Origin of the sequence: Xylanibacter brevis P6B11 (assembly GCF_000621825.1) — a bacterium.
Taxonomy (GTDB): Bacteria; Bacteroidota; Bacteroidia; order Bacteroidales; family Bacteroidaceae; genus Prevotella; species Prevotella brevis.
The window spans coordinates 293,186-350,856 of record NZ_KK211353.1 but is presented as its reverse complement, the minus strand read 5'-3'; the positions used below and the strand labels follow the sequence as shown (position 1 = coordinate 350,856).

The window sequence follows — 57,671 nt, the reverse complement described above, 5'->3', positions numbered from 1 at the left end:
AATGGTGGATGCCCTGGCACAGGGTGCCGACATCGTGACGGGCGCTCAGCATATCAAGGTGCAGCCAAACGAAGGAGGCACCTGGCGTGTGAGCTATAACGACGGTCAGGATGAGGTGGTGTGCCGCCGCGTGATCACCGCGGTAGGTGCTTATGCGCTGCCAGAGTTGCTGCCCTTTATCCCTGATACCCTCATGAAACCTATCAGCAGCCTCTATTATGCCCCCGTGATTCAGGTAAGTGTGGGTGTTCGCGATACGCAAGGACTGGACTATCCCGCCTTTGGCGGTCTGGTTCCCAGCAAAGAACAACAGAAGTTGCTGGGCATACTCTTCCCCTCGGCATGCTTCGTAGAGCGAGCTCCAGAGGGCGGTGCGCTCTTTTCCTACTTCATGGGTGGCGTCCGCCATGCTGACTATCTGAAGAAGAGCGATGGCGAGATACGTGAGATGGTGATCGAGGCATTCCATTCAATGCTGAAATATCCAGAGACGATGACGCCCGACATGATACGCATCTTCCGTCATGAGCGCGCCATACCTCAGTATGGTGAGGATAGCGGTAAGCGATTTGAAGCTATAACCTGTATCGAACAGCAATATCCTGGTTTGATATTGGCAGGAAATATGCGCGATGGCATCGGCATGGGCAACCGCATTCATCAAGCAGCGATGGTGGCCAACGACCTATAGAAAACAAAAAAGGACAGACGTTGCGTCTGTCCTTTTTCATTTGGGTGAGCCTCTTGTCGGATTCGAACCAACGACCCCGAGATTACAAATCACGTGCTCTGGCCAACTGAGCTAAAGAGGCGGGTGGGTAAGCGATCTATATCGCGCCGCTACAACCAAGTACCCTTGCTACGTTCCCGTCCTGGGGGATTCCAAGGGAGCTGGCCGTACAGGACTTACCCGTGGTTGCTTTTAAGCGGGTGCAAAGGTACATAATAAAATTAAGAATTAAGAATGAATAGTTGGGATTTTTATTGTTTTAACTATTTTTTAAGACAACGTCCGTGTTATGTGGCGGAAAATGCGTATATTTGCATCGTTTTTCATGTTATAATTCAAAATAGTTAATTAATTGACCCCAACGGACTATATACAGTTAAAGGCCTTTGCCCGTTCAGACGGGTTCTGGTTGGCACTTCTCTGGATTGCCAGCTTTGCCTTTTACCTTTTAGGACTGGCCACACCGACCTTAAGTCTTGTGGCTTTATTATTGGCTTTTGCCACGCCAATACTCGTATGGAAGCGCTTGAAACACTTCCGTGACTACGGGTTGGAAGGCAACATCTCGTTTCTGCGTGCCTGGGCATACGTCATCATGTCGTTCTTCTATGGCTCAGTGCTTTTTGCCATTGCTCAGTTCTGCTACTTCAACTTCCTGGATCAGGGCTACCTGTTGGCGATGTATGCCAAGATGATGGAGCTGCCTGAGAATGCTGAGGTTATCAAGCAGGCAGGCATGCAACAGATGGTTGACGATGCTTTGAACTCACTGGGCTCGTTGCGCCCGATAGATCTGTCGCTGAACCTGCTCACCACTCATTTGATGATGGGCGTGGTGATGGGATTGCCCATTGCCGGACTTTTACAGCGAAAGGCCAGTGTGAATAGCTAACGTTTTCTTGAATAATCAAAAGAATAGCATGGATATATCAGTTGTAATACCTCTTTATAACGAGGAAGAATCAATTGGCGAACTTTACGGTTGGATTGAGCGCGTGATGCAGGAGAACAATTTCTCTTACGAGGTGATCTTCATCAGCGATGGCTCTACCGATGGTTCATGGGAGATTATCAAACAGCTGCAGGCTCGTTCGCCTCAGGTGAAGGGTATCAAGTTTCGTCGTAACTATGGCAAGAGCCCCGCACTATACTGTGGTTTTGCCGAGGCACAAGGTGATGTGGTGATCACGATGGATGCCGATCTGCAGGACTCACCCGATGAGATTCCGGCACTCTACCGGATGATTACCGAGGAGAAGTACGACCTGGTGAGCGGTTATAAGCAGAAGCGCTACGACCCACTGTCGAAAACACTGCCCACCAAGCTCTTTAATGCCACTGCCCGCAAGGTGAGTGGCATCCGCAACCTGCATGACTTCAACTGCGGTTTGAAGGCCTATCGCCGGGATGTGGTGAAAAATATTGAGGTGTATGGCGAGATGCATCGCTATATCCCTTATCTGGCCAAGCAGGCTGGTTTCAACAAGATTGGCGAGAAGGTGGTGCATCACCAGGCGCGTAAGTATGGCACCTCTAAGTTTATGGGGTGGAACCGCTTTGTCAATGGCTATCTGGATCTGCTCACACTGTGGTTCCTCTCTACGTTTGGCAAGAAGCCCATGCACGTGTTTGGCTTCCTGGGCACACTGATGTTCCTGGTGGGTTTTGTGTCTGCCTTTATCATTGGCGCTAACAAACTCTATTGTCTGGCTGCGGGAATACCTGAGCGTCTGGTCACGGAGTCTCCCTTCTTCTACATATCTTTGACCATGATGATGATGGGAACACAGTTCTTCCTGACTGGCTTCTTGGGTGACCTGGTGAGCCGCACGTCGAACAATCGTAATGACTATCAGATAGAGACGAAGATATGATGCAACTGAGACGGGTGGCTTTGTGGATGATGGCAGCAGTGGGCCTTGTGGCTTGCTCAAGCATAGATTGTCCTATACAGACCACGGTAGAAGTGAACTATGTGCTGAACGATACGCTCAAAGACACGTTGACCGTGCTGACAAAGAGGGCCGACCGACAGGACACCATCTTGCTGAACCGTGGGGTGGGGCTCACCAAGTTTGCTTTGCCCATGAGTAGTGGTCAGCCTGTAGATACTCTTGTATTCCAGATCGTCAATAAACAGAAGGCAATGACGATTGATACGGTGTGGATCAAGAAAGATGATATCCCACACTTTGAGTCGGTTGACTGTGCTACACATTTCTTCCATCATATCACTCAGGTCAGCGCCACGCATGTAGCCATCGATACTTTGTTTATTCTCAATCCATCTGTGACCTATGACATATCAGCGAAACATATCGAGATACATTTCAAGAATAGCCATTAGTCTGTTGCTGCTGATGGGCCAACAGACGGTATTCGCTCAGGGCTTCTTGAAGTTGGAGCGCGACAGCGTGCCCCTCTTTCGAGGCTTTGCAGTGTCGGCCGACTTGGTGGGTGCTGCACAGATGATGTTGGGCGACTACGGACAGTACGAGGGTGCGTTGCGACTGAATCTGCATGACCAGTATTTCCCAATTGTAGAGGTGGGCTATGGCAAGGCCAGTCATGAGAATGATGCCGTGACGCATATCACCTACCGTACGAAGGCACCCTATTTTCGTGTGGGTGTCGACGTGAACATCATGAAGAAGAAGCATACGGGCAATCGTATCTTTGCCGGTGTGCGCTATGCCTATACGAATTATAAGGTGGACATCTCGGAACCCGCTACGCAGGATCCTGTATGGCAATGGGATGCTGCCACCGACGTGAAAGGGCTGCGACTCTATCAGCACTGGGCAGAGGTGCTGTTCGGCATCGATGCCAAGGTGGCTGGTCCGCTGCATCTGGGGTGGAGCGTTCGCTATCGCATGCGCATGTCGCACAATGATAATCAGATTGGTCAGGCTTGGTATGTGCCTGGTTATGGCCTACAGGACACGGGCAATCTGGGAGCAACGTTTAACGTAAGTATTGATATTTAAAGATGAAACAGACAACTGTTTTACTGGCTGCACTCTGTGTCGTTCTGTTGTCGGCCTGCCGGTCGCACGAGTATCAGAAAAACAATGGCATGATCTTTGGAACGGTTTATCACGTGACCTATGCCTACGACAAAGACTTGCAGGAAGAAATTGAAAAAACACTGATGGCTGTTGACGGCGAGTTCTCGATGTTTAACGAGGAATCGACGGTCTCTCATCTGAACAGAGGCGAGCAGTGGCCACAGAGTGAGATGTATAAGTCGCTCTATCAGTTGGCTCAGACTGTCAATAAAGAGACAGAGGGTGCCTTCGACATTACTGTGGCACCGCTGGTCAATGCCTGGGGCTTTGGTTTCAAACATGAGCAGTTGCCCACCAAAGAGCAGGTGGACAGCCTGCTGAAGGTGCGCGACCAGTTGGACTTCAGCGCCATAGCCAAGGGCTTTGGTTGCGACGAGGTGGCTCGTCTGCTCGATGCTAAGGGTATTACAGACTATATGGTGGAGATCGGTGGCGAGGTGGTTGTCAAAGGAAAGAGCCCCAATGACCTGCCTTGGCGCATTGGCGTGATGAAGCCTGTGGACGACTCGCTGAGTATTGACGGCGAGATGCAGGCCGTACTGAGCATCACGGATAAAGCAATGGCTACCAGTGGCAACTATCGCAACTTCTACTACAAGGATGGTAAGAAGTATGCGCATACGATAGATCCTCGTACGGGCTATCCCGTTCAACTGACGCTGTTGTCGGCCACGGTATTTGCCGACGAGTGTGCTATGGCCGATGCTTATGCTACGTCGTTCATGGTGATGGGGGTTGACAAGGCTAAAGAGCTGTTGGCGCGTCATCCTGAGTTGGCTGCCTATCTCATCTACAGCGATGAGGAGGGGCATCCCGTGGTGTGGTACTCTGACGCTGTGAAGGATTTGATTGTTGAATAGTTCTCGTTATGCGCATCTACGACCAACTGCTACAATTCCCGTTGTTCCAAGGCATGAGCCGTGCGGAACTGTTGCAGTTGGCCGGTAATACGAAGTTTGGTTTCCAAAAGCAACCGCCACGAAAGACGATTATTCGTGAAGGGGACACATGCAGTCAACTGCTTTTCCTGATAAGTGGAAAACTTGAGTTTGAACGCCAGAGCGATGATCATACTTATATGGTTACAGAACAGGTGCACGCGCCTTGGTTGGTACAGCCCGAGGTGCTGTTTGGTGCACAACCGCAGTATCTCTATACGGTGAACACACTGACCGAAGCCCACTTTATCCTTCTATCGAAAGACGAGGTGCTGCGTTTGCTCGATGACTTCCTGATATTCCGATTGAACATGCTTAACCTCCTGTCCACACAGTCGCAACGACGTGCACATCTGCCTTGGCGGCGCGCGCCGAAGAGTCTGCGTGAACGCATCGTTCGTTTTATGTTGGACCACTGTACCTATCCTGCCGGACAGAAGGAGTTCCATATCCTGATGCGCCACCTGGCGCAGGAGGTAGGCGATAGCCGGTTGGACGTGTCGCGTGAACTGAATGCCATGCAGAACGAAGGACTGCTTCAACTGGCTCGCGGACGAATTATCATCCCCTCGTTGGAACGCTTGTTTATGTAGATAATAAGGAGTAGGGTATTTAAGAAGATAAGAAAGATAAAGAGATATGAAAACAAAAGACAGCTGCTTTGTTAATGGCAAAGCAGCTGTCTTTTATCTTGTGATATGTCGTGAGCCTTATTGCATGTCATAGACTACCTGCATCAACTTCTTGCCAATGGCATCGGCCTCTTCCATGGTTTTAGCCTCGCTGTAAACGCGGATAATAGGCTCCGTGTTTGACTTGCGCAGGTGAACCCACATGGTGGGGAAGTCAATCTTTACACCGTCGATATCGTTGACTGTAGCCTCGGGATCGCCGGCAAACATCTCCTTCACCTTCACCAGAATGGCATCTACGTCGGTCTCAGGCGTCAAGTCGATGCGGTTCTTGGCTATCTGATAATCGGGGAAGGTCTTGCGCAGCTCGCTGGCCTTCATGCCTTTCTGAGCCAGACTGCTCAGGAACAGGCCGATGCCTACCAGTGCATCGCGACCGTAGTGGCTCTCGGGATAGATGACACCACCATTTCCTTCGCCACCGATAACGGCGCCCACCTCTTTCATCTTTGTGGTGACGTTGACCTCGCCGACAGCTGCAGCGGTGTATTTGCCTCCGTGTTTCTCGGTGACATCGCGCAGAGCACGGGTAGAAGACAGGTTGCTGACGGTGTTGCCCTTGTCGTGTGACAGCACGTAGTCGGCTACGCTGACCAGTGTGTATTCTTCACCAAACATTTTGCCGTCCTCACAGATGAATGCCAAACGGTCAACATCGGGATCGACCACGATACCGAGATCGAAGCCTCCCTGACGCATCTTGTCCATGATACCCTGCAGGTTCTTCTCCAATGGCTCGGGATTATGAGCAAACTGACCGGTGCATTCTCCATTCAGAATCTCGAACTCCACGCCAAGGGCCTTGAAAAGCTCGGGCAGGATGATGCCGCCAACCGAATTGATTGTATCTGCACAGACACGGAACTTGCGCTGTTTGATGGCGGCTACATCAACCAGTCGCAGGTTGAGCACTGACTGGATGTGCTGCTGGTTCATGGTGTCGTCGGTGATGACGCGTCCCAACTTCTCTACAGGGGCGTAGTTGAAGTCTTCAGCTTCTGCTATGCGCAGTACCTCGGCACCGTCGGCTGCAGTCAGGAACTCACCCTCGTTGTTCAGCAACTTCAGCGCATTCCACTGAGTGGGGTTGTGGCTGGCAGTGATGATAATACCGCCATCGGCCTTGTGCCAGCGTACGGCCAACTCGGTGGTTGGTGTGGTGGCCAAGCCAATGTCAATCACTTCATAGCCCATGCCAACCAATGTGCCGCAGACCACGTCGCGAACCATGGGGCCAGAGATACGGCCGTCGCGACCTACTACGATGCGCTTGCCGCCAATAAAGGTGGCGTAGGCTGTTGTGAACTTAACGATGTCAAGTGGGTTGAGCGTGTCGCCCGTATGTCCGCCGATTGTTCCGCGGATACCTGAAATAGATTTAATCAGTGTCATATATCAATAGAACGTACAAAACTAATTTCGTAATAATAGGGGTAAACATAGCTGCTAGCTACGCTGTGACCTTGGGTGTGGGGCACGATTAGTCGTACTTTTGCAATGTGATCGTCTTCGGTGCGAGGACGACCTACGTTGACGTACTTCAGTGGCACCAGCCAACCTGTGGGTACAGACTCTGTGTTATAGGCCGACATCATGACGCCGTCTGTCAGCGAGGCGGTGAACACGTTGCCTTGACGACGCACGTTCATCACGTCAACATCATAGGGAGCGGTGTCGTTGTAGATGGCTGTAGAGTCCAGCAGACACAGTTCGAGGAATCTGACCATCAGGTCGCTATTCTCGCCATCGCGCAAGGGCTCGCCGCAGCCTTTATGCACAATCTGCATATAGACGCCGGTATTGTTCATATACACGAACTCGTTCTTGCTATTGTCGGTCATGTCGCCCTGCTTGTGGAAGACATCCTCGCTAATCACGTTGATGGCAGAGTCAGCCAGAAATTGTTTGATAGCAGCGCGCTCTTTATTTTTCTTGTCGCCATAGGTCTCGTAGTCGTTGCAAGCTACGAATGTGGTGGCCAGGCAAAACAGCGACAGCAGTGCTATGATGGTATGCTTCATGTTTCTTTTTTTGTTCTAAAAATCAACTGCAAAGATACGAAATAAAAGTGAATAGGGCTTGGAATATGTGAAGAATTTGTTACCGCTTGTGTTTATTTAACGGTTTGCATTTTTACTTCAGTTGCTTCTCGAAGGCCAGAATAGCACTCTTGGTGATGTTGACGGCTTCGTCCATAGAACAGAGAAGTCGTCCGCCAGAGGCATTCAGATGGCCACCACCGTTGAAGAATTGAGCTGCCATCTCGTTGCAGGGGAACTGATCAACACTGCGCAGGCTCACCCAGATGGTGTTCTCCTTCTCGGTATCTTCGCGCAAAGAGATGCTCAACTTATGACCTTTTATCTGGAGAGGCATGTTGACCAGGCCTTCAGCATCGCCCTTTACGAAGTTGAATTTCTTCAGTACGTCGCGTGTCAGCGTGAAGAAACTGGCGTGTCTCTCGCTGTCAACAACCAGACTCTGATACATCACGTAGCCCATCAGGCGGATTCGATCCTCGGAGAAGTTGTGGAACACGTTGCGATAGATCTTGTCTTTGTTGATATGCTTAGTCAACAATTCGCCGATGATGAAGAAGATGTCTGGGTCGCTCGAGTTGTAGGTGAAACCGCCAGTGTCTGTCATCATGCCGCAATAGACGGGGATGGCAAAGTTTTTATCCAACTGTTCGAAGCCGCCCATCTGCCATACCAGGCGGAACACCAGTTCGCAGGTGGAAGAAGCCTTGGGGTGTGATACGGTCAATACCGTGTCAACATCGGGGTTGGGATGGTGATCTATCAGCACCTTCCTAGCTGGCGAAGAACTCAATGCCTGTTGCATCTGATCCACGCGAGAAGCCGTGTTGAAGTCAAGACAGAATATCAGGTCGCAGTTCTTTAAGGTCCATTCGCAGCCCTGTTGGAACTTGTCGAAGCGTACAATCTTTTGTGTGTTAGGCATCCACTGCAGATAGTCGGGATATTGGTCGGGAATAATGATTTGTGCTTCCTTTCCAAATACCACGCGTAGGTATTCTGCCCAACCTAAACTTGAGCCTAAAGCGTCGCCATCGGGGTTTTGATGGCAAGTGATGACAATCGTTTCACTTTGTTTAATGAGGGCTGTCATCTGCTGACACTCCTCTTGTGTAAGTATATTATTTAGCATAATTGGGTGCAAAGTTACTAAGAAGCCATAAAAGAACCAAATTTTTATGGGAGTTCTTTCTCGCTCAGAAGAGACAATAAAAAAGAGACGAGATATCATTAAGATAAATCGTCTCTTTTATACTGTAAATGGTTATGTTTACTTGCCATCATAAGCCCAGCGGAGATAGTTGGCTCCATGAACGAAACCTGCTCCGAAGGCAGTCATGATGATATTGTCACCCTTCTTCAGTTTTGACTCATATTCCCAAATGGCTAAGGGAATAGTAGCAGCAGAAGTGTTACCGTAGTGTTCAATGTTGACCATCACTTGATCCATGGGCAGTTCCAAGCGTTTAGCTACAGCCTCAATGATACGCATGTTGGCCTGATGAGGAATCACCCAGTTGATGTTGTCCTTGTTCAGACCGTTGCGCTCAGCGATAAGTGCACAGTCGTCACTCATGTTGGTTACGGCATAGCGGAACACCGTGCGACCCTCCTGATAGGTGTAGTGCATGCGGTGATCTACAGTGAAATGGCTAGCAGGACTTACAGAGCCACCAGCCTTCATGTGAAGGAATGGCAGACCCATACCATCGGTGCGAAGGTAAGAGTCTATAAGTCCAATATTCTCTTCTTCTGTGCCTTCAAGCATCACTGCGGCAGCACCATCGCCAAAAAGAGGACATGTGTTGCGGTCCTTATAGTCGGTAGCCGACGACATCTTGTCGGCACCAATCAGGATGATGCGCTTGTAGCGACCGCTTTGAATCATGCTTGAAGCAACGTTCAGCGAATAGAGGAATCCGCAGCAGGCTGCAGAGAAATCGAACGCCATGGCGTTCTTCAACCCCAGTTTGCCGATGACGATGCTGGCGGTAGATGGAAAGTGATAGTCGGATGTAGAGGTGGCTACAATCAGAGCATCAATAGAATCGGGATCGGCGCCCGTCTTCTTCATGAGCTGCTTGGCAGCCTTGCGCGCCATATAAGAAGTGCCGAGACCCTCTTCAGTGAGGATTCGGCGCTCCTTGATTCCGACACGCGTCATAATCCATTCATCGTTGGTGTCGACCATGCGTGACAATTCCTCGTTGGTGAGGACATAGTCGGGCACGTAGCCTCCGACGCCGGTGATGATCGCGTTAATTTTTCCCATTCTTATTCAGCTACTTCTTCGTCCATCTTGATAGCAACCTTACCGCGATAGTATCCGCAAGTTGGGCATACTGTGTGGTAAACATAGTAAGCGCCACAGTTAGGGCATACTGCCAGTGTAGGAGCTACAGCCTTGTCGTGGGTACGACGCTTGGCGGTACGAGTGTTTGATTGTCTTCTTTTAGGATGTGCCATAATGAATTACTATTTTAAAATTTAACTTTTTTCTTTTAATTTAAGTAGTGCACTCCACCGCGGGTCTATCTCTCGTGCGTCCGCATCACTGCTTCGGGCAGCCGAATGCTGTTCTAGCACTCGCATCATTGCATCGTTACAATCGCCAGGTTGATGAACGTGCTGGATGGGTACCGCCAGTATGATTGACTCGTAGATGAACCATGCAATGTTGAGCACGGCGTCGTGCTCCTCCACTGTGATGATGTCATCATCCTCGGCGTATGTGTCGCCCAGCTTAATCACTAAGCGCAAGTCGGCCTCTATAGGCTGGTCCATCAGGTCCAGACAGCGGTCGCAGGGGATGCGAATGGTGCCAGTGGTGTGAAGTTGAAGCTCAAAAAAGCCGACGGCCTTGCGTATAGACCCCGACACATGCAACGAGCCTTCTTGCACCTGTGCACCTTCAAGCGCCTCGAAAAATTGGTTATCAAGGCTGTATTCCAAGGATGTTTCGTCCTCGGTAAGTGCCTTTAAATCAATCAGAAAACGCTCTAAACCACACATAATCACACTATTTCGGGCTGCAAAGTTACAAACTTTTTTTCAAATACGAATAATTTATTATGATTTTTTTCGCATTTCGATGCGGAAGGTTGTGCCTCTACCTACCTCTGAATCTTTGACATAGATGTGTCCGTGGTGATATTGTTCCACAATTCTTTTTGCCAAAGACAGGCCTAAGCCCCATCCGCGCTGTTTGGTGGTGAAGCCCGGTCGGAATACGTTTTTGATGTCTTTCTTTTTAATACCCTTGCCTGTGTCGGCTACTTCGATAGCCACGATGTCGTCTTCCTCCAGAAGCCACAAGTCTATCTTTCCACTGCCGCCTTCCATGGCGTCCACGGCATTCTTGCAGAGGTTCTCTACAACCCACTCGAATAGCGAAGCATTCATCTTCACTACGACGTCGTGGTTGGGGTAGTGCCCTTTGATGATCACTTTCTGTGAGGTGCGTTTGTCCATATAGGCTATCACGCGATCCAGAAGTTCGTTCACAGAATCGTCAACGGGCTCGGGTAGTGAACCAATCTTTGAGAAACGTTCGGCGATGCGCTCCAGTCGTTTGACGTCGTTTTCCAGTTCGGGTATCAGCTCGTCTTGTGGATAAGTTTCTTTGAGCACTTCCACCCATGCCATCAGACTCGAGATGGGGGTGCCCAGTTGGTGGGCTGTCTCTTTCGAAAGTCCTACCCATACCTTGTTCTGCTCTGCCCGTTTAGATGAGAGGAGGGCAAAGATGGCCACCACCACAAAGATCATGACGATGCCCAGTGCCCAATAGGGATACTGGGTCAGTCGTTTCAGCATCGTTGACTCGTCGTAGCACACCAGTTGGTAGGTGTCAAAGACTTCGATGCGGATAGTATCACCAGCGGCTTTCATGCGTAGGGCGTACTTCTGCACATCGACGTCTTCTTCAATGTTACGATAGTCCATCACCTCGTCTTCTGCACTTAGCACAATGACGGGGATGGTGTTGTTGCCCTCTATGACGGCTGTGGCCAATGACAGGTCGGTGTTCTCATCGGCTTGGTTGACAAAATTCATGGCCTGTGCCCACACATCCATTTTGCGTTGTTCCTCTTTCTGAAGGTCGCGCACAAGGAGGTGTGACACCAAGAGTGAGGTAACGGCTATGATGATTGCTGCCGCTACCAACCAAATCTTTACTTGCCTGATTCTGTCGGTCCACTGCATGGCAACTCCTTATTCAGCAGCCACCACCTCAATCTCTACCAGTGCATTCTTTGGTAATGTCTTCACCGCTACGGCTGAGCGGGCAGGGAAGGGCTCGCAGAAGAACTGGGCATAGACCTCATTCATGGCGGCAAAGTCGTTCATGTCTGCCAGGAATACGGTGGTCTTTACAACGTTCTTCATCGTCAGACCTGCTTCTTCCAGAATGGCTTTGACGTTGTTTAGAGACTGCTGCGTCTGTTCTTTAATGCCGCCTTCGGGAAAAGCACCAGTGGCAGGGTTCAGGGGAAGCTGACCTGAGGTGTAAACGAGGTTTCCGACTCTGATGGCCTGACTATAAGGACCGATGGCTCCGGGAGCCTTTGAAGTGCTGATTGCTTTCATCTTTTAATTTATATTAATATGGTATATTGGCGCAAAGATAATAATAATCTTCAAAAGAACAATAGAAAAGCCTCCATTTTCTTTCTATTCCATGTTGGCGGCTGGGGCTTATACACCTCTCTCTGCCCAGTCGCCTCTATCCAAGTTTCTGTAGCCGATGGCTTCGGCGATGTGCATGGACTGCACCTTCTCGGAGCCGGCAAGGTCGGCGATGGTGCGGGCCACCTTGAGGATGCGGCTGTAGGCACGGGCTGATAGTTTCAGGCGTTCCATGGCCATGCGCAGCATGTCGAGGCTTTCTGCATCGGGCTCGGCAAACTCGTGGAGCATCCGCTCCGTCATCTGGGCGTTGCAGTGGGGGCGGCTCGTCGCTCCGCCTTTTCCCTGGGGAAGGGAGCTGAAGCGCTCTGTTTGGATGTTGCGAGCCCGAATGACGCGCTCGCGAATGGATGCAGAAGGTTCTCCGGGCTGCATCTTGCTGAGTTCTGCAAAGGGTACGGCCTGTATTTCACAATGGATGTCAATGCGGTCGAGCAGTGGACCCGATATCTTGTTCATGTAGCGTTGTATCTGTCCTGGCGTGCAAACACATTTATGGAGTGGGTCTCCGTAGTATCCGCATGGACAGGGATTCATGGATGCAATAAGCATGAACGAACAAGGGTAGTCAACGTTATATTTTGCACGGCTAATGGTTATCTTGCGATCTTCCAGTGGCTGGCGCAGAACTTCCAGTACTGTTCTCGAGAGCTCTGGCATCTCGTCTATGAATAACACACCATTATGTGCCAGTGAGATCTCACCTGGTTGGGGATTGTTGCCACCACCCACGAGTGCTACTTGCGAGATGGTGTGATGGGGTGCGCGGAAAGGGCGCTGACTGATGAGGCTGGTGTCGCGTGGCAGTTTGCCTGCAATGCTGTGAATCTGAGTGGTCTCAAGACTCTCTGACAGTGATAATGGTGGAAGAATGCTGGGCAGACGCTTAGCCATCATCGATTTACCTGAGCCTGGAGGGCCAATCATAATCAGGTTATGACCGCCGGCTGCCGCTATCTCGAGCGCACGTTTCACGCTTTCCTGTCCGCGAACGTCGCTGAAATCGTATTCAAAATGACATTGTTGCTCGTAGAATTCTTTGCGGGTATCTATTTTCAGGGGTTCATAGATGGATGAGCCATTGAAGAAGTTGACCACGTCCATCAAGGAGTCCATGCCATAAACATCGAGGTTGTTGACCACGGCAGCCTCGCGTACGTTCTGACTAGGCACAATCAGACCTTTGTATTTGTCTGCACGAGCTTTGATGGCGATGGGCAGAGCGCCGCGAATAGGATTCAGGCGGCCGTCAAGTCCCAGTTCGCCCACCATCATAAATTGTTCCAATTGACTGCAGTCTATCTTATTGTCGGCAGCCAGGATGCCGATGGCCAGCGGCAAGTCATAACTACTGCCTTCCTTCTTAATGTCGGCAGGCGCCATGTTAATGGTGATATCGGCATTGGGAAAACGAAAGCCAGAGTTGTTGAGTGCTGCACGAATACGGTCGATACTCTCGCGTACGGCAGTGTCAGCAAGACCCGACATGTGGATGTTTACACCACGTACAATGTTTACTTCGTTGGTTACGGTTGTAGCTTCCAGTCCATTGACGGCTGCGCAATAGGTTCTGACGAGCATAGGTTGTTTTAGTTATTTTGTTTTTTGTGTTATTTGATCATGGCTCTGATCTTCTCTTCCAGTTCTGAGGCCGATAGGTTGCGTGCTATAATGTTGCCTTGTTTGTCGGCTATGATATTTCCGGGAACAGAAGTGATTCCTAAGGTTGCAACGAGCGGTGAATCCCACAGTTTGCCATCGCAGATGTTAGGCCATTTGATACTGTCTCGGTCCAGGGCGTAGCGTCCTTCCTCAGCAGTGGCGTCTAGGCAGACAGACATGATGGCAAGGTCACTGCCATATTCATTCTGTAACCGTTGCATCTGATGAAGTATGTTTTGTGATTCATAGCTCCATGCCGCCCATGCGATGACCACGTTGGCGGTGGCTTGCAACTGTTGCTGAGTGGCTGTTCTTCCTTTTGTGTCTATCGCCGAGAACTGTGGCAGTTTTGCTTTCGGTCCAATGCCACGCAAGGCATCCAGCTGATGACTTAGACGTTGCATGGTGATGTTTTCCGGTTGCGCTTTAGCAATGGCCGCAGCCAGACGTGCTGTCAGTGCATAGTCAGGATCTGTATCTTGGATGAAATAGCGTCGCAACATATAGATACTGAGTGGCGAAGCAGGGTTCTCTTCAATAAACTGCTGTGCGTTTTTTTTGACTTCAGGGGGTGTCATGTTGTTGATACGCAGTCTGAAGTCTGTCATCTTCTTGTTGTCGGGGGTGCCCAGTATCTTTGTTTCTTTCAAATGGGAAACATCACCATCCATCTTAACGGTAGCACCAGGCATGGCGAAAATGGGCAACTCGGAGTAGTTGGGGAAGAGCAGGGCATAGGTGATGGTGTCGTTGAGATAGACATCGTAAACGAATCGTCCGTCGTTCACTTTGATGGTGTCTTTGGTGCCTTGCTCCAGATTATAAAGATAGAACTCACCTTGATTCAGGTTCTTGAACTGTCCTTCAAGGCGAAAACGGTTGCCTGACCCGCCGCAAGCAGCGAGTAGGCAACCGATGATCGTTATTAACAACCAGTTTCTGGTTCTCATTTCTTAATGTTTACGAGTTCGAGATCCTTAGCAGCATATTCTGCCAGTGTGGGATCCTTAGCGATGGCCTTCTGAAGAGCCTGTGCAGCCTCGGCGTTGTTGCCTGTACGGGCATTGAGGATAGCTGCAAGGTAGAAGGTTGTTGCATCAGCGTTCTTAACGCCCTTCAGAGTGTTAGCAGCAGCCTGATAGTTCTTGTTCAGGATCTGTGCCAGAGCAGCAGAGTTGGTCTTCAGGTTGCCGAAGTCCTGCTCAGCCTGTGCATACTTGCCCTGTGCCAGGTGCAGGTTGCCCAATACCTCCTGCAGACCGTTAGCGCTTGAAGCCTTTGCAATATAGCTCTCAGCGTTCAGCATGTCGCCCTGCTTCAGTGCCAGCAGACCCAGGTTTGCGTTAGCCTCGGCCAGGTTGTTGTTCTGCTTCTGGGCCTTAGCTACCCACTGGCTAGCCTCCTTGTCGTTGCCCTTAGCATAAGCAAGTACGGCCAGGTTGTTGTAGGCACGAGCATCGTTGGGATAGAGCTCTACAGCCTTCTTGTAGTAAGCCTCGGCAGCAGCGGCATTGTCCTCGTCGAGAGTAGCACCATAGAGCAGCTCCTCGATGCTCAGCTTGGTAGCATCGCTCTTGAACTGTTCCTGAATCTGCTCGTCGTCACGACCGATCAGCTCGTAGTTGATGGTCAGACGAGCGCGGCGCAGCTGAGGCAGGATACCGTCGGCCAGCTCGCGGAAAGCAGAAGAGATGTTCTTGATCTGCTGCTCGCGCTCCTCAGGATCCTGATACATAGAAAGCACGCGCAGGATAACATCCTTGTCCTGGATGTCGCTGGCAGCAACCAGCTCCTGGAAACCTTCCCAGTCCTCTGCAGTGTATTTAGTGTCAACAGTTGCATCCAACTTAGCTTTCTTCATCTCCTTTGCTACATATTTCTCAGCAACGTCCTGACGCTTGCCAGCCAGACGCTCGTTCACCTTGTAACCACCATCGGGTGATGCGTATGCAGAAACCTCAACGCCATCGAGGAGCATACCCTCCTGATCCTTAACGATGGTGCTCAGCAGACGAACGAACTCTTTTACTGAGTTGTTCTGAAGCTCGCTCTTGCGCAGCTGTGCCTGACCGATGAGGAACTTGATGTTAGCTTCCTGCTTCTTCTCGATGATGCGCTGGAAAGCATCCTGAGCAACAGCAGCCTGTGCAGAAGTGAGTGCACGCTTGTAGAGCTCAGAGGTAGCGATCACGCCATTGGCAACCTTCACTTCGGGCACCTTTACAGTCTTCTTGCCAACCTTAGCGTCGAAGGTGAGGTACAGCTCGCTCTGCTGCATCTCGGGCTGATAAGCAAATGTGCTCTTCATAGCGTAGCGTCCACCCAGACGGTATGAGATGGTCTGGTCGTTGCCCAGCACTTTCTCACCCTGGAAGGTAGCGCTCTCGCCAGCCACCTGCTTCACACCATCTACGGTCTGGAAGCGCAGCTGAGGAGTAACAGTTACAACAGCCTTCTTCTTCATGTATTTCTCGGGGAACATGCCATTGATGGTTGCAGAAACCTCGCCAGCTTGTGTTTCCAATGGATTTGGTGTTACATTGAAATTGTCGGCCGAGAGTGCACCAAGCTTTCCCGAACATGATGTCAGCATTGCAACAGCAACAGCTGACAATAAAATAGTTCCTTTATTCTTCATTTTCTCTTAAATAATGTTTTGATGTTAAGTTTTGATCTATCTAATTTAAAACGTTAAAGGATTCGATATGCTTCGAATCCTTTGTCCGTGCCGCGAGCGGGACTCGAACCCGCACAGCCTTTTCGGGCCAAGGGATTTTAAGTCCCTCGTGTCTACCATTCCACCATCGCGGCAGCCTTTTTTTGCATTATATGTAGTGATTTTCTTAAAAATCGGTGCAAAGGTACATTTATTATTCGTAAACACCAAATGTTTTCACACTTTTTCAGGGATTGCGTACTTGGAGGATACCTTGATTTCTGTCGTAGTTTACTCGTCTGTACTGTTCCAGAGGTCTTCCTTCTGGTCCACTTTCTACATAGCTAATGCTGCTGTAGATATTATAAACACGTTGACACTTGTTGCATTTCAGGAGATGAGGCTTCGCTCCCCACACGAGTTCCGAGTTGAAGTCGCAGTTAGGACACTGCAGGTCGTAGGCGCACAAAACGCCCTCGTACGTACGTCCGATGACGAGTCCACGCTTATGTCCCATGGCATTGTAGTTCAGTCGTTCGTTGCCGATGGCCGTGGTCATGGGCAGGTCAAGGTCTGCTTGGTTGTAAGAACCCTGATTGGGGGTGCATTTCAGGTGAACTGGGCTGGTTCCTGTTGCCTTCACGATGCAGAAATCACCACCATCACTGCTGACAGCCTTTGTCAGGGCACTGCTGGGAAAAAGGAAGGCCTGAAACAGGAAGTTACAATAGGTGTTGCTATACTGTGGGTCTTCTTCGCAGGCACACAGTAGGCATAATAAACTTATAACTAATGGTTTCAGTCTTCGCATGAACTCAGAAGTTGCTTCTCGGCCTTGCTTACACGCTCAAAGCCAAATCCATCCAGCACCTGCTGCATCAGTTCGCTGATCTGGTCGTTCATCAGGTTGCCAATGCTCCCTTCGTGCGTGTGGTGTATATCCTTGCAAGGCGTGAATTTACCAGCTTCGATGTCGAGTCCCACCTTCTTGTAGGCATCGCGGAAAGGCATGCCCTCGGCAGCCAGGCGGTTGACCTCTTCTACAGAGAACATCGGGTCGTAGCGAGGATCGTCGAGAATATGGTCGTTCACCTCGATGCGGTTGATGATGTAGGCTGTCATGCGCAGGCAGTCGAGCAGTTCGTCGAAGGCAGGCAGGAACACCTCTTTGATGATCTGCAGGTCGCGGAAATAGCCCACGGGCAGGTTGTTCATCATCAGTGTGATCTGCTGAGGCAGACTCTGCAGCTTGTTAGACTTAGAACGAATCAGTTCGAAGACGTCGGGGTTCTTTTTATGCGGCATGATGCTCGAACCCGTGGTACACTCCTTCGGCAGTTTCACAAAACCAAAATTCTGACAGTTGAACATGCAGGCATCGAAGGCCAACTTAGCCATGGTGCCAGCGATGGTTGCAATGGCGAAGCCCACGTTACGCTCCATCTTGCCACGCCCCATCTGCGCATAAACCACGTTGTAGTCCATCGAGTCGAAGCCCAGCAGGTCGGTGGTCATCTGTCGGTTCAGGGGAAAAGAGCTGCCATAGCCTGCAGCCGAACCCAAGGGGTTGCGGTTGGTCATCTTATAGGCCGCCTGCAGAAACAGCATGTCGTCGGCCAGGCTCTCGGCGTAAGCACCAAACCACAGACCAAACGAAGAAGGCATGGCCACCTGCAGATGGGTGTAGCCTGGCATCAGCACGTTCTTATACTGATTGCTCTTGGCTATGAGCTGGTCGAACAAGTCTTTGACAGCTTCTGCCACCAACTGCAGCTGATGACGGGTGAAAAGCTTGAGATCCACCAATACCTGGTCGTTGCGTGAACGGCCCGAGTGAATCTTCTTACCCATGTCGCCCAACTTGCGAGTGAGCATCAGTTCCACCTGTGAGTGGACATCCTCGATGCCATCCTCAATTTTGAACTCGCCGCGCTGTGCCTGGTCGTAGATGTTCTTCAACTCTGCCAGCAGTACGGGCAGTTCGTCCTTACCCAGCAAGCCAATGCTTTCGAGCATGGTGATGTGAGCCATCGAACCCAGCACATCGTATGGTGCCAGGTAAAGGTCCATCTCACGATCGCGCCCCACGGTGAAGCGTTCTATCTCGCTATTAATCTCAAAGTCTTTTTCCCAGAGCTTCATGATTGTTCTCCTGTCGTTTTTGTTTGTTGTTGTGTCGTTGTCTCGTTGCTACGAGTTAAACATATGGTACCATGGCCAGCGCGTCGGCAATCTTCTCTACGCCGTCCTGCAGAGGTCCGCTTACCATTGCTTTCAGCATGAAGGGAATGTCGGCCTTGACGGTGACCTTCATCTTGGATGTGGTCTCGCTGACTGGCAATACCTGAATCCAGAGGTTGAAGGCTATGGGCGACTGCGTACTCTCGAACTTCACGCATTTCGGCTCGTCACGCTCTACAATCTGCAGGGTGATGCTGCCCACCATTGGAGCATTCACCGTCACAGAGTCTTTGTCAAACGAGAAGTCCTTGATCTTATCTTCAGGTATTCTGCCACGTACGCGTTCCAGATTGCTCAGGTCGCTGATCAGGTTATATACCGCCTCTTGCGAGTAGGGTATTTGCTTGACGCTACTTTCAAATTTTGACATACGCAATTATTTCTTCCACTCACCGGGGTTCTTTCTCCATTCAGCCAGCACGGCCTTGTCTTCCTCCTTGATGTAGCCTGTCTCGGCAGCCTGCTCCAGCACAGCATCGTAGTTGCTCAGTGTGATGAGCTTGACGCCAGCCTCGCGGAAGGCCTCTTCAGCCACGGGGAAACCATAGGTGAACGAAGCTACCATACCGATCACCTCTACGCCATACTCGCGCAGTGCAGCAACGGCTTTCAGTGAGCTACCGCCGGTAGAAATCAGGTCTTCTACGACCACTACCTTAGCACCTTTCTTGATCTCACCCTCTACCTGGTTGCCCATGCCGTGATCTTTTGGCTTCGGACGCACGTAGCTATAGGGAAGACCCAGCTGGTCGGCTACCAGTGCACCCTGTGCAATGGCGCCAGTGGCAACACCTGCCACAGCCTCGGCCTCGGGGAAGTTCTCCTGAATGGCATGACACAGTTCCAACTTCACGAACGAGCGCAGTTGTGGGAACGAAAGCGTCTTGCGGTTGTCAGTATAAATAGGTGATTTCCATCCACTTGCCCATGTGAATGGGTCGTTGGGTTGCAACTTGATGGCCTGAATATCCATCAGCTTCTGGGCGAATTGTTTTTTGATATCCATTGTGTTCTATTTAGTTTTGCGTGCAAAGGTACATAATTTAATTGAAAACTAATCAATTATGAATGATATTTTTAATTATTTACCCTTTGGTGAGACCGATGGAAAGTACGCTGATTCGTGTGTCTCCGGCCTTGACCAGTTCTTCGGCGCAGGCCGTAACGGTGGCCCCTGTGGTGATGACGTCGTCGATGAGTAGCAGGTGCTTGCCGCGTATCTTCTCGGGTTGTTTCAGGTAGAAGGCATTCTGCACGTTTTCTCGGCGTTCGCGGGTGTTCAGTTGTGTCTGACTGCCTTTGAATTTGGTGCGTTTCACCACCTTATCATATACCGGTATGCCCGTGATCTCGTGGATGCCTTTGGCGATCTCTTCGCTCTGGTTGTAGCCGCGCTGCAGGCGTCTCAGCCAGGTGATGGGCATCGGGATAATGGCATCGATGCCGTCAAAGAATCCGTGTGGGACCATGCGCGTGGCTGTGAGGCGCCCTAAGTACTGCCCCGTTTCGGGCGCGTAATGGTATTTCAGGTCATGAATAAGTCGGTAGGGTGGCGATTGTGGCTGGTAGTAAAACAGGGCAGCCACCCGTTCTACGGGAAACAAGCCCCAGAAGAGGCGCGCCATGGGATTGTCGAGCGGATGATGATGAAACGAGGCGAAGGGAATGTCGCAGAGACATTTAATGCAGATACATTCCTCGGTGGACGACAGACGTCTTCCGCAGATGGCGCAGGTGCGTGGCGCTATGAAGTCGAGCAGGTCAGTCCAGAAATTCGCTCTCATCTTCTACGTTGATGCATTGTTTGATGATGTCCATCGTGAAGCCGCGCGACAGGGCAAACTTGATGAGTTTCATGTTGAGCTCGTAGTCGCTGTTGGCCTTCGTTGAGCGTCGCTTCTGTTTGAGCATCGGCGTGAGGATAGCCGTGTACTCCTCGTCATCTACTTCATCGAGCACGGCCTTGGCAATATGTTCGTCGATGCGCTTCATCCATAGAGCCTGTTCCACCTTGCGGCGTCCCCATTTGTTGTAGCGTATCTTGTCGTTGACGAAAGCCCGTGTAAAGCGCTCATCGTCCACATAGCGCTCTTTCACAAGGCGTTCCATCACCTGTGCCTGTTCTTCTGGTGAAACGCCCCACTGGCGCATCTTGTCTATCATCTCCTGCTGACAGTGTTCGCTGCGGGCGCAGAGGGCTGTCAGTTTTAGGTAGGCCTGCTGACCGGTCATCTCTTTCTTTATCGCCATGATTTAGTAAATCGCTGTTTGTTAAACTGATCGTTTCTGACCTCTGTATGTGTGAATCCTTCGTTGTAGAGCATCTGTTTCATCTCGTCGACATACAACGGGTTGATTTCAAAGTAGAGGCTTCCGTCTGTGTCGAGCGCCTGTTGCGCAAAGCGTGCGATGGCGCGATAGAACAGCAGAGGGTCGTCGTCGGGCACGAAGAGAGCCAGTGATGGTTCGTGTTCCAGCACGTTGCGTTCCATCTCCGCGCGTTCCTTATTACATATATAGGGCGGGTTGCTGACGATGATATCAAGACCCACCCCCAGCCCCTCCCTGTAAAGGAGGGGGGAATTTAGTATATCCACCTTCTCGAACGACACGTGAACATTGGCACGTTTGGCGTTCTCTGCGGCTATGCGTAGGGCATCGTCGCTGACGTCCCATGCCGTCACCTCTGCATGAGGAATCTCTGCTGCCAGTGTGCAGGCGATGCATCCGCTGCCTGTGCCGATGTCGAGAATGTGCCCCTTCCATTTGGAGGGGGTCGGGGGGAGGCTCCATTCACAGAGCTCGTAGGTCTCCGGTCGTGGTATCAGCACGCCCGGCTCCACGTGGAAAGTTCTTCCGCCGAAGTCTGCCTGCCCCAGCACGTACTGTACGGGCTCGCCCGTCAGCAGGCGCTGTCGTAAGGTCAGCATCTCGCCCTCATCGCCAGTCTTACCGCAGATGATGTCTGTCATGGAGAGTCCGAAGCGCACCTCCATCACCATGCGGGCGATGGCCTTTGCCTCGCCAGCCTCGTAAACGGCCGTCAGTGGTTTCCTGAATTCTTCGTAGGTCATTTTTTTCGTTGTGTCGTTGTGTCGTTATGTCGTTGTCTCGATATATCGATATTCCGATATTCCGATATTTCGAGATTTCGGCCTTTAACTAATTCTTCTTGTCCCGTTGCACGTCGGATAGGCGCTGCAGCTCCAAAATTCCTTGCCGGAGTTGGTGCCTTTCTTGGCCACGCGCTTGATCATTGGCTTTCCGCAAAGAGGGCAGGTCGGCGCGCCTGCCTGAACACTTTGCTGCGCCCTAAAGGCAAGTCGCTCTGCTGTGAGGCCTTCGGTAAAGCCACCCTCAACTTTGAATGTCTCTAACTGACGTTCTATCTGACGACTAATCATCTGAATCAGACGGTTGCATAGCACAAGCAGACAGTTGGCAGCCGTTAGCGAATCGCCACTCTTCAGCCATTTGTCGAACTTATGCTTCTGAGCCAGAATATGAATGCTGCTTTTGTGCAGGATGTCATCTTTATATTCAGGACGGTCTAGGTGGATGCTGCTGACAGCCTGATAGTCTGCCGACTGCATAGACCAGGGGATGCTCTCTTGACGAAGTAACCAGTTCAGATAGTCGTTAGCCAGTTCGGCCAGCGTGGCACGAGCCACATCCGTGAGCTTCATCTCTGTCTCTTTCGAGGTGGCGTGGCGCGAACTGCCTTCGGCAATGTTTGCAGGGGCCGAGCGTGCCGCCATCGTCATCTGGTCGTATTGTCGTCCGCAGGGGTCGTTATGCTGATTCAGATAGGCCATGCAAAAATCCTGGGTCGCCAATTGAATCACGTTAGCAAGCACCCATGTGTCAAGCCAGTAGAATCCGAATCTAGTTATTTCCATTCTTCTTTTTTTTGATGTGTCGTTATATCGATATCGTTATATCGAGATATCGACACGTTGATTTTTAATTTCTTCTGCAAAGTTAAGTCTTTCTCTTGAAACAGACAAGGATATGGTGGGAAAAACTCCTGACGCATTGCTCAATTAAAATAATAATTGTAACTTTGCAGCTGTAAATAATGACGTGAATGACGATGACAATAGATGAGATGTATATGCAGCGCTGTCTGCAACTGGCACAGAACGGACGACTGAATGCGAAGCCTAACCCGATGGTGGGGGCGGTGATTGTGGCCAACGGACATATCATTGGCGAGGGCTACCACGTGCGCTGCGGACAGGGACATGCCGAGGTAAACGCGTTTGCTTCTGTACGTCCTGAGGATGAGGCTCTGTTGCCTGAGTCCACGATATATGTGTCGCTTGAACCTTGTTCTCATTATGGCAAGACACCACCCTGTGCCGATTTGATTGTCAGAAAAGGGGTGAAGCGTGTTGTCGTGGGCTGCATCGATGAGTTTGCCGAGGTGAAAGGCCGCGGTATCCAGAAGTTGCGCGATGCTGGTATCGAGGTGACTGTGGGCGTACTGGAACAGGCGTGCAAGGCGCTGAACCGACGTTTCTTTACTTTTCATCGCTTACATCGCCCGTACATTATATTAAAATGGGCGCAGACGGCCAACGGGTTCATTGATGACAATGGCAAGGCCATTGCCATATCGTCGTCTTTTACAAAGATGCTGAGCCATAAACTGCGTGCCGAAGAAGATGCTATTCTGGTGGGACGTGTCACAGACGAACGCGAACATCCGCAGCTCACCGTGCGAGAGTGGGTGGGACCCAATCCCAAACGTCTGGTGGTGGACAATCAGCACCCTTTGAACCTGGAAGCGCTGCATGCACATAATGTGCAGTCGCTGATTGTAGAGGGTGGCAGAAAAACGCTGGAGTCGTTCTTGGTGCAGGGCTTATGGGACGAAATCAGGGTGGAGACAAACCTCGGACTGACGGTCTTTGGCGGCACCCGCGCACCGCAGTTGCCCGCCAATGTGAAAGTGGTGTCGCAGCAGTTCTTTGGTGATAATGTGATTGTGAGGTATGAGAAGTGACCTCACCTGACTTCCCCAAGGGGAGAGGCCCCCCTCTTGACCTCCCCAAGGGAAGGAAATGATAGGTTTTGAAATGCAATAGCGCCGCTTTTATAAAGTAAAAGTGGCGCTATTGCGTTGTAATTCGGTAAGTTTTGTGTCGCATCTAGAGTTTAGAAATGTACAATGTAGACTCTAGATTCATCCAATCTAGACTTTAGATGCGCTCAATCTAGACTCTAGCCCGGGAGCAACAGTAAAAACTGTTGCCTGCCAAAAGTGCCTCTCTATCCCTGCCAAACGCCCAAAATAAGCTAGCATTTCAGTTTAAATCAAAGTGAAAAACGCGCCCAACCATCTCCTCCCCCTTGGGGAGGTCGGGTGGGGGGCATCTCCTTGGGGAGGTCGGGTGGTGGGCTACTTTCTGCCGAAATCAGCTGGCACCTCACCCCATTTCTTGGTTTCCCATTTCACGATAGGATTGCGGTAGTTGTGCGTTCGCAGCCAGTTTTCGGCACGTAGGATAACTTGATAGAGCGGCTCCGTTTCGGGGGTGCGCTCCAGTTTGGTCTTGCATTGACGCTTTTTCACCCATAAGATGGCATTGTTGCTGTCGCTATAGATGGTCTTGTCGTGAAGCCCCTTCTGCCAGCAGAGTGCCAAAGCGTGAACGATGGCTAGAAACTCTCCGATGTTGTTTGTGCCTTTGACGGGGCCGTAGTGAAACACCTGTGCACCTGTTTGTAAGTCGATGCATTGATATTCCATAGGACCGGGATTGCCGCTACAGGCCGCGTCCACAGCCCACGCGTCTAAACGAACTCCAGCCTCCTCCAACCCCCTCCAAGTAGAGGGGGCTTTCTGTGCAGGAGAGTTGGCTTTTCCTGTAGCTCCCTCTACTTGAATGTGGTTGGTGGAGGTTCCGGGCTTTATGATTTCCATAAGCGACTTCTTAATATCTTTGATGACTTGTTGCGTTTTGCCAATTACTTCGTCGTTAGTAAAACGTATGACTGTGTATCCGGATTTTTGGAGATCTGCTGTGCGGCTTTTGTCTTTGACTATTTGTTGTCCGTCTAAATGATATTCTCCATCAATTTCGATGACAAGCTTTTTATGAAGACATACAAAATCAACGATATAATCCTTGATGATATGTTGCCGTCTGAATTTGTGACCATCAAGACTCTTTGACTTAAGAATATCCCACACGACACTCTCGGCCTCAGTAGGATGACTTTTGTTGTAGTCGGCATAGGCACTTAATAAGTCATAGTTGGCACAATCTGCCGTCTCATAAACAAACTTCATCGTTCTCTCTCTTTCGTTGTTTTTAAAAAGCCCCCTCTACTTGGAGGGGGTTGGGGGAGGCTTTTTACATTCTTTCAGGAACTTCAATACCCAGCAGACTCATGCCGTTCTTGATAATCTTGGCAACATTCTTAGCCAACATCAGGCGCACGGCCTTCTTCTGCTCGTCGGCCTCGTTCAAGATGCTGAAGTCATGGTAGAACTGGTTGAACACCTTGGTCAGCTCGTAGCAGTAGTTGGCAATGCCAGAGGGGCTGTAGTCCTTGCCAGCCTGCTCTACGGCAGCGCCAAACTCAGACATCTTCTGGATGAGCTCTACCTCTTTCTCTGCCAGTTGCGCGGCAGCACATGCTGGCTTTAAGCCTTCAGCCTCTGCCTTACGCAGAATGCTGCGGATACGAGCGTATGTATATTGGATGAAAGGACCTGTATTGCCATTGAAGTCGATACTCTCCTCGGGGTTGAACAGCATGTTCTTGCGGGCGTCAACCTTCAGGATGAAGTATTTCAGCGCGCCCATACCCACGATGCGGGCAATCTCGCGGCGCTCCTCTTCGGTCATATCGTCAAATTTACCTAGTTCCATAGAGGTCTTGTAGGCGTCGTCAACCATCAGCTGCATCAGGTCGTCGGCATCTACAACGGTACCCTCGCGGCTCTTCATCTTACCGTTGGGCAGTTCCACCATGCCGTAAGAGAAGTGAACCAGTTCCTTACCCCACTTGAAGCCCAGGCGGTCGAGCAGGATAGAGAGCACCTGGAAGTGATAGTTCTGCTCGTTGCCAACCACGTAGATCATCTTGTCGATGGGGAAGTCCTTGAAGCGCATCTCGGCCGTACCGATGTCCTGTGTCATATAGACGCTGGTGCCGTCAGAACGGAGCAACAGCTTCTGGTCCAGTCCCTCGTTGGTCAGGTCTGCCCATACGGAGTTGTCCTCGTGGCGCTCGAAGAGTCCTTTGGCGAGTCCTTCTTCCACCTTGGCCTTACCTTTAAGGTAGGTTTGAGACTCATAGTATATCTTGTCGAAGCCCACGCCCATCTTCTTGTAGGTCTCATCGAAACCGGCATATACCCAGTTGTTCATCTTCTCCCACAGAGCGCGAACCTCGGGATCGTTGTTTTCCCATTTCACCAGCATCTCGTGAGCCTCCTTGATAAGGGGAGCTTCCTGCTTGGCTTTCTCCTCGTCCATGCCCTGTGCCACGAGCTCCTTCACCTCTTCGCGATAGTGCTTGTCGAAAGCCACGTAGTAGTCGCCAATGAGGTGGTCGCCCTTCTTGCCAGATGATTCGGGAGTCTCGCCATTGCCGTACTTCAGCCAGGCGAGCATAGATTTACAGATATGAATACCGCGGTCGTTGACGATGTTGGTTTTCACCACCTTGTTGCCGTTGGCCTCCATGATCTGAGCCAATGACCAACCCAGCAGGTTGTTGCGCACGTGACCCAAGTGAAGGGGCTTGTTGGTGTTGGGTGAAGAGTATTCAATCATAACCAGAGGCGCATTCTCGTCGGCTTGCTTCATACCGTAGTGCTCGTCGCTGTCCATAGCTTGCAGCAGTTGCAGCCATGCACCCTCGCCAATGCTCAGGTTTAAGAAACCCTTAACGACGTTGAACTTCTCAACGGCCGAACAGTTGTCAACCAGATACTGTCCAATCTCTTGGGCGGTCTGCTCAGGTGATTTTTTAGCGGCTTTCACAAATGGGAAAACCACCAGTGTCAGGTTACCCTCAAACTCGCTGCGTGTCTTCTGCAGCTGCAACATCTTTTCGCTTGCCTCCATGCCGTAGAGCGCCTTGACGGCCTGACCTGCGGCTTGACTTATCAGTGTCTCGATATTCATACTTCCTATATATATAATAATATGGTGTGCAAAGGTACTATATTTTTATTAAACACGCAAATAAAGATGTTCCTTTTTCAAGGATTATCGGAAAAGTGGCAACTTTCGTGCTTGTTCCACTGCGGCATTTAATGCCCTGTTATGAAGTCAATTAGCATCATGCTTGAAGTGCTGTTTTGGTTCATAAGCGCCTTTTGGATTGGTTAATAATATTTATTTATGTTAAATAACTATAATTTTATGGTTGCTGCATGGATGTATGCTTCTTAATTTCAATTAATGTGAGTACCTTTGCAGTCCGATTATTGGGGGAGAGTCTTAGAATCCCCACGGGCGTCGTGTAAATAGTGACTGTCTTTGGCCGGATGGCACGGTTTGGGAATCGGCGTTCACACAATCAACTTTATAAAGTAAAAAACTGTTTTTTAGTAAATTTATTTAAGAATGAACACTTTAAGTTACAAGACCGTCTCTATCAATAAAGAGACTGCCAAGAAGGAGTGGGTAGTTATCGACGCTACTGATCAGGTAGTAGGTCGTCTCGCTTCTAAGGTCGCAAAGCTGATTCGTGGCAAGTATAAGCCCAGCTTCACCCCACACGTAGATTGTGGCGACAACGTTATTATTATCAATGCTGCCAAGGTGCGTTTCACCGGCAACAAGGAAACCGACAAGGTTTACACTCGTTATACTGGCTATCCTGGTGGTCAGCGTTTCAACACACCCGCTGAGCTGCGCAAGCGCCCCAACGGTGTTGATCGCATCATCCGTCATGCAGTAAAGGGTATGCTGCCCAAGGGTCCCCTCGGTCGCAGCCTGCTGAACAACCTCTATGTATACGAGGGAACAGAGCATAAGCACGAGGCTCAGCAGCCAAAGGCTATTGATATTAACCAGTATAAATAATAAAAGGAGATGGAAGTAATTAACGCTATAGGTCGTCGCAAGAGCTCAGTAGCTCGCGTTTATCTGTCAGAGGGTACTGGCAAGATCACGATCAACAAGAAGGACTTAACAGAATATTTCCCCTCAGCTATCCTGCAGTACGTTGTTAAGCAGCCCCTGAACCTGCTGGAAGTTGCTGAGAAGTATGACATCAAGGCAAACCTCGACGGTGGTGGTTTCACTGGCCAGAGCCAGGCTCTGCGTCTCGCTATTGCCCGCGCACTCGTTAAGGTTAATGCTGAGGATAAGAAGACACTGCGCAGTCAGGGCTTCCTGACACGTGATAGCCGTGAGGTTGAGCGTAAGAAGCCAGGTCGTCCCAAGGCACGTCGTCGCTTCCAGTTCAGTAAGCGTTAATCTTGGACCGAGAGTCATGATGAGCGTATGGAAAGGTTGTATGACCTGCTGCGCTGCATGAGACTCGCCACAAGAAACTGAACGGTTTAGTATCTAAATCCGGGGGACTTGGTCTGCTCCGAGAATGAATGAGGCGATGCCTCGCTCCGTTCTCACCACAGTTCTCAATTACTCTCGGGTTGATCTAACAAGATTAAAAAGAAAGTAAACAAACAATTAAAGCATTTAAGAAAAAATGGCAAGAACAAATTTTGATATGCTGTTGCAGGCTGGCTGTCACTTCGGTCACCTGAAGCGTAAGTGGAACCCCGCCATGGCTCCCTACATCTACACTGAGCGTAACGGTATTCACATCATCGACCTGCACAAGACTGTTGTTAAGGTTGACGAGGCTGCAGAGGCACTGAAGAACATCGCTCGCGGTGGTAAGAAAATCCTCTTCGTAGGTACTAAAAAACAGACTAAAGAAGTGATCGCCGAGAAGGCAGCAAGCGTTAACATGCCTTATGTTATCGAGCGCTGGCCCGGTGGTATGCTGACCAACTTCCCCACCATCCGCAAGGCTGTGAAGAAGATGGCTAATATTGATAAGCTCATGCAGGACGGTACCTATGGTAACCTGTCTAAGCGCGAGTTGCTGCAGATTACTCGTCAGCGCGCTAAGCTGGAGAAGAACCTCGGTTCTATCGCTGACCTGACTCGTCTGCCAAGCGCCCTGTTCGTTGTTGACGTTATGAAGGAGCATATTGCTGTTGCCGAGGCTAACCGTCTGGGTATCCCCGTATTCGGTATCGTTGATACCAACAGCGATCCTAAGAACATCGACTTCGTTATCCCCGCTAACGATGACGCTAAGGACAGCGTAGAGGTAATCCTCAACGCTTGCTGCGCTGCTATCGCCGAGGGTGTTGAAGAGCGTAAGGTAGAGAAGGCCGACGAGAAGGCTGCTGATGCTCAGGCAGAGGCTGCTGCAGAGGAGGCTAAGCCCAAGCGCACACGTCGTGCTCGCAAGGATGAGGCTGCTGAGGCTCCCGCTGCTGCTGAGGCTCCCGCTGCAGAGTAATTTTTAGAATTGAACAATTTTAAAATCGAAGAATTTAATTATGGCAATTTCAATTGACGATATCAAGAAGCTTCGCGCTATGACTGGCGCTGGTCTGGCTGACGTAAAGAAGGCTCTGACCGAGGCTGAAGGTGATTTCGATCGCGCTAAGGAGCTGCTTCGTGAGCGTGGTCTGGCTATCGCTGCTAAGCGTTCAGACCGCGAGACCTCTAATGGTTGCGTACTCGTGAAGAAGGATGGCAAGTTTGCTGCTACTATCGCCCTGAAGTGTGAGACTGACTTCGTTGCTAACGGTGCTGACTTCATCGCTCTGACCCAGGCTGTCCTCGACGCTGCTATCGCTGCTCAGGCTAAGACTCTGGACGAGGTGAAGGAGCTGACTCTGGCCGACGGTCAGAAGGTTCAGGATGCTGTAACACAGCGTTCTGGTATCACCGGTGAGAAGATGGAGCTCGATGGCTACCTGACTCTCGAGGGTGACAACATCGAGGTTTACGACCACATGGGTAAGCACACTCTGTGCACCATGGTTCAGACCAACAAGGAGAATGCAGAGGCTGGCCACAAGGTTGCAATGCAGGTTGCAGCTATGAAGCCCGTAGCTCTGAATGCTGATCAGGTTGACCAGAAGGTTCTCGACGAGGAGTACAACACTGCCGTTGAGAAGACCAAGCTGGAGCAGGTTGAGAAGTACGTAGAGGTTGTTCTGAAGAAGGCTGGTATCAACCCCAACCTCGTTGATAGCGAAGATCACATCGCAAGCAACATCAACAAGGGCTGGCTCACTGAGGAGCAGGCTAAGGAAGCTCGCGAGTTGAAGGAGAAGGCTGCTGCTGAGAAGGCTGCTACGCTGAATCCTAACATGATCGAGAACATCGCCAAGGGTCGTGTGCAGAAGTTCCTGAAGGAGAACTGCCTGGTTGACCAGGAGTTCCAGTTCGGTGACGGCGACAAGGCTTCTGTTGCACAGTGGCTGAAGGCTCAGGATAAGGAACTCGAGATTGTTGCTTTCCGTCGCTTCACACTCGTTGCTGAGTAATCAACGACAAATAAATACATGGATAAGGCGGATGTATCGTGCATCCGCCTTTCTTTTTACCTGAAACGTAGTTTGTGGTGTTATGAAGATTTTTGGAGTAGGAATGAACTACATCCAGCACAATAAAGAACTGGATGGAACGTTATATAAACCAGAGCGTCCTGTGATTTTCACCAAGGCTGATTCTGCTTTACTGAAGGACAGAAAGCCCTTCTTTATTCCAGACTGGTGTCAGCGGGTGGATTACGAGGCCGAGGTGGTGGTGCGCATCTGTAGGCTGGGAAAGGGTATTCCCGCACGTTTTGCCCATCGCTATTATGATGCCGTTACGGTGGGTATCGACTTTACGGCACGTGATATGCAGGAAGAGGCTCGCAAGAAAGGTAACCCGTGGACTATCTGTAAGGGGTTTGATGGCAGTGCAGCTATTGGCGAATGGATCGAGAAAGAGAAGTTCCGCGATGTGCAGGCTCTGGATTTTCATCTGGACATCAACGGACAGACCGTGCAGAGTGGAAACACCTGCGAGATGCTCTATAAGATTGACGAGTTGATTGCCTATATCTCGCAGTTCTTTACGCTGAAGACGGGCGACCTGCTCTATACAGGAACTCCTGTAGGTGTGGGACCTGTTAAGATCGACGATCATCTGGAAGGTTTTCTGGAAGATCGCAAAGTGTTAGACTTTACATGTAAATAAGACATAATGAAGAAACGATTCGTCTTGATGCTTTTTGGTATGCTGGCAGGTGTGGTCAACATCTCTGCACAGGAATTCTTTAACCTGACTGCATCTGAGGTCAAGATAGACTCGGTTCTTCCTTTTTTTTCTCGCATCTATGATCTAGATGCTCATGGTGCCGATTCTGCCTATAGCGTGACGATCGCTTATCCTGAATTTATCGATATGTCTGAGGCAGATATCGAACGCTATCATCAGATTACATCATCACCTCTGCCAGCATTGCCTGTCGTCGAACAGTATATTGGTGTTTCGCGCAAGCAGGCTTCGCTGCATGTAGGTTTTGTACCGCTGGTCTATCGCGACGGGAAATACCAGAAGCTGGTCAGCTTTAAGTTGAAGGTGCAGGCTGTTCCCCTCAGCAAGCGTCAGGCGCTGATGCGCAGGGCTGCTGAAAAGCGCTATGCCGATCATTCTGTCTTAGCCTCTGGTCAGTGGGCCAAGATCAGTATTCCCGAGACAGGTATCTATCAAATCACCGAGGCCCTGATACGTCAAGCAGGGTTCAGTGACATCAATAAGGTCAAGGTCTATGGCTATGGCGGTGCGCTGCAGCCAGACGTGTTGACAGGCAGTTATCTTGCTTCTACGGATGACTTGAAGGAAGTGCCACAATGTGTGGTCGGTGGCAAGCACCTGTTTCATGCCGTAGGTCCTGTGGGGTGGGAAAGTGCCACTGCCACTGAGCGCACTCGCAATTTCTATGCTGACTATGGTTGCTATTTCCTGACAGAGAGTGACGGCGAACCGCTCACCGTGGATAGTCTCACCTTTGCCGATAGCTTCTATCCCACCAACAACGACTATCACACCCTTCATGAGGTAGATGACTTCGCATGGTATCATAGTGGGCGCAACCTGTCAGAAAGCACACTCCTGACGGCTTCAGGCATCAGTTATCAACTGCCCTCGCATACCACCAGTGCGAAACTGACCGTTAAGTTGACCTCTGACAACAACTTTGAAGTGGAGGTGTTGCTCAACGGCACCTCACTCGGCACGTTGGCTAATACCTCTGGCCTCCCATCGTATAATAAGGCCATCGAGCGTACCAAGACATTTACTGCAGACGGCATTTTGAAGGACAAGAACAACGTCACGCTGCGCCTGAAGTCGGGTTCTGCCGTGCGTCTGGATTACCTCTGTCTGACACATCCCACACCAGCGGTGATGCCCAGTCTGTCAGAAACCGCCTTTAAGTCGCCTACTTTCGTTTATCGCATCACCAATCAAGACCACCATGCCGACCAGGCAGCCGACATGGTCATCATCATTCCCACCAGTCAGCAAGTACTGTCGCAGGCATTGCGTTTGAAGGAGTTGCATGAGTCAAAGGACGACATGCGCGTCACGATTGTACCTGCCGACGAACTGTATAATGAGTTCTCGAGCGGAACCCCCGATGCCAATGCCTATCGTCGCTATCTGAAGATGTTGTACGACCGCGCGGACAACGAGACAGACGCTCCCCGTTATCTGCTACTCTTCGGTGATGGCGCTTGGGACAACCGTATGCGTACCTTGAGCTGGCGCACCTATTCTCCCGATGATTTCCTGTTGTGTCATGAAGCTGAGAATTCATTCAGCGAGACAGACAGTTATGTGGCAGACGACTACTTCTGTTTGCTCGACGACGGTGAGGGCGCAAAGCTCACCATCAGTGATAAGCTGGATGTGGGCGTAGGCCGACTGACAGCCCGCACCGAGGAAGAGGCCCGTGTGATGGTGGATAAGATTGTGAGCTATCGCAACAACGAACAGGCTGGTTCTTGGCAGAACACGCTTTGCTTTCTGGGCGACGATGGCAACGATAATGACCATATGAGAGCTGCCGAGTCGGCTGCTTCCGCCATAGAGAAAGCCTTCCCCAACTATCAGCTTAGGCGCATCTATTGGGATGCCTATCCACGTGTGGTGTCCTCTACGGGCTATAGTTATCCGGAGGTGGAAAACGTGGTGAAGCAGCAGATGAAGGATGGTGCCTTGATCATGGACTACTGTGGCCATGGAGCCGCCTATTGTCTGTCTCACGAGATGGTGCTGCAACGTGCCGATTTCAGTGAGCAGACCTCCCTGCGCTTGCCACTTTGGATCACCGCATCGTGTGATATCATGCCTTTCGATTCTCAAGAAGAGAATATTGGTGAAACGGCTATGCTCAATCCGAAAGGTGGAGCCATCGCCTTTTTCGGCACCACCCGCACGGTGTGGTCTTATGCCAACCGCGAAGTGAACAGAACCTTCCTGAATCATGTCCTTTCATCGACCGATGGAAGAAAGAATACCCTTGGCGACGCCGTGCGTCTGACCAAGAATCAAGTGTGGAACACAGCCTATCCCTATAACAAATTGCACTACGTCCTGCTGGGCGACCCCGCATTGAGTCTGGCAGCGCCCACCGGCGAGATGGTTGTGGATAGCATCAATGGTAAGGCCGTTGCCGATGGCGTGGTCACGCTGAAAGCCGGCGAACGCGTGGTTGTCAAAGGTCATGTGGTGAATGCCGCATCAAGCCAAGGCGTCGATGATCAGTTCAATGGCATCGTCAGCATGACGGTCAAGGACGTCGAGGAAACCATTGTTTGTCGCCAGAACGACGATGTCGAGACCTACTCAGCTTTTGTCTATAAAGATCGTCCAAATGTGTTGTATGTAGGTTCCGACAGTGTTAGCAATGGCCGTTTCACCGTCACCTTTGCGATGCCCAGCGATATCAGCTATGGTGCAAGCAGTGGCTTGATCCACCTCTATGCCGTCAGCGACAATGGTCAGGAGGCGCAAGGCCGCAATGAGTCGTTTGTGATGGCGGGCAATGCCCAACTGGCCAACGACGGTATCGGCCCCTCTATTTATTGCTACCTGAACAGCAGTTCGTTTACCAATGGCGATGCCGTCAACACCACACCCTATTTCTTTGCCGAGTTGACTGATAAAGATGGTATCAATGCGTCGGGCAGTGGCCTGGGTCATGACTTGGAACTGATTATCGACAACGACCCCATGATGACCTATCGCCTGAACGACTATTTCCAGTATGCCTTTGGTCAGTACACCAGCGGCACAGTAGGTTACAGCATACCCACGCTCAGCGAGGGTCCTCACACACTGTTGTTCCGTTCATGGGACGTGCTCAATAATGCCTCTACGGCCGAGTTGAAGTTCAATGTGGTCAAGGGCCTCACGCCTCACTGTTTCAGCGTCATGTGTACGAAGAACCCTGCCACCACCTCTACCTCGTTTATTATCAATCACGACCGCACCGGCAGCAATATGGATGTGGTCGTCGAGGTATTCGATATGTCTGGCCGTCAGCTGTGGTCACACAGCGAGAGCGGCGTTTCTACCGACAATACCTATACCGTCAACTGGAACCTGACGGTGGAAGGTGGCAGCAAGTTGCAGACTGGCGTCTATCTCTATCGTGTGCTTATCGCCACCGATGGCAGCCGTAAGGCCTCTCAGGCAAAGAAATTGATTATCCTTAGGCAATAATACGCCATGGCCTGCGTTATTATTTATGCAATGAACAAGAATATGAAGAAAACCCTATTGACAGTCTTCTGCGCACTGATGTCTGCTGCTGCTATGCAGGCAGAAGACTATAAGACCACGACGTTCAACCCCGTTGAACATGCCGTCATCTCGCAGACCATCGCGCCCGATGCTCGTGCTGCAGGTATGGGTGACGTTGGTGCCGCTACCGACCCTGACGTCAACTCCCAGTATTGGAACCTTGCCAAGTATCCGTTCTGTATCAGTCGTTCGGGCATTGCCTTGAACTACACCCCCTGGTTACGCCAGTTGGTCAACGATATCGACCTGGCCTATGTGGCTGGTTACTATCGTGTGGGCGAATATGGCGCGCTGTCAGGTTCGCTGCGCTACTTCTCTTTGGGTGAGGTTTATACCGACTACGACATCGAGAATGCCATGACCGTAAAGCCCTACGAGATGTCGCTCGATGTCGCCTACTCACAGATGCTGAGCGAGACGTTCTCACTGGGTGTTGGTCTGCGTTGGATCTACAGCGACCTGCGCTATGACTATAGCGACGACTCCAAGCCCGCGTCAGCCTTTGCTGCCGACATTGCCATGTACTACAACAACTACCTGATGCTGGGCAACCGTGAGTGTCAGTTGGGCTTAGGTCTGGTGGCCAGCAACATCGGTTCCAAGATTTCCTATTATGGTGATGATGAGAGTCAGTTCATCCCCGCCAATCTCCGTCTGGGTGCCTCTTTGATGATACCTTTCGACGAGTATAATCGCTTCTCTATTGCTGCCGATGCCAACAAGCTGATGGTTCCCACGGTGCCCCGCCAGATGGTTGGAGAAGACAACTCCACCTATCAGGACCGTGTGCGCAAGGAGTATTCTGATGTAGGTGCCATTAAGGGCATGTTCCAGAGCTTCAGCGACGCCCCTGGCGGATTCAAGGAAGAGCTGGAGGAGGTGCAGTGGAGCGTCGGTGCCGAGTATGTCTATCACGACCAGTTTGCGCTGCGTGCCGGTTATCACCATGAGTCAGAGTCGAAGGGCAACCGCAAATACTTCACCGTGGGTGGCGGTTTCCGCATGAACGTCTTCTCGCTCGACGTGGGCTACGTCATCTCTACCGCCCAGTCGAACCCCCTCGACCAGACCCTTCGTTTCACCCTGGCCTTCGACATGGATGGTCTCAAGGATTTGTTTAAGTAAAAAAGATAATCACGATTGCAATGATAAGAGTTGGAATGGGATATGATGTCCACCGACTGGTTGCCGGTCGCGACCTGTGGATGGGAGGCATCAAGTTGGATTATGAGATGGGCTTGCTGGGCCACAGTGATGCCGATGTCCTCATTCATGCCATTTGCGATGCCATCCTTGGTGCCGCCAATATGCGCGACATTGGCTATCACTTCCCCGACACATCGGCCGAGACCGAAGGTATGGACAGTAAGATCATCCTGAAGAAGACCATCGAACTGATTGCTTCCAAAGGCTACCGCCTGGGCAATATCGATGCCACCATCTGTGCCGAGAAACCCAAGATGAATCCACATATCCCTGCCATGCAGCAGTGCATGGCCCAGGTCATTGGCTGCGATCCTGATATGATTTCCATTAAGGCTACGACCACCGAGAAACTTGGTTTTACGGGACGTCAGGAAGGCATCTCCGCTTATGCCGTTGCCCTGATTGAACGTGTGTAACTAAAAAAAATGTGAAACAACACCCAATTTCGAATTATTTTTCCTAACTTTGCGCAGTAAATAAACTAACTTATTACTGCAATCAAAAAATCATGAAAAGGAAAAGTATTTCGATATTGGGTCTTTTCTTATGCCTTGCCGTTACCATACAGGCTCAAAAGTGGACTGATGTAACTAGCATTTTCTTGAAGAGCCCGTCGTTCGATAACAATTCTAGTGAGGGATGGGTCGTCAGTCACAACGCTCAGTCCTTCAACGTCAGACTGGAGAGTGCCGAGTTCTTCAATGGCACCTTCGATCTCAACCAGACACCAACTCTCCCCCAAGGTCATTATCGCCTGTCAGTGCAGGCTTATTTCCGTATGTCGTCTAATCAGACGACGTGGGACGCGCGCCAGAATAGCAATGAAGCTATTACGGCCGAGTTGTATGCCGGTAATAATGCCACGACCCTGAAAAGCGTTTTCGACTATTCCTTTGATTCTTACAGAAACTACTGTTGGTCGCCCGATGGTTCTACCTACTTTCCCAACGGCATGGAGTCTGCCAATGAGGCTTTCAACAATGGAGGCTATGTCAATCAGTTGGAGTTCGATGCCAACGGCCAGACGCAGCTAGGACTGCGCAATTTTATCCGCGACTATAGTGACAACTGGTGCATGTTTGACAATTTCAAACTCGAGTACCAGGGCGAGTTCAATCAGGTGATGGTCAGCCAGATTGAGGTGAGTGTACCGAAGACCACACTTCAGGTAGGCGAGACCATCGACATTTCCGCCCGTGCGCTGCCTACCAACGCCACCAATCCCGAACTGACATGGAGCGTTGACAATCCTTTCATCGTCACTGTAGGCCCCGGTGGCCATTTGATTGCCCGTGGCGAAGGTACTGCCCATGTCACGGTCAGGACCATCGACGGTTCCGACCTGGCTCGCACGCTGACCTTCAACGTGACCAAAGCAACGGTAACACCCGACGGTCGTCAGTGGGTGGACATCACCTCTTCCTATCTCACCAACCCTGATTTCTCCTCCAGCGAACCGTTCGAAGGCTGGGACGTGTCGCGCATCAACGGTACGAACACCGTGCGTGCTGGGTCGATGGAGTTCTGGAATGCCTATATGTTCACTGCTCAGCAACAGATATCTGGTCTGCCAAAGGGTACCTATCGCCTCAGTGTGCAGGGCTTCCATCGTGGCTACGACCTCAATCCCACCTTGACGGCCTATACCAACAGTCAGCAGGACCGCTTCGCCTGTCTTTTTGCGGGCAACGAACGTGTGCTGATGCCTTCTTATTACGACCTGCGCTATCAGACTAATGATAACAATGGCTGGCAACATTATCGTCTGATGACAGACGACATGGCGTTTCAGAACTATGCCTTCCCTAACACCATGGAGACCACCTCGGTGGTTTATGACGAAGACAACTATAAGACATCGCTTGAATTTACATTGAACGATGCTTCTAACGACGTAAACATCGGTGTGACACTCGACGACCAGGTCTATCGCTCAGGCAACTGGTGCATCTTCAGCCATTTCCGCTTGGAGTTCTGTGGCGACATGGTGAAGGTGAACAATATCCAACTTTCTACACCTAATACAGAACTGGTGGTCAACGAGACCGCCCTGATTTCGGCCACCGTGCTGCCTGCCAATGCCATGATCAGACAACTCAAATGGTCGTCCAACAACGAGCAAGTGGCTGTGGTCAGTCAGCAAGGTGTTGTCAGGGCTGTTGCCCCCGGCACAGCTGTCATCACGGCTCAGGCCACCGATGGCTCAGGCGTCTCTCGCAGTGTGACCATCACGGTGAAAAACAGCGGCGACGTGACAGGCTCGGTGGTCATCAACGAGGTGATGGCAGCCAATGCCGATCAGTTCGTGAGCCCCGCCTTCAACTTCGACGGATGGGTAGAGCTCTATAACACCTCTGGCAAGACACTCGACCTGACCGGCCTCTACTTCAGTGATGATGCCAACAATCTCAAGAAGTGGCGCATGCCTGCCACCGTGGGCACCATCCCCGCTCGCGGCTATAAGGTAGTCTGGTTCGACAGTAATAACATTGCACCGCAGAACGCTCCATTCAAACTCGATGTGGATGGTGGCACCATCTACCTCAGCGATGCCACTGGCAAACTGATTGCCAGTCAGACCTACCCACAAGCCCTGGAGCGTGTCAGCTATGCCCGCACCACCGATGGCGGCAGCACCTGGGGACAGACCTCCATGCCTACGCCTGAAGCCTCTAATGCCACGAGCCGCTTTGCCACCGAACAGTTGGCAGCGCCTGCCGTTGATCAGGACTCACGCCTCTTCGATGGTCCTTTCACCGCCACGGTCACCATCCCTGCTGGCACCACCTTGCGCTATACCACCGATGGCTCACTGCCCACATTAGACAATGGCAGCACTTCTACCAATGGCACCTTCCGCATCTCAGAGACCACTAACCTGCGTCTGCGCCTGTTTGCCAACAACAAGCTTGCTTCGCCCGTGACCACACGTTCTTATATCTATCGCATCCGCGACTTCATGTTGCCCGTAGTCTCTGTTGTTGCCGACGACCGCTTTATCTACAGCAACGAGATGGGCGTCTTTGCCAAGGGTCCCAACGGGCGTCCTGGCAATGGCCAGTCTGAAAAGTGCAACTGGAACATGGACTGGGAGCGACCTGTCAACTTCTCGTATCTCTCGGCACAGGGCGACATGGTATTCAACCAGGATGTCGATCTTGAGATGTGTGGCGGATGGAGCCGTGCCTGGGATCCTAAGGCTTTCAAACTGAAAGGTAATAAGGAGATGGGAGGCAATAAGAACCTGCTCTATCCCTTCTTCTCGGCAAAGCCCTACAACCGCAACCGTACCCTGCAAATCCGTAATGGCGGTAACGATAACGTCTGCCGACTGCGCGACCCGGCCCTTCAGATGATAGCCAGCTCAGCCCATCTAAACCTAGATTATCAGGAGTATCAGCCCGTGCACGAGTTCGTGAACGGTCAGTATATGGGCATGCTGAATGTGCGTGAGCCCAACAATAAGCACTTTGTGTATGCTAACTATGGATGGGACGACGACGAGATTGACCAGTTTGAAATGTCGCCCGACTCAGGCTATGTTCAGAAGTGTGGTACGAAAGACGCCTTCCTCGATTTGGTCAGCCTCTCTGAGTCGGCAGCCAATCCTGAGACCTATGCTGAGATTTGCAACCAGCTCGATATCGATGCCTATGCCAACTATATGGCGCTGCAGCTCTATCTGGCCAACTGGGACTGGCCTCAGAACAATGTCAAGGGCTTCCGCCATCAGGATAATGGTAAGTTCCGCTTCGTAGCCTTCGACCTCGATGGCGTGTTCAGCTCTAACGATCCCTTCAATGGCTTCATGGGTAAGGAGTACTACACCTTCGACCAGCTCTATCCTGTTGAGTTGGGACGTATCTCTGATCAGATACGCTTTGTCACGCTTTTCCGAAATATGCTTGCCAACAGCGACTTCCGCCGCCGTTTCACCGATGTCTATTGCATGATGGGCGGCAGCGTGTTCGAGGCTCAGCGCTCTAAAGCCATCATCAATAGCATCATCGATATCACCAACCCGGCATTGGCACTGGAGGGACGCTCTGCCAACAATACCGCCAATCAGCTGAAGAACAATCTCAGCAATCGTCTGCTGACGTCTATCCGCGACTTGTGCAATTATCAGCCCATGCAGTTAGACTATGACAATCGTCAGTATGTAACGCTCAGTACCGATATTGCCAATGCCCAGTTGCTGATAGATGGCCTACAGGTACCCACCAACCGCTTCTCGGGTTACCTCTTTGCTCCAGCCACCCTTCGTGCCGTGGCTCCAGCCGGCTATATATTCCAAGGCTGGAAACAGCCGTCGCAGAAAAGCGAGACGACGCTCTTTGACAGCGGCACCACCTGGTCTTACTATGACCAAGGCTCGTTAGACAATGCCGACTGGACCTCGCCCACCTATCAGACCACAGAATGGAATACGGGCCGTGCACCTCTTGGCTACGACAATCCCAATGTCTCTACATCTACCCGTCTGGACTACGGCGACAATACAAACGATAAGCGCCCCACATACTACTTCCGCAAGAATGTGATGCTGACCGCAGCACCTGCTGCCGATGCCGAGTTCCGTCTCTACTGTACCGTCGATGATGGCGCAGTGGTCTATGTCAACGGTCATGAGGCTGGTCGTTATAACATGCCTTCTGGCAATGTGAACTACAACACGTTTGCCACAACCTATGCTAACGACAATCCCGACCGTGTGTTCTTCACGCTCGACGCCTCTCTGTTCCAGCGTGGCTCCAACGTCATTGCCGTGGAACTGCACAACAATCAGGCCAACTCGTCAGACATCCTTTGGGATGCCTCGCTCGGTATGCTGAGCGAAAACAACAGCTCCCCTGTTTACTATTCTACGAAGGAAGAGATCACCCTGCCCGAGGGCGAGGTAGAACTGGTGGCAAGTTTCCGCCCGATGAACACCATCGAACGAATGGGCTATCGCGTTAATCCTGTTTGCATCAACGAGGTGAGTGGTTCCAACAGCATCTATATCAACGAATATGCCAAGAAGAACGACTGGGTGGAACTTTACAACACCACCGATGCCGACATAGATGTGGAGGGAATGTTCCTCACCGACGATATCGACCAGCCCATGAAGTATCAGATTTCGAAGAGCGGTACCAAGGTCAACACCATCATTCCGGCCCACGGTCATCTGCTTGTGTGGTGCGACAAGCTCGCCACCACCGACCAGGCCCTTCATGCTTCGTTCAAGATCAGTGGCGAGGGTGGTTATCTGATACTCTCAGACCGTGGCCGCACCTGGACCGACAAGTTCGTCTATAGTGCTCACGACGGCAACACCACGGTGGGTCGCTATCCCGATGGAACTTCGGCTATCTACCAGATGAATGTGCCCACCATTGAGAAGGCCAATATGCTCACCAGTTATCTGGTAAAAGAGCCGCAGCACGACATCATCTCGGGCGTTCAGCCAGCTTTGGTTGCTTCGGCCAATGGCTTCCGCATCCGCTATGGAGCACAGACCTTGTTTGTGAAGAGCGATGAGGCTGACAACGCTGTTGTGGATATCTTCACCACCGATGGCCGACTGATAGAGCGCACAGCCGTCAACGTCGTTGGTGGTACCGCTCGCATCAATGTCTCTCATCTGCCTTCCGGCTTCTATGTGGCACGTGCCACCAACAGTCAGGGCACACGTGTCAGCTGTAAGTTCATGAAGTAAGAGTAATCTCATTGATAAGATATGGCGGCACTATTCGCACGGAATAGTGCCGCCATTCTTTTGCTTTGGCACCGCTATTGTGGCACTTTCGCATTGCAATAGTTTAGGTATTGATTCTCGTCTAGCCCCTGGCCGAGTCGATTCTAGCCCCTAGATGTGGTCGTTCTAGCCCCTGGAACCAGCGCATCCAGGGGCTGGATGTAAGCTCTCCAGGGGCTAGAACGACAACAAAAGTGCCACTCTTGCTCATCAAAAGTGGCACTTTTGCCTTGTAATACTTATCCTTTTATCATGCAATAGTGCCTCAATGGCTCTGCCAGTCAGATGCTTTCAAACAAGAAGTCACCGCTATTCTAAGCGAATAACGGTGACTTCTCTTCGTTGAAAGCTGTTAGTATGCAACAGCTGTTCTTGCTGTTTTATTTGCGGAAATGCTTGCGGAAGGTGGTCGTGCCGTCGGCACTGGCCGTTCCTACGTTCAGACACTTGTTGGAGGTGGCGTTGGCATCGATGAAGAAGGCCAGCTTATCATTGTCTGTCTTGGCGTAGTAGGGGCGCACGGAGATGGGCATGTCGGTGAGGAAGGCAGCAAAACCTTCGGCACCAGGAAAAGCCAACTGTTGGGCCATAGTCATGGTGGCGCAAAGAAGGAATGTAATTGTTAGAATGGTTTTAGATTTCATATTAGTCGATTAGTTTGCACTGCAAAAGTTATTGTTTTCTGCGATATAGACAAGCGTTTTAGGGGTATAAATAAAAAAAGTCCGCTGCAACTCTCTCGAGCAACAGCGGAACAAGCCTATGTTTAACTAAAAATCCTTTTTCTCTAAAAGAAATTTTCAATCCACAAAGGACTAAAAATTTGAAAGTTTAAAAGGGAGCTTCACAGCGACCTCCTGTTATCCTACAGTTGAAAACTTTCTTTTTTACCAATAACTAAAAACCTAAAACTATAAATATTACTACTAACCTAAAACAATCTATTAACCTTTTGATGATGCAAAGGTACGCACTTTTTGGGAATCATCAAGCAAGTATTGCATCATTTTTCGAAAAAAATGCAGTGTTCTTGACGTAAATCAACCAATTGTGTGCGATAACAGCGAAAAATACACTGTTTTTGAATGGATGTTGCAAAAAAGTAATTACCTTTGTCTCTGCTTATGAAAGTATTGATTGTGAACACGAGCGAACAGACGGGTGGGGCAGCAGTTGCAGCCAACCGTTTGATGGCTTCTCTAAATAATTATGGTGTAAAAGCCAAGATGCTGGTGCGCGACAAACAGACGCAGGACATCAGCGTGGTGGGACTGGAAGGAAAGCTGCAGAAACGATGGTATTTCCTTTGGGAACGCTTTGTGGTGTTCTGTAAGTTGCACTTCCAGCGCGACCATCTTTTCGAGATAGACCTGGCCAATGCCGGCACCGATATCACGCGACTGCCTGAGTTTGCCGAGGCCGACATCATTCATCTGCACTGGATTAATCAGGGCTTCTTGTCGCTGAAGACCATCGGCAAGATCCTGCGCAGCGGTAAACCCGTGGTGTGGACCATGCACGACATGTGGCCCGCTACGGCCATCTGCCACCTGACGCTGGGATGCAACAACTTCCGCACGGGCTGTAAGAACTGCAAGTATCTGCCTGGCGGCGGAGGCGAACATGACCTTTCGACACGGGTGTGGAAACGCAAGGAAGCCATGCTGGAACAGGGCAGCATCACGTTTGTGGCCTGCAGCAAGTGGCTGGAGCAGGAGGCTAAGAGCAGTGACCTGCTGCAGGGACAAAGCATCACCAGCATCCCGAACCCCATCGATGTGAACCTGTTTTGTCCAGGGTCGCGCGAGGAGGCTTGTCAGGCTGAGGGTTTGCCCACCGACCAGCGCCTCATCTTGTTTGTCTGTCAGCGTGCCACCAACCCCAACAAGGGCATGCAGTACTTGATAGACGCCTGCCGGAAACTGGCCGACGAGCATCCCGAGATGAAAGAGAATACGGGCGTCGTCATCCTGGGCGGCCATGCCGACGAGGTGGCGCAGCAGTTGCCTTTCGCTGCCTATCCCATGGGCTATGTCAGCGATCGCCAGCGCATAGTGCGCCTTTACAGGGCAGCCAGCATGTTTGTGCTGCCATCGCTCAGCGAGAACCTGCCCAACACCATCATGGAGGCCATGGCCTGCGGCGTGCCCTGTCTGGGCTTCCGCGTAGGCGGTATCCCCGAAGAGATAGACCACCTGAAGAATGGCTATGTGGCCGACTATCGGTCGGTGGCAGACTTGGCCAAGGGCATCGACTGGATACTGAACAAGGCCGATCGTGCAGCGCTGAGTGCTGAGGCTGTGAAGAAGGTGCGTCATCACTATGCCACGCAGCAGGTGATGGTGCGCTATATTGAGGTTTATCAGCAAGTGCTGGCTCAGAAACACTTAATGATATGATACGTTTCACAGTTGTCACCATCACCTATAATGCCGAGCAGGTGCTGGAGCGAACGCTGCAAAGTGTGCTGCACCAGACCTACGAGGGAGTGGAGCATCTTATTGTAGATGGCAAATCCAAGGATGGCACCGTCGGCATGGCGCAGCGCTACAAGGAAGTGAGCGATGCCTCGGGCAATCACCATAAGGTGATCATCCAGTCGGAGCCCGACCACGGCATCTACGATGCCATGAACAAGGGACTGACGCAGGCCTCGGGCGACTATATCGTGTTTATGAATGCGGGCGACTTCTTCCCGCAGGCCGACACCATAGAGCAGATTGTGCGTCGCTGCCGACTGAGCGAGTGTGCCACGGCCGAACTGCCTGCCGTGCTCTATGGCAACACGGACATCGTGGATGGCGAGGGCCACTACCTGTATCCGCGACGTCTGCAACCACCTGCCCACCTCACATGGCGCTCGTTCAGAAAGGGCATGCTGGTGTGCCATCAGGCTTTTTATGTGCGCACAGACATCGCTAAGAACTTGCAGTACGATACGCACTATCGCTTCTCGGCCGACGTGGACTGGTGCATCCGCGTGATGCGCGAGGCCGAACGCATGGGCTTGCCGCTCTATAATATTAATATGGTGGTGGCAAACTATACCGAGGAGGGCGCCACCACGGCCAACCACCGTGCCTCGCTGAAAGAGCGCTACCGTGTGATGGTGAGCCATTATGGCCACGTCAGTACCTTCCTGATGCATTGTTGGTTTGTTGTCAGGGCGATACTAAAAAAGTAGTGACCCGCAAGCGAATCACTACTCCGTTAATAAAAATGTATGAAACCTAAATTAAGGTGGTGCCTCACTTCAGCACTACCTTTTTCTTGTTGACTATATAGATGCCGCGGGGCAGTGACTCTGGTGTGGTGCCTACGCAGCGTCCGTCGAGCGTGAAGTAGCGACGGTCGGCCTGGGGGCGTGAAGCACTGATGCCGTTGATGGCAGTGACGCTGTCAAACAGTCCGTTCTTGGTGTAATAGCCAGTGTTCACAAACGGCAGGTCGGCGGTTTGTGGCGAACCTCCGTTGCTGAAGATGATCTGTGTGGGCTGAGTGGTGAGTGGGCCTTTGTAGCTCCACTTCCACACACTGTTGCCGTTGGGCGCCTCACCCAGTTTGGTGCAGGCATCGCCCGGCCATGTGCCACCCGTATAGTTGACGGTGCTCCATGCCCAGCACTTGATGGTCTGGGTCCACGATGCAGGCGCTTCGAAGAAGGCACAGGTCTCGCCTGGATTGACCACGCAGAATTCTGGTATCACAATCTCCTCGCTGGCGGGTTTCTTCACCGTATAGGTGCGCGTCGTGATGCCGCTGACCTGATTGTTGATAAGCAGTCCCACCTTCAGTGTGGTGGTGCCCTCGGGGATGGTGATCTTGGTGCCACTGGCCACCTTGGTGCTGTTGGCCGTAGGATCCTGTCCGTCGGTGGTATAGACCAGCTCAGCATTGCTGGCAGTGACAGCCGTTAGCATGGCCTTCTGTTCGCCGGTGTAAACACCTGGTGCCAGATCAACGTAGGCCGTATTCTTTGAGGCGGGCAGGAAGTAGGCGTAGTGATGGCCCTCGAGCACTTTTTTCCACTTGTTGGTATCGATGGAGATGTTGGTGCCATTCACGTTGCCAACAGCTACAGCTAGGTTGTCGTCAATGCTATTGATAAGGAAGTTGGTAACGCTAAATATGTTGGTGTAGTTGCTCTGGTTGGTGATGCCGGCAAACTTGCGGGCGGCCACCATGGCCCTGATCTCGGTAGAGTAGTCGAGCCAGTGGGGCAGGAACACGCAGGGTGTGCCAGGCATGGCCAGCATGTAGGCATTGGCTGCCAGCGTGTCGCGCACCAGCGGACCGCTTGAAGAACCGTCTCTGCGCAGCTGCGTGTCGTGGTTCTCAACGAAGGTGACGGCATAGCGGCGGTAGCTGCCGTTGCTGTAGTTGCTGCTGATCATGGGCCAGTTGTCACCGTTCTGTTGGTTCAGTTTGCTCCAGCTGCGAGCATCGGTGGCATTGCGCACCACATACTTGAACTGGAAGTCGAAGGCTGCGCTCTGAATCTCGTTGTTCACCTTGGTGCCATTGATCCAGTTGACGATGGTCCCTGTGCCGTCCCAGCATTCGCCTACGGAGAACTCGGGGTTAGATGCTTTGTTATACATGCCGGTGAACGAGGGCGAGTAGCCTTTCACCATATCATAGCGGAAGCCCGCATAGCCCAGGTCGTTGATCAGAAAGTTGAGGTAGGCCTTGACGATGGTCTGCACGTTCTCACTGTTATGGTCCAGGTCGCGCATGCCATCCCAATCATCGCCGGTGTCGTTGTTGTTGCTCACGCTGAGGCCCAGCTTCTGGGCTTCGGTAGCAGCCTTGCCGCCATCATCGTTTTTACAGATGTCGGTGGACTTCATCTCGTAGGTCACACCTTTGTAGGTCTCGGCAGGAAAGTCCACCCAGTTAGACATGTTGCGACGGTGGTTGATGACCACATCGGCGATGGTTTTGATCTGTTTGTTCTTGAACGTGTTGATGAGCGAGCGCAGCTCAGCCTCGGTGCCGAACGAACTGTTGTAGTTGGAGAACCAATACAGGTCGTCGTAGCCCATGGACTTGCCGCCGCAGTTGCCACTCTGGGGCAGCCACACCAGGTCGAAGGTGCCCGCCATTTCGTCGGCTTGCTTTTCGAGTACAGTCCAGTTGGTCTCGTCGAACGAGTCCCAGAAGAACGCCTGCAGCATGACACCGCCATAGTTGGCTGGCCAACCTTGTGCTGACATGGTCAGTGGCATCAACAGGGAAAGAATGATAAAATGTAGTTTCTTCATAATCGAATATTACTTAGTTGTTTAGCTTTAGAGGGTAAAAAGAGGCGGACATGCTTGGTGATGTCCGTCTCTTCTTGTATCACAGGGGTAGGAGACCTCTGCTTGTGTCGGATTATTGTTTCTCGACCATGCGGGTCTTCTCTACCTGGCGAGTCTTCTCAACCTTTTCCTCGTACTCCTGGTACTTGGTGACCTTGAACTTGCCTTCGCCCTTGATGATGACGCAGCGGTTCTTGTCGTTCTCGGCAAATGGCTGAACGCTGTCGCCCTTCCACTCGGTGGTGATGTTCTCGGCCTTGATGCCGTGCTCGTTGATCAGCTTGTTGGCAACACCCTCGGCACGCTCCTTAGAGAGGCGCTCGTTGATCTCGTGTGTACCTGTGCCGGCATCGGCATAACCGACAACGGTGATCTTGGCGTTAGGATCGGTCTTGATCAGCTCGGCAGCCTCCTTGATGGCTTCGTCGATGCCCTGACCCTTCTGAACGTCGCTGACGCGGATCTGGTAGTAAACCACCTTCTCCATGTTGGCCTGTTCAACAGTCTCGATAGGACGCTGCTTCTTCACAATCTCTGTGTAAGGCTCGTCAACGAAGTAGGTCTCTTCAACCATCACGGGCTTCTTAGCCTTAGGTGCACCGAACTTGAAGGTCAGTCCCAGGAAGGCTGCAATCTGCCAGTCAGACTCATAGTTGCGCTTCAGGTTGAACTCGTCGTTCTTATAGTTAGCATCGAGTTCCAGTCCCAGTGCAAGGCTCTTAGACAGGTTGAAGTTGAACTGAGTGCCGAAGCGGCCGTTGAAGGTCCAACGGTCGGGATCGCTGGTCTCAGGACCAACGGTGTTGTTGCCGAAATCCTTCTGAGCGTGGATGTTGTAGTATTCATCGAAGTCCCAGCCGTAGTTGGTGCCGAAACCAGCGATGAAGACCCAGTCGAAGAAATCGTTCTGACGATTGGGGCTGATGAAGTTGGTCAGGTTCACCAAGAGGTCAACATCGCCTGTGACAGCCTTGAACTTATATTTCGTGTCGGCCGTCAGGAAGGGGTAACGACTGGCTTTCATGCCACCGCCAATCTCCCAACCCTGCACGTGCAGACGTGCACCAATCTTGGAGTTGAAGTAGCGACCAAACTGGGCTGCAACTTGTGGTGTGAACAGGTCCATGGCCTTGTAGTGTGTCAGTGTGATCTGTCCGCCACCCTGTATGCCAAAGAAGTTGTAGGGATACTTTTCCTCTACGCTCTGTGCGTTGGCTGCGGTGGACACTCCGAAGAAGAGTGCCACTGCAGTTGCTATATTAATAATTCTTTTCATATCAGAAAATGTTTTTTAGTTACTGATTATTCTACTGTGCAGTAAATCTTGTCAGATGTCTTACGAGTGGGGTAGAGCTTGATCGTTTTACCACTGATGGTTAAGTTGCCACCGCCCAAAGTAAGGTCATCTTTGTCTCCACCGAGATTAATCTTCCAGTCATTGTCGGTAAGACCGTTGGCACGGAATTTCCACTCGCCTTCAATAGGTGTTGCTGTGGTCAGTTCGAAGCAGTAGTCGGTAGGATTCCAAGTCATCTGGCTACCTTCGTTCCAACCGGTGAAACCACCAGTGACACCCATGTAGTCAATCTTGGTTGCTTTGATAGACTTCTTAACCAGGTCAATCTCGAAATAGTAAACGCCTGCTTCGGCCACCTCGATGTTGTCGGTTCCGGAAACGCCTTCTTTGGTCTCAAAGGTACCGGCATTGATCTGGTCGTCCCAAGAGCCTGCCACTTTCTGGAATTTGAATCCCAGGCCATAGCTGTTAGGATCGGCCACATAGCAATAGCCAGTGTAGATGCCGTCACCATTTGCAGTGTATAACTTCTGGTCGGAAGCTGCCCATCCGTCGGTGGCACCAATGAAGAAGATGTAAGGATCGAATTTTGCTTTCTTAGGCATAACCTGCAGGTTGATGTCGCCGGCATTGATCTTCACTGCAGAACCGTTTTGTGAGGCAAAGAGAAGAATGGTGCCCTTGAGTGTCTTGAGCTCCTGCACGGTGCCAAACTGCGAGGCTACATAAGTAGAAAGGTCTGTACCTGATACCATACCATCGGCGGTGGCAGGTATTTTGCTGCCGTCTTCAAACACGATCTCTGCCCTGCTGAGTACGACGCCTTCAGGAAGCGCAGCTTCAGAAATAGAGAATACCTTGATGTCCTGGGCATCGCCGATTTCAACGGCGTTGAGATCTACAGGGTCTGCTTGTACTGCAGCAAAGCCGGGGAGTGCAACCGTACCGTCAGCTTCTACTGTAGTAAGGCTGGCAAACTCGTTATCTTCAAGACCGCAAGAGGTCATGAACAATCCCGCAAAAGCGAGCATATATAATGATAACTTTTTCATAGTTCTAATGTTTTTAGAGTTGTTGAGTCCTTTATTCGTCAGGAATAATCAGCATCTGATTCGTGATGTCGTTGAGGTAGAAATGATAGGTACCTGCTTCAACAGCGATGTTACCTGCACCGTTGGCACCAATCTTTGCGAAGGAATCGGCATTGGGTGTCCAATCCTTGTTTGAGCCATAGCCCCAGTTCACATCCCAGTTGTGGTTGGCACGGAACTTCAGCTCTGTGGCTGCGGTAAGTTTGATCTTTACATACCAGTTGTGAGGTGTCACCTGTGTCATCTCTTCGCCAGTATCTCCAGGCCATTCGTTAAAGCCACCAACCACGTACATGGCTTCATACTCAGTAGGAGTCTGATTCTCGAGCTTCTTCCACTCGTAGGTCATGTGGTGCTTGTCGAAGGTGAAGGTGTAGAACTCGCTTGATGGAGCGGTGATGGCACCTGCTTTCTCGTTGACCATTTCGCCAGAAGGATCTTCGCAGCCATCTGTTTTAGAACCATAAGCACCATCCCAATTCTCCTTTAACAGGTCTTCCAAGGTCCAGATCTTCAGGTTGGCCTTGTTCGTGAATTGTGTGGTGTAGGTGTAGATGTCGTCACCTTCGGGATAGAAGAGGGCTTTCTGTGCATCCGTCTTGTTCCAGTTGGTCAGTGCACCAACCATGTAGAGCTTCAGAATCTCAACGGGAGGCATGACGAATGAAGTGGTGGCATTGAACTTCACTTCCTGAGAATAGGTAGAAGTGGTTTCTTCCAAACCTCTGAGAAAAGCATGAACACGGGCTTTGACAGATGCTGCCAGAGGAAATTCTACCTCGGCACGTCCCAACTCGATCAAGCCAGATGTTACTGCACCGGCGATTTCTTTGATGGGAACCGTGATAGCCTTGCAGTTCTCGTTGGTCGTTTCTGTTGCTTGCCATGAAGACCATGTGTTGCCATCCTCAGAAGCAGCAAATTCCATCATGTAGATGATAGGTGCTGTATAACCATAGTTGGGCTGGTTGGCTTTGAAAGTCATGCTTTCAGAGTGGTCCATGTCAATGGTATTGGAGGTGATACCAGGAGCATAGAGCTCGAAACTACCGCTGTTTGGGACAGTGAGAACAGGATTCTCATCACGATCGGTAGAGCAGGCAGTAAAGGCTGCTAATGCCATGAGTATCGATGAAAATATACTTAATTTTTTCATTGTCGTTAATTTTATTATGTTATTTCCTTTTGTCTTGATGTGGCTGGGAGGCAGGTGCCTCCAGCGCACCATCGTTCAGATAGGTTTATTTATAACCGTTGTTCTGTTTCAGATTAGGATTAGCAATCAGATCGCTTGAAGGCAATGGGAAGATACTGCGGTAGGCAGAAAGTGTGCCACCGTTAGCTGTTCCACCAATCCATACACGACGAGTGCCAGTGAAATTGCCAAAGCGAACCATATCTATGCGGCGACGGCCTTCGAAACCGAACTCGCGGCTCCACTCGTCTTCAATATCTGCCAGCGAGAATGCGCTGAGGTTGCTGTTGGCATGTGCACGGGCGCGCAAATCCTTGATGTATTTCAGACCATCGGCGCTCACGTTGCCGCCATTCAGACGAGCATCAGCTTCTGCATAGGTGAGATAAGCCTCGGCCAAGCGGAAGAGTGGGAAGTCATAGTCGGTATGCTCGGCATTGTGGATAGGAGAACCGTCAGCGTGTGTGTTCAGGAACTTGATGTAGCCATAACCAGTAGAGAAGTCGTCTTCTGCGGTCATCTCCAATGTGTGATTCTTGGTCATGAAGAGGGCACGGTCGTCACTAGCTGCTGCTGTTACGTCAACAGGTGTTCCTTCGGGAGCATTATTGTTTGGGAACCACTTCTGAATGAAGTAGGGCTTTGCACGAATACCACCCCAGTTAGAGCTGATACCAGTGTCGTAAAGCTTGATGTCCTCGGCATTAACAGAACCTGCGCAGAGGAATACGCCGCCCCAGCTCTGGGTCAACTCACCGTCGAACAGAATTGGGAATACGATTTCTTTCTGTGCACCATTGGTGTCGTTGTCGCCCATGAACAGCAGTTGATAACCATTGTATCCGTTCTTTTCTGTAGTGCTTAGCTCATACTTAGATTGGATAGCCTTTTCAGCATAAGTGCGGGCATCGGCCCAACGGGCTGTGCCGGTATATACTTCGGCATTCAGGTAGGCACGCATCAACAGCATGTAGCCTGCTACGATGTCTGCACGACCATATTTCACTTCCTGTGCGGGAGCAAGCACATCTTTGCTTTGGCCTTCGCCGATAATGTCCTTCAGCTCGCTTTCAATAAAGTTAAATACTTCTGTGCGGGTGGCCTGCTTGGGAGCCTCCGAGGTTACGCTCGTAACAAATGGAGGATTGGCAAACATGTCCATCAGGTAATAGTAATAAAGAGCGCGCATAAAGCGTACCTCGGCAACTTTATGACTGTAGTCGTCGATAGATGATGAAGCATTGTCAAGGAAGTAGTTGCAAAGCGTCACACCAAACAGACAACGGTAATAAATACCACGGAGTAGGGGATGACCATCGCTCCAGGTGCCACGGTTGAATTCGGGAATACCATCATCGTCTAGCCAGGCACAGAGTGCTTCGTCGGAAGGCAGTTCGTTGGCATACCAGATAACACGCATGAACACAGACATACCTTCATCGATGTCGCTGGGAAGGTCACTGTCTCCGTGAGGGCCTGTCAGACCGGTCAGTGCCATGTTGCCATATATCTTATTCAGAATTCCATCATAGTCAGGTACTGTGGTTTGCTTTGGGTTGGGGTTGTTGGGATGCAACGAACCACCAAATATGTTGGAATCGTCAGAACATGCTGTGAAACAAAGTGAGGCAACTCCCACACAGGCCACAGCCATCATGTTTTTTATACCTTTGATATTCATAATCATTCTCATTTAATATATTAAGGTGCGGTTAGAAATTAAGGTTCACGCCAATTACGGTAGTGAACGGACGAGGATAGATGTTGCTCTCGATACCACCTTGGATTTCAGGATCCAGACCGTCGTAGTCGGTGATGGTGAGGATGTTCTGGGCGGTGGCATAGACGCGTCCACTGATGTCAGAGCCGAACAACTTCTTGAACGAATAACCCAAGGTGACGTTGTCGAGCTTGAAGAATGAGGCATTTTGAATCCAACAGTCAGAGCAGGCTTGCGCATTTGAAGAATCGGTCAAACCATATTTCAAAGCCTGTGTAGGAATGTTGTGCATGAAATTCAACACAGAGCCCAAACCGGCAGCGCTGATATAAGTGCCGTTGATGTTGGCATTGAATACGTGGTTGCCAATGTTGGCGCGTGAGTTAAAGCTCAAATCCCAGTTCTTGTAGATGACCTTAGAACCTAAGCCCATGGTGAAGTCGGGATCTGAATGATAGTAGAAGTAGCGGTCGCCACTGTCGAGAATGCCGTTACCATTACGGTCAACAAAGGTGTGAGGCACAATGTTGCCCTTTTCATCATATACCTGACGATATACGTAGAATGAAGAGGCTGAGTGGCCAGTCTGGTAGGCTTTACCATTCTTAGACAAGCCAATGCCGCCGTATTCAATCAGGTCGGAAGCCAGGTCGTCGATCTTGTTCTTGTTGTAAGTGAAGTTATAGGTAATCTCCCAGCTGAGGTCCTTAGAAACGATAGGACGTACGGTTGTCATGACCTCGACACCAGTGTTGTGGAGCTTACCAATGTTGCCTACGGTCTGAGCACCGAAGTTGGCGCCTGCAGGAACATAGACATTGTTAATCAGGTCTGTGGTCTTGCGATAGTACCAGTCTGCAGTCAGGCTGAAGCGGTTGTTCCACAGAGAGATATCGAAACCAGCATCGTATGTGGTGGTCTTCTCCCAAGTCAGGTCAGGATTGTAAACGCCTGGACGTACGGTCTGGCCATTACCGAAGATGGGGTAGTAGGCGTGGTCGTAGTTGGCTGTGAATGTAGGCATGTAGTAGAAGTCATAACCAATGTTCTGCTGACCAGTCTTACCATAGGTCAAACGGATCTTCAAATCGTTAATGGTTTGATTGTCGCGCAGGAAAGATTCTTCCTTTACACGCCATGCAAAAGCGGCTGCAGGGAAGTAGCCCCACTTTTCGCCTGTATCAAAACGAGAAGAACCATCGGCACGCATGGTGAAGGTGAAGAGGTAGCGGTTCAACAGAGTATAGTTGACGCGGCCAATCCAAGAACGCAGGCGGTTCTCTGATTTCCATTCGGTGATACCGGTAGGCTCGTTGTAACGGTCGCCAGCACCAACAGAGGCTGTCTCAGGAATTCGGCCGTAGCCATAGTTATCGCTTTCAGCGTGATAGCGCTGCCACTCATAACCCACCTGTGCATCGATGTTGTGAACATCCTTTACCAGTTCCTTGGTGTACTGTGCAAAGATATTGAAGATGTGGTTGTAGTTGTTGTTCTTACTCCAACCGTCCCAGCCGTAGTAGTAGCTAGAGGTGGTGAGAGGACTATTGGTGGTCTCCTGACGTGCACGTGTGAGGTTACCTGCCAGGTTACCAAGGATATGTAGGTCCTCAAAACCGTGGATGGCATAGTCAAAACCAAAGTTGCCTTGTACGGTCAGGGCCTTAGACAACGTACCATTGTTCTCTGTAAGAGCAACGGGGTTTGCTGTGGCGTTGGCGTCGTATGCATATTGCCAGTTGTTGTCATTGGGGTATGAGGCAGCCTTAGCCCACTGATAATAGCCGTTGAAATAATCCTTGTAAAGGTCCTGATCCATGTGGATAGGCTTCGTAGGATCCATATAGGCGGCTGCACCAACAGCACCATTGTCCCAACGACGCTCAGCGTTCATGATCTTTCCAGAGATGTTCAGACGCAAGTGGTCGTTCAGCAGTTCTGGAGCCAAGTTGAAGCTGCCCGTATAACGACGGAAGAAGGTTGACTTAACGATACCAGGCTGGTTGGTGAAACCGCCTGAGATACGATATGGCATGTGTGCCGTACCACCGGTAACGGTGATGTTGTAGTCTCTTTGAATGGCTGTACGATAGATCTCGTCCTGCCAGTCGGTGTTGGCAAACAGCTGATTGCCGTTTGCATCACGGTAGCCCAGAAGTGCATATTCTGGACTGTCTTCACCAAACTTGTCTGCAATGAAGCTCTTGAAGCCAGGACCATCAAACACGTCGAGGGTCTTTTTCTTCATAGAGATTGAAACACTACCATTGAAGCTTACCTTTGGAGCACTGTTTGTCTTACCTTTCTTAGTGGTGATGATGATGACACCATTAGATGCGCGAGAACCATAGATGGCTGTTGCAGATGCATCTTTCAGTACGGTAAAAGACTCGATGTCGTTAGGGTTGATAGATGCCAATGGGTTCATGCCCGAGATACCTGCAGGGTCGAGTTGCAGACCATCGACAACATACAAAGGCTCGTTGGATGCGTTCAGCGAAGCACCACCACGAATGCGGATGGTAGAACCTGCACCAGGAGCACCACCTTCATTGACGATGTTCAGACCTGCCACCTTACCAGACAGCATGTCGTCGGCACTCGTCTGCAGACCATGGCTCATCTCATCGGGCTTGATGGCTGTGACAGAACCAGTCAGGTCGTTCTTCTTAGCGCGACCATAACCAATGACAACGATTTCATTGATGACGGCTTGGTCTTCCTGAAGTGTTACCACCACATTGTGTGTAGCCTTGACGGTTGCCACCTGATAGCCTACATACGAAATCTGGATGGTTGCACCCTGATTAGCCTGCAATGTGAAATTACCGTCAAAGTCGGTGACGGTGGCATTCTGTGTGTCTGCCACGCGTACGGTTGCACCGATGATAGCTTCACCTGTAGCATCTTTCACATGACCTTTCACAGTAATGTTCTGTGCAAAGGCTCCCAGTGTCAGGAATATGCCCACAACGAGGGCTAGCATCCTGAATGGTAATTTAATGTTTACCTGCTTCATCATTACAATAGTTTAATTAATTAAAAGTTAGTTATTAGTATAATATGTTATTGTTTATTGTTGTTCAAATGGGCCTATGTTTGTCTTTATCGTTTTAGCTGTTATAGTTAGAAATCCGTTGCAAAGATAGATTTTTTTCAATCCGTTGATACTTTTTAATGATTAAAATCGTTATAGTAAGTGGTGCAAACGTTTGCAATTTTATTTGCTAACGAAATAAGTTCATAGGAGAACACCCGATTTAATTATTTAATAATTTTGCAACATCATAAAACTATGAATATCCAAAACGACATGAAAGAGAATACTTCGTTGACAATGAAAGACATAGCAAGGGAACTGGGCATCTCCGTTGCTACGGTGTCGCGAGCCTTGAAAGATTCTCCCCGCATATCAAAGGAGCAGCGCTTGCGCATACAACAGTTTGCACGCGAGCATAATTTCGTTCCCAACCATTTGGCCGAGATGTTGCGTTTGTCAAAGGTTAAACCTCAGAAACTGATCGGTGTGATTCTGCCAGAACTGGTACACTATTATTTCTCTTCTGTCCTGAAAGGTATCGAGGAGGAGGCGGCAGCCCATGGCTACCACATCGTGGTGGCAGTGAGCAACGAGCACTACGAGACGGAGACCAAGCTGTGTCAGTCGTTCATTGAGATGAAAGTTTGTGGTGTCATTGTGTCTCAATCGAAGGATACTCATAATTACGATCACTTCAACAGGTTGATAGAAGCTGGTGTGCCCCTGGTTTTCTATGATAGAATATGTACGGGCATCAACGCCAGTCGGGTGGTGGTAGATGACTATATGGGTGCCTTCAATGCCGTGAGCTATCTCATCCGCACAGGTTGTCGTCGCATTGCCTATTTCGGTTCACCGCTGAACCTGGAAACGTCCAAGAACCGTTTCAATGGCTATAAGGATGCGCTGTTGAAGAATAAGATCCCGTTTGACGAATCGATGACACGCATCTGTGACACACGTCACGATGCCGAGTTGATGACACCGACGCTTTTCGATGGTGACGTCTATCCCGATGCCTTCTTTGCCATCAACGATGATACGGCTTTAGGCATACTCTACACGGTGAAACATATGGGTATGCGTGTGCCCGAAGATGTGTCTATCTGTGGCTTTACCAATGGCATCAGGGCCACGTCTTGCGACCCGATGCTTACCACGGTAGAGCAGCGCGGCGAGATGGTGGGCGAGGAGGCTGCCAATATCCTCATTGGTTATGTAGAAGGCACTATCCCAAGAGATCATGTAGAGAGGCGACTGGTCAGAACACGCCTGATTGTCAGGGGCACCACGAGGTGAACACTGACGGGATGTTGGCCAACGAGCGTTCCTGAGGGAACCAAACGAAGTACTGATGACTAAGAAACAAAACAATATGAAACAAAAACCTAATTTAAACTTTTGGAAGCTCTGGAACCTGAGCTTTGGCTTCTTTGGCGTACAAATAGCTTATTCGCTGCAGAGTGCAAACATCTCTCGCATCTTTGCCACGCTGGGTGCTGATCCTCATTCACTCAGTTTCTTCTGGGTGCTGCCTCCATTGATGGGCATGCTTGTGCAACCCATTGTCGGCACGCTTAGCGACAACACCTGGACGCGTTTCGGTCGTCGTATTCCTTATCTGTTCGTCGGTGCAGCAATGGCTGTTTTGGTCATGTTGCTACTGCCCAATGCGGGTTCTTTCGGTCTTTCGGTGGGTGCCGCCTTGTGGTTTGGCGCCTGTGCCCTGATGTTTCTCGACACCTCTATTAATATGGCTATGCAGCCTTTCAAGATGTTGGTGGGCGATATGGTCAATGAGAAACAGAAGACGAAGGCTTATTCCATCCAGTCGTTCTTGTGTAATGCCGGCGGACTCATCGGCTTTGCTTTTCCTTTCATCTTCACGGCTGTAGGTATCGCCAACACCGCTCCTACGGGTGTGGTGCCCGATTCGGTTATCTATTCCTTTTATATAGGTGCACTTATCCTGATCCTCTGTGTGATCTATACGACCCTCAAGGTGAAGGAGTGGACGCCACAGGAATATGTAGAGTATAACGCACCTTCTGAACAGAAGGAAGAAAGTGCCAACTGGATTGCGCTGTTGCGCAAGGCGCCAGCTGCATTCTGGCAGGTAGGACTGGTGCAGTTCTTCTCATGGGCCGCCTTCCTGTATATGTGGAACTATACCACGGGCACTATCTCTGATACCGTATGGGGCACAACGGATGTCGCTTCGGCAGGCTATCAGGAGGCAGGCAACTGGACAGGTATTGTCTTTGGTGTGCAAACGTTAGGCGCAGTATTGTGGGCCATGGTGCTGCCTCAATTCAAAAACGTGAAAATTGCCTATGCCTTCAGTCTGCTGCTGGGTGGCCTGGGCTTCGCGCTAGTCCCCTTTGTACACGATCAGTATGTGCTCTTTGTCCCCTTCTTGCTTATCGGTTGCGCATGGGCAGCCATGTTGGCCATGCCGTTTGCACTGGTCACCAATGCCCTTCAGGGCTACGGAC

At 50.7% G+C, this 57,671-nt stretch carries 49 protein-coding genes and 2 tRNA genes (2 of these 51 running past the window's edge); 21 read left to right on the top strand and 30 right to left on the bottom strand.

Annotated elements, in window-relative coordinates; all coding sequences use genetic code 11:
• Positions 1–691: the 3' portion of a protoporphyrinogen oxidase gene (gene hemG, locus T496_RS0112995; RefSeq protein WP_027451142.1), read on the top strand. It extends 665 nt beyond the left edge of the window; 691 of the gene's 1,356 nt are visible here — the last part of the coding sequence; the start codon falls outside the window, past its left edge; it ends in the stop codon at positions 689–691.
• A 47-nt stretch (positions 692–738) separates the two neighbouring features.
• On the opposite strand, the gene T496_RS0112990 is transcribed toward hemG, so the two are convergent.
• Positions 739–812: transfer RNA gene (locus T496_RS0112990), tRNA-Thr, on the bottom strand.
• 270 nt (positions 813–1,082) lie between these two features.
• Here T496_RS0112990 and T496_RS0112985 point away from each other — a divergent pair.
• Genes T496_RS0112985 through T496_RS0112960 form a run of 6 tightly spaced genes read left to right on the top strand, consistent with a single transcriptional unit; the run spans position 1,083 to position 5,329 of the window.
• Entirely contained in the window at positions 1,083–1,622 is a 540-nt protein-coding gene (locus tag T496_RS0112985; protein ID WP_027451141.1) for a DUF4199 domain-containing protein, read from the top strand.
• A gap of 28 nt (positions 1,623–1,650) precedes the next feature.
• On the top strand, positions 1,651–2,604 hold the full coding sequence (locus T496_RS0112980) for a glycosyltransferase family 2 protein (RefSeq protein WP_027451140.1): 954 nt from the start codon (positions 1,651–1,653) through the stop codon (positions 2,602–2,604).
• Positions 2,601–3,077: a DUF6452 family protein gene (locus T496_RS0112975; protein ID WP_231478056.1), complete on the top strand. Its 477-nt coding sequence runs from the start codon at positions 2,601–2,603 to the stop codon at positions 3,075–3,077. Before T496_RS0112980 ends, T496_RS0112975 begins: the two co-directional genes overlap by 4 nt.
• Complete coding sequence (locus tag T496_RS0112970) at positions 3,028–3,717, top strand: DUF6048 family protein (protein ID WP_027451138.1); 690 nt, start codon at positions 3,028–3,030, stop codon at positions 3,715–3,717. Before T496_RS0112975 ends, T496_RS0112970 begins: the two co-directional genes overlap by 50 nt.
• Positions 3,718–3,719: 2 nt before the next feature.
• Positions 3,720–4,658, top strand: a complete 939-nt coding sequence (locus T496_RS0112965) for an FAD:protein FMN transferase (protein WP_027451137.1) — start codon at positions 3,720–3,722, stop codon at positions 4,656–4,658.
• Positions 4,659–4,666: 8 nt separating this feature from the next.
• Positions 4,667–5,329, top strand: a complete 663-nt coding sequence (locus T496_RS0112960; protein WP_044111288.1) for a Crp/Fnr family transcriptional regulator — start codon at positions 4,667–4,669, stop codon at positions 5,327–5,329.
• A gap of 117 nt (positions 5,330–5,446) precedes the next feature.
• Here the strand turns inward: T496_RS0112960 and glmM are convergent, their stop codons facing one another.
• The 20 genes from glmM to T496_RS0112865 all read right to left on the bottom strand — a co-directional run bounded on the left by glmM (position 5,447) and on the right by T496_RS0112865 (position 22,614).
• Positions 5,447–6,820: a phosphoglucosamine mutase gene (gene glmM / locus T496_RS0112955; protein ID WP_027451135.1), complete on the bottom strand. Its 1,374-nt coding sequence runs from the start codon at positions 6,818–6,820 to the stop codon at positions 5,447–5,449.
• Complete coding sequence (locus tag T496_RS0112950) at positions 6,817–7,449, bottom strand: DUF4827 domain-containing protein (RefSeq protein WP_027451134.1); 633 nt, start codon at positions 7,447–7,449, stop codon at positions 6,817–6,819. Before T496_RS0112950 ends, glmM begins: the two co-directional genes overlap by 4 nt.
• 112 nt (positions 7,450–7,561) lie before the next feature.
• A complete protein-coding gene (locus T496_RS0112945; protein WP_027451133.1) occupies positions 7,562–8,599 on the bottom strand; it encodes a DHH family phosphoesterase in 1,038 nt (345 codons plus the stop codon).
• A 138-nt stretch (positions 8,600–8,737) separates the two neighbouring features.
• On the bottom strand, positions 8,738–9,739 hold the full coding sequence (locus tag T496_RS0112940; protein ID WP_027451132.1) for a beta-ketoacyl-ACP synthase III: 1,002 nt from the start codon (positions 9,737–9,739) through the stop codon (positions 8,738–8,740).
• Between the two features lie 2 nt (positions 9,740–9,741).
• Positions 9,742–9,933, bottom strand: a complete 192-nt coding sequence (rpmF, locus tag T496_RS14795; RefSeq protein ID WP_081778395.1) for a 50S ribosomal protein L32 — start codon at positions 9,931–9,933, stop codon at positions 9,742–9,744.
• Positions 9,934–9,954: 21 nt separating this feature from the next.
• Positions 9,955–10,419 carry a YceD family protein gene (locus T496_RS0112935; RefSeq protein WP_316928900.1) on the bottom strand — a complete coding sequence of 155 codons (465 nt, stop codon included), beginning with the start codon at positions 10,417–10,419 and terminating at the stop codon, positions 9,955–9,957.
• 117 nt (positions 10,420–10,536) lie between these two features.
• Entirely contained in the window at positions 10,537–11,673 is a 1,137-nt protein-coding gene (locus T496_RS0112930) for a sensor histidine kinase (RefSeq protein WP_027451130.1), read from the bottom strand.
• Positions 11,674–11,682: 9 nt separating this feature from the next.
• Complete coding sequence (locus T496_RS0112925) at positions 11,683–12,057, bottom strand: RidA family protein (protein ID WP_027451129.1); 375 nt, start codon at positions 12,055–12,057, stop codon at positions 11,683–11,685.
• 108 nt (positions 12,058–12,165) lie between these two features.
• Positions 12,166–13,737: a YifB family Mg chelatase-like AAA ATPase gene (locus tag T496_RS0112920; RefSeq protein ID WP_027451128.1), complete on the bottom strand. Its 1,572-nt coding sequence runs from the start codon at positions 13,735–13,737 to the stop codon at positions 12,166–12,168.
• Positions 13,738–13,766: 29 nt separating this feature from the next.
• Positions 13,767–14,768, bottom strand: a complete 1,002-nt coding sequence (locus tag T496_RS0112915; RefSeq protein WP_027451127.1) for a DUF4369 domain-containing protein — start codon at positions 14,766–14,768, stop codon at positions 13,767–13,769.
• Positions 14,765–16,456, bottom strand: a complete 1,692-nt coding sequence (locus T496_RS0112910) for a tetratricopeptide repeat protein (RefSeq protein ID WP_027451126.1) — start codon at positions 16,454–16,456, stop codon at positions 14,765–14,767. Before T496_RS0112910 ends, T496_RS0112915 begins: the two co-directional genes overlap by 4 nt.
• A gap of 88 nt (positions 16,457–16,544) precedes the next feature.
• Positions 16,545–16,629 (bottom strand) — tRNA-Leu (locus T496_RS0112905).
• A gap of 92 nt (positions 16,630–16,721) precedes the next feature.
• The gene (locus tag T496_RS0112900) at positions 16,722–17,285 is read right to left on the bottom strand and encodes a hypothetical protein (RefSeq protein ID WP_027451125.1); all 564 of its coding nucleotides are present in this window, start codon (positions 17,283–17,285) and stop codon (positions 16,722–16,724) included.
• Complete coding sequence (gene argH / locus T496_RS0112895; RefSeq protein WP_027451124.1) at positions 17,273–18,616, bottom strand: argininosuccinate lyase; 1,344 nt, start codon at positions 18,614–18,616, stop codon at positions 17,273–17,275. Before argH ends, T496_RS0112900 begins: the two co-directional genes overlap by 13 nt.
• A 55-nt stretch (positions 18,617–18,671) precedes the next feature.
• Complete coding sequence (locus T496_RS0112890; RefSeq protein ID WP_027451123.1) at positions 18,672–19,085, bottom strand: SRPBCC family protein; 414 nt, start codon at positions 19,083–19,085, stop codon at positions 18,672–18,674.
• A gap of 6 nt (positions 19,086–19,091) precedes the next feature.
• Positions 19,092–19,721: an orotate phosphoribosyltransferase gene (gene pyrE, locus T496_RS0112885; protein ID WP_027451122.1), complete on the bottom strand. Its 630-nt coding sequence runs from the start codon at positions 19,719–19,721 to the stop codon at positions 19,092–19,094.
• 79 nt (positions 19,722–19,800) lie between these two features.
• The gene (locus T496_RS0112880) at positions 19,801–20,499 is read right to left on the bottom strand and encodes a ComF family protein (RefSeq protein ID WP_027451121.1); all 699 of its coding nucleotides are present in this window, start codon (positions 20,497–20,499) and stop codon (positions 19,801–19,803) included.
• Positions 20,477–20,965: a regulatory protein RecX gene (locus T496_RS0112875; RefSeq protein ID WP_027451120.1), complete on the bottom strand. Its 489-nt coding sequence runs from the start codon at positions 20,963–20,965 to the stop codon at positions 20,477–20,479. The genes T496_RS0112880 and T496_RS0112875 overlap by 23 nt, the downstream gene beginning before the upstream one ends.
• Positions 20,956–21,789, bottom strand: a complete 834-nt coding sequence (gene prmC, locus T496_RS0112870) for a peptide chain release factor N(5)-glutamine methyltransferase (protein WP_027451119.1) — start codon at positions 21,787–21,789, stop codon at positions 20,956–20,958. The genes T496_RS0112875 and prmC overlap by 10 nt, the downstream gene beginning before the upstream one ends.
• An 84-nt stretch (positions 21,790–21,873) precedes the next feature.
• Complete coding sequence (locus tag T496_RS0112865) at positions 21,874–22,614, bottom strand: four helix bundle suffix domain-containing protein (protein WP_081783673.1); 741 nt, start codon at positions 22,612–22,614, stop codon at positions 21,874–21,876.
• A 188-nt stretch (positions 22,615–22,802) separates the two neighbouring features.
• Here T496_RS0112865 and ribD point away from each other — a divergent pair, with 188 nt between their 5' ends.
• Positions 22,803–23,723 carry a bifunctional diaminohydroxyphosphoribosylaminopyrimidine deaminase/5-amino-6-(5-phosphoribosylamino)uracil reductase RibD gene (ribD, locus tag T496_RS0112860; RefSeq protein WP_044111286.1) on the top strand — a complete coding sequence of 307 codons (921 nt, stop codon included), beginning with the start codon at positions 22,803–22,805 and terminating at the stop codon, positions 23,721–23,723.
• Between the two features lie 396 nt (positions 23,724–24,119).
• Here ribD and T496_RS14790 read toward each other — a convergent pair whose 3' ends face one another.
• On the bottom strand, positions 24,120–25,013 hold the full coding sequence (locus T496_RS14790) for a DUF559 domain-containing protein (RefSeq protein WP_027451116.1): 894 nt from the start codon (positions 25,011–25,013) through the stop codon (positions 24,120–24,122).
• A 64-nt stretch (positions 25,014–25,077) separates the two neighbouring features.
• Complete coding sequence (gene argS / locus T496_RS0112850; RefSeq protein WP_027451115.1) at positions 25,078–26,862, bottom strand: arginine--tRNA ligase; 1,785 nt, start codon at positions 26,860–26,862, stop codon at positions 25,078–25,080.
• 444 nt (positions 26,863–27,306) lie between these two features.
• Here argS and rplM point away from each other — a divergent pair, with 444 nt between their 5' ends.
• The 9 genes from rplM to T496_RS0112805 all read left to right on the top strand — a co-directional run bounded on the left by rplM (position 27,307) and on the right by T496_RS0112805 (position 41,491).
• Positions 27,307–27,768 (top strand): 50S ribosomal protein L13, encoded by a 462-nt coding sequence (gene rplM, locus T496_RS0112845; RefSeq protein ID WP_027451114.1) that lies wholly within the window; start codon positions 27,307–27,309, stop codon positions 27,766–27,768.
• A gap of 9 nt (positions 27,769–27,777) precedes the next feature.
• On the top strand, positions 27,778–28,164 hold the full coding sequence (rpsI, locus tag T496_RS0112840; RefSeq protein WP_027451113.1) for a 30S ribosomal protein S9: 387 nt from the start codon (positions 27,778–27,780) through the stop codon (positions 28,162–28,164).
• A gap of 235 nt (positions 28,165–28,399) precedes the next feature.
• On the top strand, positions 28,400–29,227 hold the full coding sequence (gene rpsB, locus T496_RS0112835; protein ID WP_027451112.1) for a 30S ribosomal protein S2: 828 nt from the start codon (positions 28,400–28,402) through the stop codon (positions 29,225–29,227).
• A gap of 40 nt (positions 29,228–29,267) precedes the next feature.
• Entirely contained in the window at positions 29,268–30,266 is a 999-nt protein-coding gene (gene tsf, locus T496_RS0112830; RefSeq protein WP_027451111.1) for a translation elongation factor Ts, read from the top strand.
• Between the two features lie 82 nt (positions 30,267–30,348).
• The gene (locus T496_RS0112825; protein ID WP_027451110.1) at positions 30,349–30,966 is read left to right on the top strand and encodes a fumarylacetoacetate hydrolase family protein; all 618 of its coding nucleotides are present in this window, start codon (positions 30,349–30,351) and stop codon (positions 30,964–30,966) included.
• Between the two features lie 6 nt (positions 30,967–30,972).
• Positions 30,973–34,500: a type IX secretion system sortase PorU gene (gene porU / locus T496_RS0112820; RefSeq protein WP_027451109.1), complete on the top strand. Its 3,528-nt coding sequence runs from the start codon at positions 30,973–30,975 to the stop codon at positions 34,498–34,500.
• Between the two features lie 30 nt (positions 34,501–34,530).
• Positions 34,531–35,706 carry a type IX secretion system outer membrane channel protein PorV gene (gene porV / locus T496_RS0112815; RefSeq protein WP_027451108.1) on the top strand — a complete coding sequence of 392 codons (1,176 nt, stop codon included), beginning with the start codon at positions 34,531–34,533 and terminating at the stop codon, positions 35,704–35,706.
• A 20-nt stretch (positions 35,707–35,726) separates the two neighbouring features.
• Entirely contained in the window at positions 35,727–36,203 is a 477-nt protein-coding gene (ispF, locus tag T496_RS0112810; protein ID WP_027451107.1) for a 2-C-methyl-D-erythritol 2,4-cyclodiphosphate synthase, read from the top strand.
• A gap of 92 nt (positions 36,204–36,295) precedes the next feature.
• Complete coding sequence (locus T496_RS0112805; protein WP_081783672.1) at positions 36,296–41,491, top strand: CotH kinase family protein; 5,196 nt, start codon at positions 36,296–36,298, stop codon at positions 41,489–41,491.
• Between the two features lie 419 nt (positions 41,492–41,910).
• Here the strand turns inward: T496_RS0112805 and T496_RS0112800 are convergent, their stop codons facing one another.
• Positions 41,911–42,174 carry a hypothetical protein gene (locus T496_RS0112800; protein ID WP_155808908.1) on the bottom strand — a complete coding sequence of 88 codons (264 nt, stop codon included), beginning with the start codon at positions 42,172–42,174 and terminating at the stop codon, positions 41,911–41,913.
• Between the two features lie 480 nt (positions 42,175–42,654).
• Here T496_RS0112800 and T496_RS0112795 point away from each other — a divergent pair, with 480 nt between their 5' ends.
• A complete protein-coding gene (locus tag T496_RS0112795) occupies positions 42,655–43,929 on the top strand; it encodes a glycosyltransferase family 4 protein (RefSeq protein WP_027451104.1) in 1,275 nt (424 codons plus the stop codon).
• Positions 43,926–44,714: a glycosyltransferase family 2 protein gene (locus T496_RS0112790; RefSeq protein WP_027451103.1), complete on the top strand. Its 789-nt coding sequence runs from the start codon at positions 43,926–43,928 to the stop codon at positions 44,712–44,714. Before T496_RS0112795 ends, T496_RS0112790 begins: the two co-directional genes overlap by 4 nt.
• Positions 44,715–44,778: 64 nt before the next feature.
• On the opposite strand, the gene T496_RS0112785 is transcribed toward T496_RS0112790, so the two are convergent.
• The 6 genes from T496_RS0112785 to T496_RS0112760 all read right to left on the bottom strand — a co-directional run bounded on the left by T496_RS0112785 (position 44,779) and on the right by T496_RS0112760 (position 55,158).
• A complete protein-coding gene (locus T496_RS0112785) occupies positions 44,779–46,794 on the bottom strand; it encodes an alpha-amylase family glycosyl hydrolase (protein ID WP_027451102.1) in 2,016 nt (671 codons plus the stop codon).
• A gap of 112 nt (positions 46,795–46,906) precedes the next feature.
• Positions 46,907–48,109 carry an OmpA family protein gene (locus T496_RS0112780; RefSeq protein ID WP_044111284.1) on the bottom strand — a complete coding sequence of 401 codons (1,203 nt, stop codon included), beginning with the start codon at positions 48,107–48,109 and terminating at the stop codon, positions 46,907–46,909.
• A gap of 26 nt (positions 48,110–48,135) precedes the next feature.
• On the bottom strand, positions 48,136–49,182 hold the full coding sequence (locus T496_RS0112775; RefSeq protein WP_081783671.1) for a SusF/SusE family outer membrane protein: 1,047 nt from the start codon (positions 49,180–49,182) through the stop codon (positions 48,136–48,138).
• A 31-nt stretch (positions 49,183–49,213) separates the two neighbouring features.
• Complete coding sequence (locus T496_RS14590; protein ID WP_197018969.1) at positions 49,214–50,377, bottom strand: SusE domain-containing protein; 1,164 nt, start codon at positions 50,375–50,377, stop codon at positions 49,214–49,216.
• Between the two features lie 85 nt (positions 50,378–50,462).
• Positions 50,463–52,097, bottom strand: coding sequence for a RagB/SusD family nutrient uptake outer membrane protein (locus T496_RS0112765; protein ID WP_027451099.1), 1,635 nt, complete (start codon positions 52,095–52,097; stop codon positions 50,463–50,465).
• Positions 52,098–52,128: 31 nt separating this feature from the next.
• On the bottom strand, positions 52,129–55,158 hold the full coding sequence (locus T496_RS0112760) for a SusC/RagA family TonB-linked outer membrane protein (RefSeq protein WP_197018968.1): 3,030 nt from the start codon (positions 55,156–55,158) through the stop codon (positions 52,129–52,131).
• A gap of 291 nt (positions 55,159–55,449) precedes the next feature.
• Between T496_RS0112760 and T496_RS0112755 the strand changes: the two genes are divergently transcribed.
• Both T496_RS0112755 and T496_RS0112750 read left to right on the top strand, forming a co-directional pair.
• Positions 55,450–56,475, top strand: coding sequence for a LacI family DNA-binding transcriptional regulator (locus T496_RS0112755; protein ID WP_027451097.1), 1,026 nt, complete (start codon positions 55,450–55,452; stop codon positions 56,473–56,475).
• Positions 56,476–56,551: 76 nt separating this feature from the next.
• A protein-coding gene (locus tag T496_RS0112750) for an MFS transporter (protein WP_027451096.1) crosses the window boundary here: on the top strand, positions 56,552–57,671 show its 5' portion. 188 nt of this gene lie beyond the right edge of the window; 1,120 of the gene's 1,308 nt are visible here — the first part of the coding sequence; it begins with the start codon at positions 56,552–56,554; its stop codon lies beyond the right edge, outside the window.

Excerpts from the sequence above, each read along its gene's own strand:
- T496_RS0112980 (WP_027451140.1), top strand. The coding sequence starts at position 1,651 with ATGGATATATCAGTTGTAATACCTCTTTATAACGAGGAAGAATCAATT.
- T496_RS0112975 (WP_231478056.1), top strand. The coding sequence starts at position 2,601 with ATGATGCAACTGAGACGGGTGGCTTTGTGGATGATGGCAGCAGTGGGC.
- T496_RS0112970 (WP_027451138.1), top strand. The coding sequence starts at position 3,028 with ATGACATATCAGCGAAACATATCGAGATACATTTCAAGAATAGCCATT.
- T496_RS0112965 (WP_027451137.1), top strand. The coding sequence starts at position 3,720 with ATGAAACAGACAACTGTTTTACTGGCTGCACTCTGTGTCGTTCTGTTG.
- T496_RS0112960 (WP_044111288.1), top strand. The coding sequence starts at position 4,667 with ATGCGCATCTACGACCAACTGCTACAATTCCCGTTGTTCCAAGGCATG.
- glmM (WP_027451135.1), bottom strand. The coding sequence starts at position 6,820 with ATGACACTGATTAAATCTATTTCAGGTATCCGCGGAACAATCGGCGGA.
- T496_RS0112950 (WP_027451134.1), bottom strand. The coding sequence starts at position 7,449 with ATGAAGCATACCATCATAGCACTGCTGTCGCTGTTTTGCCTGGCCACC.
- T496_RS0112945 (WP_027451133.1), bottom strand. The coding sequence starts at position 8,599 with ATGCTAAATAATATACTTACACAAGAGGAGTGTCAGCAGATGACAGCC.
- T496_RS0112940 (WP_027451132.1), bottom strand. The coding sequence starts at position 9,739 with ATGGGAAAAATTAACGCGATCATCACCGGCGTCGGAGGCTACGTGCCC.
- rpmF (WP_081778395.1), bottom strand. The coding sequence starts at position 9,933 with ATGGCACATCCTAAAAGAAGACAATCAAACACTCGTACCGCCAAGCGT.
- T496_RS0112930 (WP_027451130.1), bottom strand. The coding sequence starts at position 11,673 with ATGCAGTGGACCGACAGAATCAGGCAAGTAAAGATTTGGTTGGTAGCG.
- T496_RS0112925 (WP_027451129.1), bottom strand. The coding sequence starts at position 12,057 with ATGAAAGCAATCAGCACTTCAAAGGCTCCCGGAGCCATCGGTCCTTAT.
- T496_RS0112920 (WP_027451128.1), bottom strand. The coding sequence starts at position 13,737 with ATGCTCGTCAGAACCTATTGCGCAGCCGTCAATGGACTGGAAGCTACA.
- T496_RS0112915 (WP_027451127.1), bottom strand. The coding sequence starts at position 14,768 with ATGAGAACCAGAAACTGGTTGTTAATAACGATCATCGGTTGCCTACTC.
- T496_RS0112910 (WP_027451126.1), bottom strand. The coding sequence starts at position 16,456 with ATGAAGAATAAAGGAACTATTTTATTGTCAGCTGTTGCTGTTGCAATG.
- T496_RS0112900 (WP_027451125.1), bottom strand. The coding sequence starts at position 17,285 with ATGCGAAGACTGAAACCATTAGTTATAAGTTTATTATGCCTACTGTGT.
- argH (WP_027451124.1), bottom strand. The coding sequence starts at position 18,616 with ATGAAGCTCTGGGAAAAAGACTTTGAGATTAATAGCGAGATAGAACGC.
- T496_RS0112890 (WP_027451123.1), bottom strand. The coding sequence starts at position 19,085 with ATGTCAAAATTTGAAAGTAGCGTCAAGCAAATACCCTACTCGCAAGAG.
- pyrE (WP_027451122.1), bottom strand. The coding sequence starts at position 19,721 with ATGGATATCAAAAAACAATTCGCCCAGAAGCTGATGGATATTCAGGCC.
- T496_RS0112880 (WP_027451121.1), bottom strand. The coding sequence starts at position 20,499 with ATGAGAGCGAATTTCTGGACTGACCTGCTCGACTTCATAGCGCCACGC.
- T496_RS0112875 (WP_027451120.1), bottom strand. The coding sequence starts at position 20,965 with ATGGCGATAAAGAAAGAGATGACCGGTCAGCAGGCCTACCTAAAACTG.
- prmC (WP_027451119.1), bottom strand. The coding sequence starts at position 21,789 with ATGACCTACGAAGAATTCAGGAAACCACTGACGGCCGTTTACGAGGCT.
- T496_RS0112865 (WP_081783673.1), bottom strand. The coding sequence starts at position 22,614 with ATGGAAATAACTAGATTCGGATTCTACTGGCTTGACACATGGGTGCTT.
- ribD (WP_044111286.1), top strand. The coding sequence starts at position 22,803 with ATGACGATGACAATAGATGAGATGTATATGCAGCGCTGTCTGCAACTG.
- T496_RS14790 (WP_027451116.1), bottom strand. The coding sequence starts at position 25,013 with ATGAAGTTTGTTTATGAGACGGCAGATTGTGCCAACTATGACTTATTA.
- argS (WP_027451115.1), bottom strand. The coding sequence starts at position 26,862 with ATGAATATCGAGACACTGATAAGTCAAGCCGCAGGTCAGGCCGTCAAG.
- rplM (WP_027451114.1), top strand. The coding sequence starts at position 27,307 with ATGAACACTTTAAGTTACAAGACCGTCTCTATCAATAAAGAGACTGCC.
- rpsI (WP_027451113.1), top strand. The coding sequence starts at position 27,778 with ATGGAAGTAATTAACGCTATAGGTCGTCGCAAGAGCTCAGTAGCTCGC.
- rpsB (WP_027451112.1), top strand. The coding sequence starts at position 28,400 with ATGGCAAGAACAAATTTTGATATGCTGTTGCAGGCTGGCTGTCACTTC.
- tsf (WP_027451111.1), top strand. The coding sequence starts at position 29,268 with ATGGCAATTTCAATTGACGATATCAAGAAGCTTCGCGCTATGACTGGC.
- T496_RS0112825 (WP_027451110.1), top strand. The coding sequence starts at position 30,349 with ATGAAGATTTTTGGAGTAGGAATGAACTACATCCAGCACAATAAAGAA.
- porU (WP_027451109.1), top strand. The coding sequence starts at position 30,973 with ATGAAGAAACGATTCGTCTTGATGCTTTTTGGTATGCTGGCAGGTGTG.
- porV (WP_027451108.1), top strand. The coding sequence starts at position 34,531 with ATGAACAAGAATATGAAGAAAACCCTATTGACAGTCTTCTGCGCACTG.
- ispF (WP_027451107.1), top strand. The coding sequence starts at position 35,727 with ATGATAAGAGTTGGAATGGGATATGATGTCCACCGACTGGTTGCCGGT.
- T496_RS0112805 (WP_081783672.1), top strand. The coding sequence starts at position 36,296 with ATGAAAAGGAAAAGTATTTCGATATTGGGTCTTTTCTTATGCCTTGCC.
- T496_RS0112800 (WP_155808908.1), bottom strand. The coding sequence starts at position 42,174 with ATGAAATCTAAAACCATTCTAACAATTACATTCCTTCTTTGCGCCACC.
- T496_RS0112795 (WP_027451104.1), top strand. The coding sequence starts at position 42,655 with ATGAAAGTATTGATTGTGAACACGAGCGAACAGACGGGTGGGGCAGCA.
- T496_RS0112790 (WP_027451103.1), top strand. The coding sequence starts at position 43,926 with ATGATACGTTTCACAGTTGTCACCATCACCTATAATGCCGAGCAGGTG.
- T496_RS0112785 (WP_027451102.1), bottom strand. The coding sequence starts at position 46,794 with ATGAAGAAACTACATTTTATCATTCTTTCCCTGTTGATGCCACTGACC.
- T496_RS0112780 (WP_044111284.1), bottom strand. The coding sequence starts at position 48,109 with ATGAAAAGAATTATTAATATAGCAACTGCAGTGGCACTCTTCTTCGGA.
- T496_RS0112775 (WP_081783671.1), bottom strand. The coding sequence starts at position 49,182 with ATGAAAAAGTTATCATTATATATGCTCGCTTTTGCGGGATTGTTCATG.
- T496_RS14590 (WP_197018969.1), bottom strand. The coding sequence starts at position 50,377 with ATGAAAAAATTAAGTATATTTTCATCGATACTCATGGCATTAGCAGCC.
- T496_RS0112765 (WP_027451099.1), bottom strand. The coding sequence starts at position 52,097 with ATGAATATCAAAGGTATAAAAAACATGATGGCTGTGGCCTGTGTGGGA.
- T496_RS0112760 (WP_197018968.1), bottom strand. The coding sequence starts at position 55,158 with ATGATGAAGCAGGTAAACATTAAATTACCATTCAGGATGCTAGCCCTC.
- T496_RS0112755 (WP_027451097.1), top strand. The coding sequence starts at position 55,450 with ATGAAAGAGAATACTTCGTTGACAATGAAAGACATAGCAAGGGAACTG.